Origin of the sequence: Ensifer sp., from assembly GCF_035999135.1 — a bacterium.
Lineage (GTDB): Bacteria > Pseudomonadota > Alphaproteobacteria > Rhizobiales > Rhizobiaceae > Ensifer.
Genome location: NZ_DASYGZ010000206.1, coordinates 56,664 through 111,714 on the forward strand (window position 1 = coordinate 56,664; position 55,051 = coordinate 111,714).

Annotated in this window: 45 protein-coding genes (1 of these 45 running past the window's edge); 22 read left to right on the forward strand and 23 right to left on the reverse strand. The window is 62.2% G+C overall.

Annotated features, from left to right (window positions below):
• The 3 genes in view from VGO12_RS27455 to VGO12_RS27465 are tightly spaced (each overlapping or abutting the next) and all read left to right on the forward strand, a layout consistent with a single transcriptional unit that may run on beyond the window.
• Positions 1–832 carry the 3' portion of a branched-chain amino acid ABC transporter permease gene (locus VGO12_RS27455; RefSeq protein WP_327515887.1) on the forward strand. The gene continues 140 nt to the left of window position 1, outside the view, so 832 of the gene's 972 nt are visible here — the last part of the coding sequence; its start codon lies off the left edge, out of view; it ends in the stop codon at positions 830–832.
• Entirely contained in the window at positions 825–1,574 is a 750-nt protein-coding gene (locus VGO12_RS27460; protein WP_327515888.1) for an ABC transporter ATP-binding protein, read from the forward strand. The genes VGO12_RS27455 and VGO12_RS27460 overlap by 8 nt, the downstream gene beginning before the upstream one ends.
• Positions 1,571–2,257: an ABC transporter ATP-binding protein gene (locus VGO12_RS27465; protein ID WP_327515889.1), complete on the forward strand. Its 687-nt coding sequence runs from the start codon at positions 1,571–1,573 to the stop codon at positions 2,255–2,257. The genes VGO12_RS27460 and VGO12_RS27465 overlap by 4 nt, the downstream gene beginning before the upstream one ends.
• An 8-nt stretch (positions 2,258–2,265) precedes the next feature.
• On the opposite strand, the gene VGO12_RS27470 is transcribed toward VGO12_RS27465, so the two are convergent.
• The 5 genes from VGO12_RS27470 to VGO12_RS27490 form a co-directional block, all read right to left on the reverse strand.
• Positions 2,266–3,228: a threonine ammonia-lyase gene (locus tag VGO12_RS27470; RefSeq protein WP_327515930.1), complete on the reverse strand. Its 963-nt coding sequence runs from the start codon at positions 3,226–3,228 to the stop codon at positions 2,266–2,268.
• A gap of 113 nt (positions 3,229–3,341) precedes the next feature.
• Complete coding sequence (gene kynU, locus VGO12_RS27475; protein ID WP_327515890.1) at positions 3,342–4,589, reverse strand: kynureninase; 1,248 nt, start codon at positions 4,587–4,589, stop codon at positions 3,342–3,344.
• A 27-nt stretch (positions 4,590–4,616) separates the two neighbouring features.
• The gene (locus tag VGO12_RS27480) at positions 4,617–5,540 is read right to left on the reverse strand and encodes an ABC transporter permease (protein ID WP_327515891.1); all 924 of its coding nucleotides are present in this window, start codon (positions 5,538–5,540) and stop codon (positions 4,617–4,619) included.
• A 5-nt stretch (positions 5,541–5,545) separates the two neighbouring features.
• A complete protein-coding gene (locus tag VGO12_RS27485; RefSeq protein ID WP_327515892.1) occupies positions 5,546–6,325 on the reverse strand; it encodes an ABC transporter ATP-binding protein in 780 nt (259 codons plus the stop codon).
• A gap of 66 nt (positions 6,326–6,391) precedes the next feature.
• Complete coding sequence (locus VGO12_RS27490) at positions 6,392–7,381, reverse strand: ABC transporter substrate-binding protein (RefSeq protein ID WP_327515893.1); 990 nt, start codon at positions 7,379–7,381, stop codon at positions 6,392–6,394.
• Positions 7,382–7,542: 161 nt separating this feature from the next.
• On the opposite strand from VGO12_RS27490, the gene VGO12_RS27495 reads away from it, so the two are divergent.
• From VGO12_RS27495 to repC, 11 genes are all read left to right on the forward strand, one after another.
• The gene (locus VGO12_RS27495; RefSeq protein WP_327515894.1) at positions 7,543–8,316 is read left to right on the forward strand and encodes a GntR family transcriptional regulator; all 774 of its coding nucleotides are present in this window, start codon (positions 7,543–7,545) and stop codon (positions 8,314–8,316) included.
• Between the two features lie 101 nt (positions 8,317–8,417).
• Entirely contained in the window at positions 8,418–8,942 is a 525-nt protein-coding gene (locus VGO12_RS27500; protein WP_327515895.1) for a MarR family winged helix-turn-helix transcriptional regulator, read from the forward strand.
• Between the two features lie 219 nt (positions 8,943–9,161).
• On the forward strand, positions 9,162–11,483 hold the full coding sequence (locus VGO12_RS27505; protein WP_327515896.1) for a bifunctional salicylyl-CoA 5-hydroxylase/oxidoreductase: 2,322 nt from the start codon (positions 9,162–9,164) through the stop codon (positions 11,481–11,483).
• Complete coding sequence (locus tag VGO12_RS27510) at positions 11,480–12,253, forward strand: SDR family NAD(P)-dependent oxidoreductase (protein ID WP_327515897.1); 774 nt, start codon at positions 11,480–11,482, stop codon at positions 12,251–12,253. Before VGO12_RS27505 ends, VGO12_RS27510 begins: the two co-directional genes overlap by 4 nt.
• Before the next feature lies 1 nt (position 12,254).
• Entirely contained in the window at positions 12,255–13,097 is an 843-nt protein-coding gene (locus VGO12_RS27515; RefSeq protein ID WP_327515898.1) for an enoyl-CoA hydratase family protein, read from the forward strand.
• A gap of 2 nt (positions 13,098–13,099) precedes the next feature.
• Positions 13,100–14,296 (forward strand): acyl-CoA dehydrogenase family protein, encoded by a 1,197-nt coding sequence (locus VGO12_RS27520; RefSeq protein WP_327515899.1) that lies wholly within the window; start codon positions 13,100–13,102, stop codon positions 14,294–14,296.
• A gap of 67 nt (positions 14,297–14,363) precedes the next feature.
• On the forward strand, positions 14,364–14,759 hold the full coding sequence (locus VGO12_RS27525) for a RidA family protein (RefSeq protein WP_327515900.1): 396 nt from the start codon (positions 14,364–14,366) through the stop codon (positions 14,757–14,759).
• Between the two features lie 8 nt (positions 14,760–14,767).
• A complete protein-coding gene (locus VGO12_RS27530) occupies positions 14,768–16,732 on the forward strand; it encodes a 3-hydroxyacyl-CoA dehydrogenase NAD-binding domain-containing protein (protein WP_327515901.1) in 1,965 nt (654 codons plus the stop codon).
• Positions 16,733–17,149: 417 nt separating this feature from the next.
• Positions 17,150–18,373, forward strand: a complete 1,224-nt coding sequence (gene repA, locus VGO12_RS27535; protein ID WP_327515902.1) for a plasmid partitioning protein RepA — start codon at positions 17,150–17,152, stop codon at positions 18,371–18,373.
• Positions 18,370–19,386 carry a plasmid partitioning protein RepB gene (repB, locus tag VGO12_RS27540; protein ID WP_327515903.1) on the forward strand — a complete coding sequence of 339 codons (1,017 nt, stop codon included), beginning with the start codon at positions 18,370–18,372 and terminating at the stop codon, positions 19,384–19,386. The genes repA and repB overlap by 4 nt, the downstream gene beginning before the upstream one ends.
• Positions 19,387–19,596: 210 nt before the next feature.
• Complete coding sequence (gene repC / locus VGO12_RS27545) at positions 19,597–20,811, forward strand: plasmid replication protein RepC (protein WP_327515904.1); 1,215 nt, start codon at positions 19,597–19,599, stop codon at positions 20,809–20,811.
• Between the two features lie 1,391 nt (positions 20,812–22,202).
• Here repC and VGO12_RS27550 read toward each other — a convergent pair.
• Together VGO12_RS27550 and VGO12_RS27555 are read right to left on the reverse strand one after the other, a co-directional pair.
• Complete coding sequence (locus VGO12_RS27550) at positions 22,203–22,685, reverse strand: hypothetical protein (protein ID WP_327515905.1); 483 nt, start codon at positions 22,683–22,685, stop codon at positions 22,203–22,205.
• Positions 22,686–27,587: 4,902 nt separating this feature from the next.
• Positions 27,588–28,505, reverse strand: coding sequence for a recombinase family protein (locus VGO12_RS27555; RefSeq protein WP_327515906.1), 918 nt, complete (start codon positions 28,503–28,505; stop codon positions 27,588–27,590).
• Between the two features lie 373 nt (positions 28,506–28,878).
• Between VGO12_RS27555 and VGO12_RS27560 the strand changes: the two genes are divergently transcribed.
• The 7 genes from VGO12_RS27560 to VGO12_RS27590 all read left to right on the forward strand — a co-directional run bounded on the left by VGO12_RS27560 (position 28,879) and on the right by VGO12_RS27590 (position 35,487).
• Positions 28,879–29,259 carry a hypothetical protein gene (locus tag VGO12_RS27560; protein ID WP_327515907.1) on the forward strand — a complete coding sequence of 127 codons (381 nt, stop codon included), beginning with the start codon at positions 28,879–28,881 and terminating at the stop codon, positions 29,257–29,259.
• 374 nt (positions 29,260–29,633) lie between these two features.
• Positions 29,634–30,131: a spore coat U domain-containing protein gene (locus tag VGO12_RS27565; protein WP_327515931.1), complete on the forward strand. Its 498-nt coding sequence runs from the start codon at positions 29,634–29,636 to the stop codon at positions 30,129–30,131.
• A 24-nt stretch (positions 30,132–30,155) separates the two neighbouring features.
• Positions 30,156–30,887, forward strand: coding sequence for a molecular chaperone (locus VGO12_RS27570; RefSeq protein WP_327515908.1), 732 nt, complete (start codon positions 30,156–30,158; stop codon positions 30,885–30,887).
• Entirely contained in the window at positions 30,859–33,267 is a 2,409-nt protein-coding gene (locus tag VGO12_RS27575) for a fimbria/pilus outer membrane usher protein (protein ID WP_422653423.1), read from the forward strand. The genes VGO12_RS27570 and VGO12_RS27575 overlap by 29 nt, the downstream gene beginning before the upstream one ends.
• A complete protein-coding gene (locus VGO12_RS27580) occupies positions 33,258–34,214 on the forward strand; it encodes a spore coat protein U domain-containing protein (RefSeq protein ID WP_327515910.1) in 957 nt (318 codons plus the stop codon). The genes VGO12_RS27575 and VGO12_RS27580 overlap by 10 nt, the downstream gene beginning before the upstream one ends.
• A gap of 153 nt (positions 34,215–34,367) precedes the next feature.
• Positions 34,368–34,778 (forward strand): BA14K family protein, encoded by a 411-nt coding sequence (locus tag VGO12_RS27585; protein WP_327515911.1) that lies wholly within the window; start codon positions 34,368–34,370, stop codon positions 34,776–34,778.
• A 133-nt stretch (positions 34,779–34,911) separates the two neighbouring features.
• The gene (locus tag VGO12_RS27590) at positions 34,912–35,487 is read left to right on the forward strand and encodes a DUF1349 domain-containing protein (RefSeq protein ID WP_327515912.1); all 576 of its coding nucleotides are present in this window, start codon (positions 34,912–34,914) and stop codon (positions 35,485–35,487) included.
• A 20-nt stretch (positions 35,488–35,507) separates the two neighbouring features.
• Here the strand turns inward: VGO12_RS27590 and VGO12_RS27595 are convergent, their stop codons facing one another.
• The 15 genes from VGO12_RS27595 to VGO12_RS27665 all read right to left on the reverse strand — a co-directional run bounded on the left by VGO12_RS27595 (position 35,508) and on the right by VGO12_RS27665 (position 53,542).
• On the reverse strand, positions 35,508–36,350 hold the full coding sequence (locus tag VGO12_RS27595) for a CoA ester lyase (protein WP_327515913.1): 843 nt from the start codon (positions 36,348–36,350) through the stop codon (positions 35,508–35,510).
• Positions 36,347–37,564 (reverse strand): CoA transferase, encoded by a 1,218-nt coding sequence (locus tag VGO12_RS27600; RefSeq protein ID WP_327515914.1) that lies wholly within the window; start codon positions 37,562–37,564, stop codon positions 36,347–36,349. Before VGO12_RS27600 ends, VGO12_RS27595 begins: the two co-directional genes overlap by 4 nt.
• Positions 37,561–38,610 (reverse strand): sn-glycerol-3-phosphate ABC transporter ATP-binding protein UgpC, encoded by a 1,050-nt coding sequence (locus VGO12_RS27605; protein ID WP_327515915.1) that lies wholly within the window; start codon positions 38,608–38,610, stop codon positions 37,561–37,563. Before VGO12_RS27605 ends, VGO12_RS27600 begins: the two co-directional genes overlap by 4 nt.
• Positions 38,611–38,640: 30 nt before the next feature.
• The gene (locus tag VGO12_RS27610) at positions 38,641–40,740 is read right to left on the reverse strand and encodes an ADP-ribosylglycohydrolase family protein (protein ID WP_327515916.1); all 2,100 of its coding nucleotides are present in this window, start codon (positions 40,738–40,740) and stop codon (positions 38,641–38,643) included.
• A 16-nt stretch (positions 40,741–40,756) separates the two neighbouring features.
• A complete protein-coding gene (locus VGO12_RS27615; RefSeq protein ID WP_327515917.1) occupies positions 40,757–41,962 on the reverse strand; it encodes an ADP-ribosylglycohydrolase family protein in 1,206 nt (401 codons plus the stop codon).
• The gene (locus VGO12_RS27620) at positions 41,952–43,373 is read right to left on the reverse strand and encodes an extracellular solute-binding protein (RefSeq protein WP_327515918.1); all 1,422 of its coding nucleotides are present in this window, start codon (positions 43,371–43,373) and stop codon (positions 41,952–41,954) included. Before VGO12_RS27620 ends, VGO12_RS27615 begins: the two co-directional genes overlap by 11 nt.
• A 40-nt stretch (positions 43,374–43,413) precedes the next feature.
• Entirely contained in the window at positions 43,414–44,316 is a 903-nt protein-coding gene (locus VGO12_RS27625; RefSeq protein WP_327515919.1) for a carbohydrate ABC transporter permease, read from the reverse strand.
• Complete coding sequence (locus VGO12_RS27630) at positions 44,316–45,164, reverse strand: ABC transporter permease (RefSeq protein ID WP_327515920.1); 849 nt, start codon at positions 45,162–45,164, stop codon at positions 44,316–44,318. The genes VGO12_RS27625 and VGO12_RS27630 overlap by 1 nt, the downstream gene beginning before the upstream one ends.
• Before the next feature lie 119 nt (positions 45,165–45,283).
• Complete coding sequence (locus VGO12_RS27635) at positions 45,284–46,333, reverse strand: LacI family DNA-binding transcriptional regulator (protein ID WP_327515921.1); 1,050 nt, start codon at positions 46,331–46,333, stop codon at positions 45,284–45,286.
• 275 nt (positions 46,334–46,608) lie between these two features.
• On the reverse strand, positions 46,609–47,739 hold the full coding sequence (locus VGO12_RS27640; RefSeq protein ID WP_327515922.1) for a glycoside hydrolase family 88/105 protein: 1,131 nt from the start codon (positions 47,737–47,739) through the stop codon (positions 46,609–46,611).
• A gap of 8 nt (positions 47,740–47,747) precedes the next feature.
• Positions 47,748–49,301, reverse strand: coding sequence for a glycoside hydrolase family 28 protein (locus VGO12_RS27645; RefSeq protein ID WP_327515923.1), 1,554 nt, complete (start codon positions 49,299–49,301; stop codon positions 47,748–47,750).
• 71 nt (positions 49,302–49,372) lie between these two features.
• On the reverse strand, positions 49,373–50,635 hold the full coding sequence (locus VGO12_RS27650; protein WP_327515924.1) for an ABC transporter substrate-binding protein: 1,263 nt from the start codon (positions 50,633–50,635) through the stop codon (positions 49,373–49,375).
• Positions 50,636–50,675: 40 nt separating this feature from the next.
• A complete protein-coding gene (locus VGO12_RS27655) occupies positions 50,676–51,770 on the reverse strand; it encodes a sn-glycerol-3-phosphate ABC transporter ATP-binding protein UgpC (protein ID WP_327515925.1) in 1,095 nt (364 codons plus the stop codon).
• A gap of 2 nt (positions 51,771–51,772) precedes the next feature.
• The gene (locus VGO12_RS27660) at positions 51,773–52,657 is read right to left on the reverse strand and encodes a carbohydrate ABC transporter permease (protein ID WP_327515926.1); all 885 of its coding nucleotides are present in this window, start codon (positions 52,655–52,657) and stop codon (positions 51,773–51,775) included.
• A 3-nt stretch (positions 52,658–52,660) separates the two neighbouring features.
• The gene (locus VGO12_RS27665) at positions 52,661–53,542 is read right to left on the reverse strand and encodes a sugar ABC transporter permease (protein ID WP_327515927.1); all 882 of its coding nucleotides are present in this window, start codon (positions 53,540–53,542) and stop codon (positions 52,661–52,663) included.
• Positions 53,543–53,754: 212 nt separating this feature from the next.
• Between VGO12_RS27665 and VGO12_RS27670 the strand changes: the two genes are divergently transcribed.
• Positions 53,755–54,705 carry a helix-turn-helix transcriptional regulator gene (locus VGO12_RS27670; protein ID WP_327515928.1) on the forward strand — a complete coding sequence of 317 codons (951 nt, stop codon included), beginning with the start codon at positions 53,755–53,757 and terminating at the stop codon, positions 54,703–54,705.
• 86 nt (positions 54,706–54,791) lie between these two features.
• Here the strand turns inward: VGO12_RS27670 and VGO12_RS27675 are convergent.
• The coding region (locus VGO12_RS27675; RefSeq protein WP_327515929.1) for an enolase C-terminal domain-like protein at positions 54,792–55,051 on the reverse strand (260 nt) is incomplete at its 5' end.

Sequence of the window (55,051 nt, forward strand, 5' to 3'; positions counted from 1 at the left end):
GAACCTCGCGCTCGGGCTCGGGGGCCTGCTGTCCTTCGGCCACGCAGCCTTCTTCGGCCTCGGCGGCTATGTCGCCGGTATCCTCGCCACCCACGCCTTCAATGGCGAGCCCCTGTTTGCCGGCATTCCGGCAACGACCTCGATGCCGCTGATCTGGGCGACAGGCGTCATCGTCGCCGGGCTCGTCGCCCTGCCGATCGGCGCCATCAGCCTGCGCACGTCGGGCGTCTACTTCATCATGATCACGCTCGCCTTTGCGCAGATGATCTATTATTTCGCGATCTCCTGGCCGGCATATGGCGGCGAGGACGGCCTGTCGATGTCGGTGCGCAACGCCTTTCCCGGCGTCAGCACCGCAAAGCCCCTGCCCTATTTTCTGATCTGCTTTGCCGTGCTCATGGCGGCACTCCTCCTGTTTCGCTTCGTCGAAGGATCGCGCTTGGGAACAGCACTTCAGGCGGCCAGGCAGAACGGAACCCGTCTTGCGGCCGTCGGCATCGCGCCTTTCAACATCCGGCTTGTCGCCTTTGCCGTCTCGGCCATGATCACCGGATTTGCCGGCGCGCTCTATGCCGACCTCAATCGTTTCGTCGGCCCTTCGATGTTGTCCTGGCACATGTCGGGCGAGTTGATGGTGCTCATCATCCTTGGTGGCAAGGGACGCCTGTTCGGACCCGTGGCCGGTGCGATGATCTTCGTCCTGCTCGAGCATGTGCTTGGCGGCATCACCGAGCGCTGGCAATTCTTCCTCGGCCTCATCCTGCTCGGCATCGTGCTCTTTGCCCGCGGCGGACTGCTCGGGCTGCTCTCCGGAAAGCCGCGCCATGTCTGAGCCCGTTCTCGAAATTCGCGATCTCAGAAAATCCTTCGGCGCGCTCAAAGCGACCGACGGCGTCAGCCTTGAGCTGCGCCCCGGACAAATCCATGCGCTGATCGGGCCGAATGGCGCCGGAAAGAGCACGCTCATCCACCAGATCGCCGGCTCGCTCAAGGCAGACAGCGGCACGATCCGCTTCCTCGGCCAGGACATCGGCGGGCTCGACATGGCAGCCCGCGCCAGGCTGGGGCTGGCGCGCAGCTTCCAGATCTCCTCGCTGGCGCAGGAGTTTTCAGCGCTTCGCAACGTCATGCTGGCGGTGCAGGCGAAACAGGGAAGCAGCTTTCGCTTCTTCCGGCAGGTGACTTCGGACAAGGACCTGACCGAACCGGCGATGGCGATGCTGGAACGGGTCGATCTGGCCGCACGCGCCCATGTTCCGGCCGGCGAACTCTCCCATGGCGAGCGCCGGCAGCTCGAAATCGCCATCGCGCTGGCACTCTCGCCGAAGGCCTTTCTGTTCGACGAGCCGATGGCCGGCATGGGACCGGAAGGCTCCAAGCGATTGACGTCGTTCCTCGACGGCCTGCGCCATGAAGCGCCGATGCTGCTCGTCGAACACGATATGGATGCGGTCTTTGCGCTTGCCGACCGCATCTCCGTGCTGGTCTACGGTCGCGTCGTCGCGTCCGGCACGGTCGATGAGATCCGCAGCGACCCGGAGGTCCGCCGCGCCTATCTGGGAGATGCCGCGTGAGCCTGCTTGATCTCAAGGGCCTCGAAACTTTCTACGGCGCGTCGCAGGCGCTTTTCGGCGTCAATCTCGATGTGCGCGAGGGCGAGGTGGTCGCGCTCATGGGCCGCAACGGCATGGGCAAGACGACGACGATCAACTCGATCCTCGGCCTGGTGCGGCCGCGATCGGGCGCCATCTCGTTTGGCGGCAAGCCGATCTTCGGCATGCGGGCGCACCGGATCGCCAGGCTCGGCCTCGGGCTCGTGCCGGAGGGGCGGCGCTGTTTTCCCAATCTGACGGTGCTTGAGAACCTGGTTGCCACCGCACGCGGCAGCGGCTGGACGTTTGAGAAAGTGGTCACGCTTTTTCCCCGCCTCGGCGAGCGGCGCGACCAGTACGCCAACACGCTTTCGGGCGGCGAGCAGCAGATGCTGGCGATCGGCCGTGCGCTGATGACCAATCCCAGCCTGCTCATCCTCGACGAGGCGACCGAGGGGCTGGCACCCGTCATCCGGCAGGACATCTGGTCGGCGATCCGCACCCTGAAGGCGGCGGGACAATCGATCCTCGTCGTCGACAAGACGCTGTCGGAACTCCTGCCCGTCGCCGACCGCTGCTTCATTCTGGAAAAGGGTACGACCGTTTTCGAGGGTGCGCCGGCGGCGCTGACGCCGGAGCTTCAGGATCGCTATCTCGGCGTGTGAACCGTCGCTCAAGCCGGGGGAATGCCGCCGGCGAGCACCGTCGAATAGGCTGAAGCGTCGATGTTGCCGCCCGAGATGACGCAGACGATGTTTCCCTTGAGGTCCGGTCGCGCAATCGCGGCGGCGAGTGACGCGGCTCCGGCACCTTCCGCGACGACCTTTGCCTTCCTGAACAACAGGCGCATCGCCTCGGTCACGTCCGCGGGGCTGACGGCAATCGCACCGTCGATCAGCGCCCGCGCGACCGGCCAGAGTTGCGGCACCAGCGATGGCGCGCCGATGCTCTTGATGAAGGAGGGGCGGGTTTCGATCGTCACGATCCGCCCGGCCGCAAGGGCTGCCGAAACCGGAGCAGCGCTGTCGTCCTCAACCGCAAAAATACGGCAGCGGTCGGACAAGGATCGGATGGCACTGGCGACACCCGTCGTCATGCTGCCGCCGCCAAAGGGTGTGAGCACCACATCCACATCGGGCAGGTCCTCGACGATTTCCATGCCGAGCGATCCGTTGCCGGCGAGTACCGCCTGATCGGTCACCGGATTGATCAGCAGGTCGGGCGCATCCGGGTGGTCAGCGTCGGTAATATAGTCCCACCATGTCTCGGCGCTGACGAAGCGGACTTCGCCGCCGAGCGCGCGTACGCCGTCGATCTTGGTCTGCGGCGCGCCGCGATACATGTAGGCAACCATCGGCACGCCGATGAGACGGGCGGCCCAGGCGATGCCGTAGGCCATGTTGCCGGAGCTCGTGACCGCGACGCCGTTGGCGAGAGCCGCCAGATCGCGCGACAGGACAGCGTTTAATGCAGGACGCAGCTTGAACGCGCCGATCGGCGACAGCGTCTCCAGCTTCAGAAAGATCTGCCGGTCGGGAAAGCCGAGGTCGAGCCGCACCAGCGGTGTTCGCGCAAAATGGGGGGCAATGCGCTCGCGCGCTTCGGTGATATCTTGGGATGTCGGACGGCGCGGCATGGTCACTGCGAAAGGCTCCCTTTGCGCCGCCCACGTTCGGGCAAGCGGATTGCGGCCTATGAACCGGCCAGGTGGCGGGCGGTCATCCGCCCGCTGCCCGATATCGAACGAGATCAGGTCACGGCCGCGCGGACCGCAAAGCGCGCGTCCTGCCAGGCACCGGTGCTGAGGATGTCTTCGAGGATCTCGACCGCGCGCCAGACGTCGGCATAGCTGACATAGAGCGGGGTGAAGCCGAAGCGCATCGTCGTCGGCGCCCGGAAATCGCCGATAACACCGCGGGCAATCAGCGCCTGCATGATCTCGTAGGCCTGCGGATGGCGGAACGAGACCTGGCTGCCGCGCTTCGTCCCGTCGCGGGGGCTCTCGAGCTCAAGCCCGTAGGCATCGCATTTCTCCTCGACCAGCGCGATGAAGAGATCCGTGAGCCGGATGCTCTTTTCGCGCAGTTGCGCCATGTCGACCTCGTCCCAGACGTCGAGTGCGCCCTTCAATGCCCGCAGCGACAGGATCGGCTGTGTGCCACAGAGGAACCGGCGGATGCCCTCACCGGCGGCATAGTGCTTTTCGAAGGCGAAGGGGCGTGCGTGGCCCCACCAGCCGCTGAGCGGTTGGCGGATATCGCCGTGGTGACGCGTGGCGGCATAGATGAAGGCCGGCGCTCCCGGCCCGCCATTCAGGTATTTGTAGGTGCAGCCGACGGCGAAATCGGCGTTGGCGCCGTCGAGATCGACCGGCAGGGCGCCGGCCGTGTGGCAGAGGTCCCAGATGACAAGCGCGCCGTGTTCGTGCGCCTTGCGCGTCAGCGCCGCCATGTCGCGCAGTTCGCCGGACTTGTAGTTGACGTGGTTGACGAGGACCACCGCGACGTCACCATCGATCAGGTCCTCGATGTCAGGGGCATCGACCCCTTCGAGACGCAGCGAGGCGCCGGGGCGGGTCGAGACCACGCCTTCGGCCATGTAGAGGTCTGTCGGGAAACTGCCGCCTTCGCTGACGATCACCGAACGGTCGGGCCGCAAGGCCATCGCCGCATGAAGCGCCTTGTAGATGTTGATCGACGTGGTGTCGCAGACGACCGTCTGGCCGGCCTCGGCCCCGATCAGCCGACCGACCCGGTCTCCGAGCACAAGCGGCATTTCGAACCAGCCGGCCGTGTTCCAGCTGCGGATGAGATCCTCGCCCCATTCCTGCGTCGCTGCCTTGCTCAGTTCCTCAAAGGCGGCCTTCGAGGCAACCCCGAGAGAGTTGCCGTCGAGGTAGACGAGGCCCGCGGGCAGGATGAAGCGCTCGCGCATGGGACGCAGCACGTCGGCTGCATCCATGGCCTCAATCGCAGCAAAATCTGGAACAACACGCATGAGATGGTCCTTGTCTATATGCGAAGTCTATTCGCGAACGGTTTCGCGGGCGGGCGCCGGCCCGCGGCTGCGCTTGAGGCTCGGAAGAGCCAGCATGGCGAGCACGAAGAGGCCGGTCGCAAGTTTCAGGTCCGGTGGCGGCATGCCGGCCGCGAGGCAGAAGGAGACGAGCTGGTAGTAGACGATCGCGCCGACAAAGGGGGCGGCGAGCTGGCGCATCACGCTCTGCTTGCCGACGATCGCCTCGCCGATCATCAGCGCCGCAAGGCCGTTGATCAGGATGCCGAGGCCCATGTTCACGTCGGCAAAGCCCTGCGACTGCACCATCAGCGCGCCGCCGGCCGCCGAAAACGCACCGGCGAGCCCGACGCCACCGATCGTCGCCAGCCAGACATTGATGCCTTGTGCCTCGGCCATGTCGGGATTGGCACCGACGGCGCGAACGGCCGTCCCTTTTTCAGTCCTGAAGAAATGATAGAGCAGGACGAAGACGATGAGGGCGATCAAGCCCGCGACCACGATCTTGCTGGCCGGGAAGCCCGGCTGCAGCCCCGGCGCCCAGTCGAACACCGTCGGCGCGCCGAACACCGAGAGGTTCGAGCGGCCCATGATCCTGAGGTTGATCGAATAGAGCATCGTCATCATCAGGATGCCGGCCAGCAGCGTGTGGATGCGGAACCTTAAGTGAATGAAGGCCGTGCAGCAGCCTGCGAGGAAACCGGCGACAACAGCGATGGCGATGGCCGCAAGCGGCGACATGCCGGCCGCCATCAGCACGCCGCAGACGCAGCCGCCGAGCGGAAACGCGCCTTCGCTCGTCAGGTCCGGGAAACTCAGCATGCGGAACGGGATCATGATCCCGAGCACGACGAAAGCCAGGATCAGGCTCTGGGCGAGTGTGACCGGAACGAGAGAGATAAAACTCGAGATGGTATTTTGAATGATATCCATGATCGTCAGCTCGCCAGGAACATGCGGTCGGTTTTGACGGCGAAATGGCCGATCAGGTCAGGCACGGTCGTCTGAGCCTTGTCCTTGCCGTCGATCTCAAGGCGCACGCGCCCGGCGTCGAGCATGATGACCTTGTGGCCGAAGTCGACGGCGTGCTGCATGTTGTGCGTCACCATCAGCGTCGTCAGCTTCAGGGCTTCGACCGCACGGATCGTCGCCTGCATGACGATGTCGGCCGTGCGCGGATCAAGGGCGGCGGTGTGTTCGTCGAGCAGCAGCAGTTCGGGCTCGCCGCCGACGGCCATGATCAGCGACAGGGATTGCCGCTGGCCGCCGGAGAGCAGCTCCACCCGGGTGTCGAGCCGGTTTTCGAGGCCGAGAGCAAGCAAAGAAAGCCGCTCCTTGTAGGCGGCAAGTCGCTTGGCGTTCAGACCACGGCGCAGGGTGCGCCTGTTGCTGCGCAATTCCGCGAGCAGCATGTTTTCCGCCACCGTCATCGAGGCGGCGGTTCCGCGCATCGGGTCCTGAAACACGCGGGCAAGCCGCATGGCGCGCTTGTGCACGGGCGTTGCCGTCATGTCGTCGCCGTTGATGACGACCTGGCCGCTGTCGAGCACCAGCGCGCCGGAGATGGCGTTGAGCATGCTGCTTTTGCCGGCCCCGTTTGAGCCGATGACGACACCGAATTCACCGGTCTTGAGACGCAGGTCGAGGCCATCGAGCGCGACTTTCTCGTCCGGTTGCCCCCGGTAAAAGACCTTGCGGGCCGATCTGATTTCCAGCATTGGCTCCCCCTTTGCGCATGACGTGACGGCGCTTGTGGCGCCGTCACCGTTGAGACCAATCGGAAATCAGTCGACGACGCAGTTGCACTCGCTGGCGAGCGCTGCCGGCACTTCGATGCCGAAGGCTGCGGCCGCTTTCTTCGAGATCAGCGGTGCGTGATCTTCGTAGGCGGGGCGCGACGGCGCGATGGTCTTGGGGTCTGCGCCTTTCAGGATCTGGGCAGCGATCTTGCCGGCATTGACGCCGACCTGTTCGTAGTTGACGGCGAAGCTTGCCGGCACGACACCGTCACGAACGGCGCCATCGTCGGAATTGACGATCGGGATCTGGGCCTGGCGGGCGGCGGCGGAAACGGCGCCGATCGCCGGCTGCAAGAGGTTGGATGCAGGCGTATAGATCACGTCGGCCTTGCCGGCGAAGGAGGCGATGCGCTGTTGGATGTCGTTGACGTTGTCGACACCGACCTCGACGACCTCGAAGCCTGCGGCAGGTGCCGCTTCCTTGATCTTGTCGAGCAGCGCGGTGTCGTTGGCCTCACCCGGATTGTAAGGCACGCCGAAGCGCTTGGCGTTCGGCAGGAGCTTGTGGGTGAAGGCCATGACGGCGGCCACGTCCTGAAGGTCGGTAGCACCGGTCATGCCATCGTCACCCGCCTCCCACGACGGAACGAGCTTGGCGGCCACCGGGTCGGTAACGGCTGAGAACACGACCGGAATGCCCGAGCCTGCGAGCGCCTTCTTGGCGATCTGCGAGACGGGCGTCGTGATGGTGTAGACGAGCTTCGGCTGTTCGGCCTGCAGCTTGGCGATCATCTGCGGCACCAGCGAGGCATCGAAATTGGTGTGGCTCTCGGTGTAAACCACATCCTTGCCTTCGACGAAGCCGTTTTCGGAAAGCGCCTTCTTGAAGCCGGCGATCGACGCGTTCAACTGCGGATGCTCGCCGAAATTGGCGATGCCGATGCGGATCGGATCGGCCGCCGCCGCGTGAGCGCCGAGCGCAATTGCGCCGGCAACGACCAACCCCGAAAGCCACGTGCTCTTAAGCCTGCTCATACATCCCTCCCAGAAATTCACGAGCGTGACCGCCCTCCTCGGCGGTGTGCGGCGATGATGGCGAGGGCCAGAGTTCTTGTCAAACAAATATATATATTTTCTTCTTTGGCTCCGAACTATATATATTTGTACCGATCCGATGCGGGCGCTAAGGGAACGCAATGCAGGACCACGAACAGTCGACGAAAACGGAAACGGCATACCGGTTGCTCCGCCGAGACATCCTGGCGACGCGGCTGAAACCGGCCGCGCCGATGAAGCTCAGTGCGCTGCGCGAAAGCTATGGGATCGGCTGGACGCCGTTGCGCGAGGCGCTCTCCCGGCTGGAGGCGGAAGGTCTTGTGACGGCGATCAGCAATCGCGGCTTTGCGGTCGCCCCGGTTTCACGGGAGGAACTGGACGATCTCACCCGTGCGCGCCTTGCCGTCGAGATGCCGTTGTTGCTCGAGTCGATCGAGAACGGCGACAGCGCCTGGGAATCCGCCGTCGTCACGGCGCACTACCGGCTGTCGCGCTGCAAGGTTTCCGTCGAGCATTTTTCCGAAAGCGAGGTCGACGAGTGGGACGAGAAACATGCCGGCTTCCATGCGGCGCTGATCAGTGCCGCACGGTCGCGCTGGCTGTTCCGCTTCCAGGCGACAATTTCCGATCAGCTCCGGCGCCATCATCGCTTCTTGAGCCTTGCGCCGACGATGCGGGCGGCCTCGGGGATGAGTGCCGGTTACGAGGAGGCGGTGGCGGCGCTTGAGGACGCCATGGCGATCGAGCATCATACCGCCCTGATGGAAGCGGCCCTCGATCGCGACGTTGCGCGCGCCGGCGCACTGATGGCCGAGCACATCGGCTTTACCGTCAACGTCTATGCCCAGTCCGAGGACGGCGGTCGAGCCGTTGCGCCGATCGGCCCGCTGACCGCCGGTCTCGCGTCCGAATGACGGGCCGTGACAACCTGTGCAAGACCTGCGAACCTCTTTGAGAAACAGGAAGACGAAGTGCCCGGTGATTTGCCGACCGGGATTTTTAAGCGGACGTTCGAATGATGGGTGAAGAAAAGTTCGACATCGCGCCGGAATGGTTGGATGGCGAGACCAAGGCGCTCGAAGCGCCGGGCGATCATCGCGCCGAACTCAGGCTCTGGCTGCGCCTGCTCACTTGCTCGACACTGGTCGAAAGCGAAGTCCGCAGGCGTTTGCGGGAGGAGTTCGATTCGACCTTGCCGCGCTTCGACCTGATGGCCCAGCTCGAACGTGCGCCTGACGGCATGGTGCTTGGCGAGGTGTCCAAGCGCATGATGGTCTCTCCGGGCAACATAACGGTGCTGGTGGAGCGGCTGACCGAAAGCGGTCACATCAGCCGCACGACGCTCCCGACCGATCGACGGGTACAGGTCATCGCGCTCACGCCCTTTGGCCGCTCTGAGTTCGAGAAGATGGCGGCACGGCACGCCGACTGGATCTCCGATCTGTTCGCCGGGCTTCCGGCGCGGGAGGGCGGCGTGCTGATGGATGAGCTGGCCACCCTCAAGCGATCGATCATCGCCTCGCTCGCCCGCAATTCCTGACGGCTCCCGCCCCTCTTTCCCTCCCTGCTGCCGAACGGCCGAGTGGCGACGCTTTCGAGTCCGCCCCGCGGAGGCGCACGTGCGGAGCAGGCACACGTCCAAAACAATTTTAAGCTTGAAATTTCTCTTGAACGAGTCCACGCTGCTTGAAGCAGTTGGGATGGCGGCAATGCCAGCTCGACGGCGACGCGCGCAGCCGGAGCTCGGGAGGAGAACGACATGCGGATCGTCTGTATCGGTGGCGGGCCCGCCGGGCTCTATTTCGCGCTGCTGATGAAGCGCCAGCATCCGGAGCATCACGTCACCGTCGTTGAGCGGAACCGCGCCTTCGACACCTTCGGGTGGGGGGTCGTGTTTTCGGACCAGACCATGCAATCCATGCGGCAGTGGGATCCGCAAACGGCCCAGGCGATCGAGGTCTCCTTCAATCATTGGGACGACATCGAACTGGTGTTCAAGGGTCGCAAGATCAGGACGACCGGCCACGGCTTTGTCGGCATCGGCCGCAAGAAGATGCTCAACATCCTCCAGGACCGCTGCCTGGAGCTTGGCGTCGAGCTTGTTTTCGAGACGGATGTCGAAAGCGACGAGCAATTCGCCCATGCGGACCTCATCATTGCATCCGATGGCGTCAACTCGCGCATCCGCAACAGGTACGCTGATATCTTCCGGCCCGACATGGTCATCCGGCCGAACCGCTATGTCTGGCTTGGCACCGACAAGAAATTCGACGCTTTCACCTTCGACTTCCAGCGCACCGAGCACGGCTGGTTCCAGGCGCATATCTATCGCTTCGACGAGAATACCTCGACCTTCATCGTCGAAACCACCGACGACGTCTTCCGTGCCCACGGCCTTGACCAGATGGACCAGGACCAGTCGATCGCCTTTTGCGAAAAGCTCTTCGCAAGCACGCTCGATGGCCACAGGCTGATGACCAATGCCCGGCATCTGCGCGGCTCCGCCTGGCTGAATTTCGGCCGGCTGATCTGCGAGAAGTGGAGCCACTTCAACGGCCGCAGCCATGTCGTCCTGATGGGCGACAGTGCCCACACCGCCCATTTCGCCATTGGATCGGGCACCAAGCTCGCGATCGACGACGCCATTGAACTCACGCGGCAGTTCGATATTTTCGGCCACGACAAGGCCAACATCCCCACGGTGCTTTCCGCCTATGAAGAGGTGCGCCGCGTCGACGTCGCCCGCATCCAGAATGCCGCCCGCAACGCGATGGAGTGGTTCGAGGTCGTCGGCACGCGGTATGCTGACACGCTGGAGCCCGAGCAGTTCATGTACTCGATGCTGACCCGCTCGCAGCGTATCAGCCATGAAAACCTGCGGCTACGCGACAAGGACTGGCTGGAAGGTTTCGAACGCTGGTTCGCTGAACGCGCCGGCGTCGAACCGGCCGCAAACGGCACGGTGCCGCCGCCGATGTTCACGCCGTTCAAGTTGCGTGGCCTGACGCTCAGGAACCGCATCGTTGTGTCGCCGATGGCGATGTATTCGGCAACCGACGGCCTGCCGAACGATTTCCATATGGTGCATCTTGGTGCGCGCGCCATGGGCGGCGCAGCGCTGATCTTTCCGGAAATGACCTGTGTGTCCGCCGATGCCCGGATCACGCCCGGATGCCTGGGTCTCTGGAACGACGAGCAGGCGCAGGCCTTCAAGCGCATCGTCGATTTCGTGCACCAGCAGACGCCGGCCAAGATCGGCATCCAGCTCGGCCACGCCGGCCGCAAGGGCGCGACCAAGCTCGCCTGGGAGGGGATCGACCAGCCTTTGAGCGAAGGCGGCTGGCCGCTGATTTCAGCCTCCCCCCTGCCCTACCTCAAGCATTCCGACATTCCGCGCGAAATGACGCGGGCGGACATGGACCGGGTCCTTGCGGATTTCGTCGAGGCCACCGAACGCGCCCGAGACATCGGTTTCGACATTCTCGAATTGCACGTGGCGCACGGCTACCTCCTGTCGAGCTTCCTGTCTCCGCTCACGAACCTTCGCGCCGACGAATACGGCGGTGACCATGCGGCCCGCGCCCGCTTCCCCCTCGAGGTGTTCCACGCGGTCCGCAAGATCTGGCCCGAGGACCGGCCGATGTCGGTGCGCTTGTCGACCCATGACTGGCACGAGGGCGGTAACACGCCCGAGGATGCCGCGATCTTCGCCCGGATGTTCAAGGAGGCGGGCGCCGACATGATCGACTGCTCGTCCGGGCAGGTGGTGAAGGAGGAAAAGCCGGTCTACGGCCGCCTGTTCCAGACGCCGTTTTCCGACAAGATCCGCAACGAGATCCAGGTTGCGACCATCGCGGTCGGGTCAATTTCCGAGGCCGATCACGCCAATTCGATCATTGCCGCCGGCCGGGCCGACTTGTGCGCCATCGCCCGCCCGCATCTGGCGGACCCGTCCTTCGTCCTGCATGAGGCGGCGAGGATCGGCTATGACGATCAACCCTGGCCAAAACAGTATCACTCCGCCCGCGCGCAGTATGTGAACAACCTCGCCCGTGCCGCAACGACGGTGGTGAAGCCATGAGCCGGCACGCCCTCGTCACAGGTGCGGGAAGCGGCATCGGCCGGGCGATCGCCCTTGCGCTTGCGGCGGACGGCCACATCGTCAGTCTTGCCGGGCGACGCGCAGAGCCGCTTGAAGCGGTGCGAGAGGACATCCTCGCGTCCGGGGGGCAGGCGCAGGTTTGCGCCGGGTTTGACGTGGCCGATCCGGAAGCCGTCGAGCAAGGGATCGCGGCGGCGATTGCCGCGGCCGGAGACATCGCCGTTCTCGTCAACTGCGCCGGGGAAGCGCCCTCGGCGCCGTTCGAAAAGACCGATCTCGCCCTTTGGCAACGGGTGATGACCACCAACCTCACCGGCGTCTTTGTAGTGACGCAGGCGGCGCTCGGGTCGGTGCGTCGCGCCGGCAACGGCCGCATCGTCAATGTTGCAAGCACGGCGGGCCTGACGGGCTACGCCTACGTGTCTGCCTATTGCGCCTCCAAGCACGGGGTCGTCGGCCTGACGCGCGCGCTCGCGCTGGAGCTTGCCCGCACCGACGTGACCGTCAACGCCGTCTGCCCCGGTTTCACCGACACGCCCCTCATTGACGGCGCGCTCGATACGATCAGCGAAAAGACCGGGCGAACACGCGAAGAAGCCCGTGCGAGCCTTGCCCGGACCAACCCGCAAGGACGGTTGGTAACGGCTCAGGAGGTGGCCCACACCGTTTCCTGGCTGGTGTCGGAGAAGGCGAGCGCGATCACCGGCCAGGCGGTCGCGGTTGCCGGCGGCGAAGTTCTTGGAGGATAAGATGACCAACCCGATGCAGGCCAAGAAGCGTCCCTTCAAGGGCCATAAGCCAGAACATTTCCTGTTTGAGACCGATGCCGATGGCCGGGTCGCCACGATCACGCTCAACCGGCCGGAAAAGAAGAACCCGCTGACCTTCGAGAGCTACGAGGAGCTTGCCGATCTCTTCCGCTCGCTCGCCCGCGCCAGTGACGTGCGAGCCGTGGTTCTGACTGGGGCGAACGACAATTTCTCCTCCGGCGGCGACGTCTTCGAGATCATCGAGCCGCTGACACGCATGTCGATGCCCGATCTTCTCGATTTCACCCGCATGACCGGCGAACTGGTGCGCCAGATCCGCGCCTGCCCCCAGCCTGTGATCGCCGCCGTCGATGGCATCTGCGCCGGCGCCGGCGCCATTCTCGCCATGGCCTCGGACTTCCGTGTGGCAACGCCCGAGGCGAAGACGGCCTTTCTCTTCACACGCGTGGGGCTCGCCGGCGCCGACATGGGAGCCTGCGGCATTCTTCCCCGCATCATCGGCCAGGGCCGTGCCGCCGAACTGCTCTTCACCGGCCGCGTCATGACGGCTGCGGAAGGCCACGCCTGGGGCTTCTACAACGCTCTGCACGAGCGTGCGCCGCTGCTTGCCGAAGCCCAAAAATTCGCGCGCGGTATCGCCGACGGCCCATGGTTCGCCCATGCGATGACCAAGAAGATGCTCGACCAGGAATGGGCGATGGGCATCGACCAGGTGATCGAATCCGAAGCCCAGGCCCAGGCGATCTGCATGGCGACCGGTGACTTCCGTCGCGCCTTCGAGGCCTTTGCCGCCAAGGCAAAGCCTGAGTTCAAGGGCAATTGACGATGGGCGCGCCCGATAAGACGCCGCGCGGGCCGTCCCGCGATCATCTCGACTGGCCATTCTATGAGGACCGGCATCGTGCGGTTGCCGCCGGGCTCGATGATTTCATCCTCGGCGGTGGTCTCGGCGCGGTCAATCACGCAAACGTCGACGCTGCCTGTCGGGATCTGGTGACGGCATTGGGTGGTGCCGGCGTGCTTCGCCATTGCGTGCCCAAGGCCTTTGGCGGCGCGTGCGACGAGATCGACAGCCGCACGCTGTGCCTGATCCGCGAAACGCTCGCCTACACCGATGGCCTTGCCGATTTCGCCTTCGCCATGCAGGGCCTCGGGACAGGTGCTGTCAGCCTGTCCGGCTCCGAGGCGTTGAAACAGGCCGTCCTGCCCAAGGTCGCTCGCGGCGAATGGATCTCCGCCTTTGCACTTTCCGAGCCCGAGGCCGGCTCGGATGTCGCGGCGATGGCGTGCGCTGCGCGCCGCGATGGCGATCATTTTGTACTCGACGGCGAAAAGACCTGGATCTCCAATGGCGGCATCGCCGACGTCTATACGGTCTTTGCTCGCACCGGCGAGGCGCCGGGGACCCGCGGCATTTCCGCATTTGTGGTTTTCGCCGGAACGCCGGGTTTTCGGATCGCCGAGCGCATCGAGACGATCGCGCCGCATCCACTCGCCCGACTTGCCTTCGACAATTGCCGCATTCCGACGTCGCAGCTTCTTGGGAGCCCTGGCGAAGGCTTCAAGATCGCCATGCGCACGCTCGACATCTTCCGTCCCTCGGTGGCGTCAGCCGCGATCGGTTTTGCCCGGCGCGCGCTCGACGAGGCGGTGTCGCATGCAAAGAACCGCAAGATGTTCGGTGCGACGCTTGCCGATCTGCCGACGGCGCAGAGCACGCTCGGCGACATGGCGACAGCGATCGACGCCTCCGCCCTTCTGACGTCCCGCACCGCCTGGCAGCGCGACGTGCAGAAGCGGCCGACGACGCGGGAAGCGGCGATGGCCAAGATGACGGCGACGGAGAATGCGCAATGGGTCATCGACCAGGCGCAGCAGCTATTCGGCGGTCGCGGCGTGCGCGTCGGCGAGATCACCGAGCGGCTCTATCGCGAGATCCGGGCGCTCAGGATCTACGAGGGCGCGACGGAGGTTCAGAAGCTCATCATCGGCCGCGAGCTGATGAAGGATACGACACGATAGCGGGCTGCGCGCGTGCGGGGCCCGAATACGGCGTTCGAGACGCTGGCACAACATCTGGAGACGACAAATGCACACCATCCTGCAACCTGAAGGCTGGGCCAAGCCCATCGGCTACGCCAACGGCGTCGCCGCCAGGGGCCGCACCGTTTTCGTCGGCGGCCAGATCGGCTGGAACGCGCAGTCAGCGTTCGAGACGGACGATTTCGTCGAGCAGGTGCGCCAGACGCTGAAGAACGTCGTCGCCGTGCTCGCCGCCGGCGGCGCGGAGCCGCACCACATCACGACGATGACCTGGTACTTCACCGACAAGCAGGAATATGTCGGCAACCTGCGTGGCATCGGTCAGGCCTATCGCGACATTATCGGTCGGCACTTCCCGGCGATGGCGGCGATGCAGGTCGTGGCGCTCGTCGAGGACCGCGCCAAGATCGAAATCCAGGCCACCGCCGTCGTTCCGGACTGAGGATCGCCATGGCCGAGATCCGGTTTTCCGAGAGCGTTTCCGCCCGCCTTGAAGGTTCCGCCCTCGTCGTCACCATCGACAATCCACCCGTCAACGCCCTTTCAGCCCATGTTCGCTCTGGCCTGATGGCGGCGCTTGACCATGCCGCCGGCGACGCTTCGATCGTGGGTATGGTGATCACCGGCGCCGGCAGCACCTTTGTCGGCGGCGCCGACATCAGGGAGTTCGGCAAGGCGCCTGTCGAGCCGATGCTTCCCGCCGTCATCGAGCGGATCGAAGCCTTCGACAAGCCGGTGATTGCTGCTGTCAACGGCGCAGCCCTTGGCGGCGGTTGCGAAGTCGCCCTTGCCTGCCACGGTCGCATGGCCGGGAAAGAAGCGTCATTCGGCCTACCCGAAGTCAAGCTCGGCCTCGTTCCAGGTGCCGGCGGGACGCAGCGGCTGCCCCGCCTTGTCGGCCTTCAAGCGGCGATAGACCTGGCCGGCACCGGGCGCCCGGTCAAAGCCGCTGAAGCCGTAGCACTCGGGCTCGTCGATGGCATGGCGGATGACGCAACGACGGCCGCGCTTACCTTCCTGCAGGACCAGGCCGGCAGACCGCTTCGCCGGACCGGCATGATGGCCGTGCCCCCGGCCGATCGCGCGTCGGTCGACGCTCAGGAAGCGAAGATCCTGGCGCGGGCGCGCGGGCAATCGGCTCCTGCCGAAGCCATTCGCCTCGTCAGGGCCGCGGCGGAACTTGATCTCGATCGGGGACTTCAGGACGAACGCGCGACATTTCTGCGTTTGCGCGACTCAGCAGAGTCCAAGGCCCTGAGACAAGTGTTTTTTGCCGAGCGCGCCGCCGGCAAGGTTGAGGGGCTCGACAAGGTATCACCGAGGCCTATTGACACCGTCGCGGTGGTCGGTGCGGGGCTGATGGGCTCAGGCATCGCTGTTGCCGCCTTGACGGCCGGCTACCGGGTGATTGCCCTGGAACAGGCAGAGGACGCGGCCGAAAGCGGCAGGGCGCGGATCGCCGAAACGCTCGACAAGACCGTCCGCTCAGGGCGGCTTGCCGCCGATCAGCGCGATGTTCTTGTCTCCCGGCTGCAGATGACCACGGACGCCGCCGACCTTGCCGTCGCAGACCTCGTCATCGAAGCGGTGTTCGACGACCTTGAGGTCAAGGCGGAGCTTTTTCGCAGGCTCGACGGCATCGTCGCGCCCGGCACTATATTCGCGACCAATACCAGCTATCTCGATCCCGATGCGATTGCGGCGGCCACCGCCGACCCCTCGCGCGTGGTGGGCCTACATTTTTTCTCGCCCGCCAATGTCATGCGGCTGGTCGAAGTTGTCGACTGCGCGAAGACGGCGCCCGATGTGCTGGCAAGCGCGCTCGCCTTCGTCAAACGGCTGGGCAAATTGCCGGTCGTTTGCGGCGTGACAGAGGGGTTCATCGGCAACCGCATCTTTTCCGCTTATCGCCGTGAGGCGGAGTTCATGCTCGAAGATGGGGCAGCGCCCGAGGAGATTGACGCAGCACTCGAAGCCTATGGCTTTCCGATGGGCATCTTCGCGGTCAACGATATGGCGGGTCTTGAGATCGCCTGGGCGCGGCGCAAGCGCCAGGCAGCAACCCGCGATCCACTTCAGCGCTATGTCGAGATCGCCGACAGGCTCTGCGAAGCCGGCCGCCTCGGCCTCAGGAGCGGTCGCGGCTGGTACGCATACACCGATGGCAAGCGCGCGGTCGATCCCGAGGTTACCGTGATCATTGCGACGGCGCGGGCGGCGAAGAAGATCACCCCGCGCGATTTCACGTCCGAGGAAATCCTCGAGCGTCTGCTCAGAGCAATGGTTGAGGAGGGCGAAGCGCTGATATCCGAAGGGATTGCAGCCCGGTCCAGCGACATCGACCTGGTTATGATCAACGGCTACGGCTTTCCGGCCCATAGGGGTGGACCCATGTTTGCCGCGCAGAACCCGTAGGATTGGCATGTGTGAGGCGCGTATGCGTGTCGCAGAGGTCCCCTTTGTTGCCAAGAGTATTGGCGTCGGACCGGGTATCTCGCTCGTCCTGCGGCGACCCTGAGGCAACCACCGGGTCCGTGCGCTGTGTCGGACGGATGCAAGTGATTCTCTGGGGAACAAGCTTCGGAAGACGTCGGCTGATCGATTCGCTTCAACGGCGCACGCAAAGGTGTTGGTAAATACGATCTGCCGTTTGCTCCGGGCATTAACAAAACTGTAACATTTTCAGGGGTTAGCGGCAGAAATCGGGGGTTTGTGGCGTCCGCACGTTATGCCTTTGTTAACCCTATTGAACTGGACGGAATCGGAGAATCGTGTTCTAGCTCTTAGCGGACAATGGCCGGCAAACCGGCGATAGGCCGCCAAGAGGGTGAGATGGCGATAGCGCAACGCACAGAATCGGACGTTCAACTCAAGGAAGACGCGGCAGCAAAGATCTTGCGGCACGCCGGTCTTTTGTCGAGCCAGCTGCAGCAGCTGCGGACCCGCATGTACCCGCCGACATCCGAAAAGACCTTGCGGTCGTTTCTGACGAACGAAGTTTCGAAACTGACATCGATACCGGATTCGACCCTCAAGCTGATGTCATCCGAGGGCCGCGGGCCGACGCCTAGCCGTCTTGAGAACAATCACCGGGTCTACACGCTCGCCCAGATCAACGAGCTTCGGGAACTGTTTGCCAAGCAAAAGCCTTCCGAAGCGTTGCGCTTTCTACCGCGCCGGCGCCCGGGCGAGCACCTGCAGGTGCTTGCGATCGCAAACTTCAAGGGCGGAAGCGCCAAGACGACGACCTGTGTGCACCTCGCGCACTATCTCGCCCTGCATGGCTATCGTGTTCTCGCGCTCGACCTCGATCCCCAGGCATCGCTGTCGGCGATGTTCGGCGCCCAGCCGGAACTCGACGTCGGCGCCAACGAAACGATCTACGCCGCACTTCGCTACGACGACAATGAGCGGCGTCCGATCCGCGACATCATTCGCAAGACCTACTTCGACGGCGTCGATCTCGTTCCCGGAAACCTCGAGGTCATGGAGTACGAGCACGAGACCCCTCGGGTGCTGGCGAACCGGTCGAGCTCCGGCGCGATCTTTTTCGAGCGGCTGAAGCTTGCGCTCGCCGAGGTCGAAGATGACTACGACATCGTCATTCTGGATACGCCACCGTCGCTCGGCTTTTTGACACTGAGCGCGATCTATGCGGCGACAAGCATGGTCATCACGGTCCATCCCGCCATGCTGGATGTGGCCTCGATGAGCCAGTTTCTCCTGATGATGGGTGATCTCATCAGCGTCCTGAACGAAAGCGGCGCGCAGCTCGACCAGGATTTCATCCGCTATCTCGTGACGCGGCACGATCCCAACGATGCCCCGCAGTCGCAGGTCGTCGCGTTGCTCAGGCACATGTTCGGGTCAGATGTGCTGCTGCCCACCGCCATTGAAAGCACAGCCGTGGAAGCGGCCGGCCTGGCAAAGCGCTCGATCTATGAACTCGAAATGGGCCAGATCGGCCGTGATACGCACAAGCGCGCGCGGGAAGCCGTCGACGCGGTCAATGAAGCGATCATCCGCCTTGTCAACGACAGCTGGGGACGCACATGAGCAAGTCTTCCCGCAAGTCAATTGTCGCAAGCTTCGGTTTGCTGTCGGCGGAGCTGGAAAACAAGCTCGCAGATGAACCGAAACCGGCCGCCCCTCCCCCGTCGCCACGGGTCGGCGCGGGCGTCGTCGGCGCAGCGCATCGCGCGATCGACGACATCAGGGCCGAGCGAGACCGATTGAAGGCAATCGTCGAGGCCGGCGGGGGCGCGGTCCTCGATCTCGATACCGCACTTATCGATCCTTCCCCCTATCCGGACCGGCTGGCGGACGACGACGCCAGCGATTTCGAAACGTTCAAGCGTTCAATCGAGGCCGAAGGGCAGAAGGTGCCCATTCAGGTCCGGCGTCATCCGTCGTCGGCCGGTCGCTATCAGATCGTCTACGGCCACAGACGCTGGCGAGCCGCCAGGGAACTTGGCAAGCCGGTGCGTGCGCTGGAGGTCGAGATCTCGGATCTCGATCTGGTCGTTGCGCAGGGCATCGAGAATGCCAACCGGCAAGACCTGACATGGATCGAGCGGACGCTGTTTGCGTCGCGAATGGACGATGCCGGCATCAAGGCGCGCAACATCTATGCTGCGCTGTCGATTGCAGATGCCGAGCTCGCCAGGATGCGAGGCGTCTATCGGGCAATCCCTGCAGACGTGATCGAAGCGATCGGCCGGGCGCCCAAGATCGGTCGCCCACGCTGGATCGAGCTTGCGAAAGCCATAACGAGCGACCCCGAATCTCTCGTTGTCGTTCGTCGCGTTCTGACGGATGCCGTTGGCGGCACTTCGGTATCGGACCAGCGCTTCCAGCGGGCATTCGAGGCGGTGAAGCCGTCGCGGCAGCCGCAGGAGGACAGCAACGAATTGTCGGACCTGGCGGGCCGGAAACTGGGCGCATGGAAGATTTCGCCCAAGGAGCTTCGGATTTCCGCGGACGGCCCGCTCGGCGTTGAGTTCATGAAGTTCGTCGGGAAGGAACTGCCGGCTCTTATGGAGCGCTTTTCTCGCGAGCGTGAGAGCTGAGACGCTCAGCATAGCTGCCTGAAAGACCAGGTCGAAGGAAATACGGAAAGGAACACCGCAAAAGAAAAAGGCCCCCAAACGTTGCCGTCGTGGAAGCCTCTCTCATATCTGGACAATCTGAGAATCGCATTTCCACGAATCCCCGTCAAGACTTAATGGCACCGAATTTGGTGAGCGGACTTCTTTTGCCTATTTGAGGGGTGAAAGAAAATGCAGAGTGGAAGTGTGACGACGCCCTTTGGGCGGCGGCCGATGACGCTTGCGCTGGTGAAGCGACAAGTGGCATCCGGCGAAATCAGGTCGGACAAATCGGTCGATAAATGGAAAGTGTTTCGTGACGCCTGCGAAGCGAGGACGCTTCTTAAGCTGCAGGACCGTGCGCTGACCGTGCTGGATGCACTCTTGAGCTTCTATCCCGAGGCCGATCTGCGTCAGGGGGAACCGCTCATCGTCTTCCCGTCGAATGCCCAGTTGTCGCTGCGTGCGCACGGCATCGCAGGCGCCACCTTGCGGCGACACCTGGCGATGCTCGTTGACGCCGGCCTCATTGTTCGCAAGGACAGTGCCAACGGCAAGCGCTACGTCCGCAAGGACAGGACCGGTGAGATCGAGGATGCGTTCGGTTTCGACCTTTCTCCATTGCTCGCCCGATCGGAAGAGCTTGCGCAGCTGGCTCAGCAGGTAGCGGCAGAACGAGCACTTTTTCGCCGCACCAAGGAGGCCCTGACGATCCGCAGACGCGACGCCCGCAAGCTCATCTCGGCAGCGATCGAGGAGGGGGCGAGCGGTGATTGGGGCAGGATCGAAGACGTCTACCTGGCCCTTATCGCCAGAATTCCGAGATCCCCGACACTGCAAGACCTCGTGTCAATCCTGGAAGAGATGGACCTGCTTTGCGCAGAGATCGTCAATCAGTTGGATGTCTTGGATAATTCAGCAAAAATGAGCAGCAATGATGCTCTTTCTGAGCGTCACATACAGAATTCAAATCCCGAATCCATCAATGAACTTGAACCTAGCTCTAGAAACGAGCAGGGAGCGAAAGCCGAACGAGAGAGGCAGCCTCAGAAGGAGCCGCTGAAGGCATTCCCGTTGAGTATGGTGGTGCGGGCCTGCCCCGAGATGAAACTGTACGGCCCGACTGAGGGCATATCGAGCTGGCGCGATCTGATGGCGGCCGCTGTGGTGGTGCGGTCGACGTTGGGAGTGAGCGCGAGCGCCTATGAGGATGCTTGCGATGTGATGGGGCCTGAAAACGCGGCGGTTACGATTGCTTGCATTCTCGAACGGGCAGGACACATCAACTCGGCCGGGGCGTATTTGCGTGATCTGACGTCAAAGGCGCGGCGCGGCGAATTTTCGCTCGGTCCGATGTTGATGGCCTTGATGCGAGCGAATGGAAGCTCTGAGCGCAGGGCCGGGTGAGTGTTCCGCCGTTTCCAGTCTTTCTGGTTTCGGCCGGCGGTGAGCCATCGAGATCGGATCGATTACGTGAACGGAGCGGGAATTGTCTGCCAGGGGCTTTGAGGCGCAGCGGCTGACGCGGCCCGCTCTGATCTGGAAATCTGCCTCCTGGGCGTCGGCCGTTACAGGTGAAGCCGAAGAGGTCCCGAGCAGAGAACTGGAGGGGCGGACGTGACGGCACGCTTCGATGACTAATCGTGAAGGCGGTGCGGCCGCGTTGATCCCATCCCTTTGCCCTCAAAGAAGTTGAGGGTGTTCAGTGTCATTTGAGCGAATGTCGGAACTTGATGCCCATTCGCACTGGCCGCTTATCTGAGAACTATCAAAGGGTTGTCCCTTGATACCGCACCGAGGGAGATCGGTGCCACTGGGCTTCAACACGCGGTAGGAGGGACGAAATGAACGTCAATATGAGGACCTCGCGCCAGAGCAGAGGTTGCGCGGACCTCCGCCGTGATGGTCAAGGTGTTGAGGGCTCGGGCGACATGAGGCCTGTGCGATGGAAATGCCGGCATGCAGATCGCTCGACCAATGAAGAGACCGGGACAGATCCCGGCGTCGCCGAAGAGATCGCGATGCAGCCCCGTTTGTATTTCCGGGCCAGCCCATCGCCAAGCAGAGTATGGCGTCGGTGGCGGAAGTCAGGCGGAGGCTCGGGCTGAGTGAGTCTTTCGTGGCCGAAGGACATCCAACCGGACAGTCCAACAACCCAGGGCATCGGCTGGGAGTTCGTCGGTGTTTACGGCGACCGACGCCGCAGTCGTCGCCGTTCTCGCAGATCTTGCCGGACGAATGAGAGGCAAACGCCGTTGGTTTTTTTCAACGCAGCGTCCGCTTGCGATGAAAGCCTTGGCATCACGGTTGAACGCCTCATGACCGACAGTCGCTTCCATAGCGACGCGTTTCATCGGCCCGATGTCCGGCAGCGTTGAAGTTTCTGAATTCTGTGACGCAGAAGGGGCTTCAGATACCGCCAAACGCATGCGACGGCATCGAACCTGTCGTCGCGGCCCGCTTTCTCAGGAGCGTTGCGGAAAGACACTTCGATCGGATCGAGATCGGGCGACAGGAACAACAAGCATGCGCCGCGCCTTGGCCAGTTCCCCAGTCCGCTCGCTCCGATGGAAGCAGACGTTGCCGTGAATGACGACATCGTCCGGTGTCAGGGACTAGGCACGTTCGGTTTCGATCCAGATCTCGAGGATGCGGTTGCCCATTGGGTGCGTTGACGATCCAATGGCGTGACCACCCCATGCGATCTCAGCCGTGCTATGAAGATCTGTGTCGTCCATGAGACGAAGGGGCGGGGCTGCTGTCATGCCGGACCCTCCGTGACCAATATGAGCGGTTGGTCAGCTCCGTATCGCTTGACGATTCATAGAGAAAGATATGTCGGGCCAATGCTTTACTGAAGAAGAGCCGGCGCCGCCTGATCTACAACTGACGGGCTCGCATGATCGCCAGGCGTCGATGTTCGCGGCCGCAAGTTTCTTGATAGCTCGGCCCCAGCCGGTTGCGAAGGCGCCAGGCATATTAGCGATGTGCGATGACACCACGGTCGGCGACGCACATCTCGTCTGGTATATTAGCTTGCCTTTCTGCACGAGGCGCGCGCACCCATGCGCCATTTGCAGTAGGTTTGATTCCACCCCTTGCCCGCCGCCGCGAAGCGATCCGATCTTGCGCGTCTGGATCACCAGTTTGTCTGCAAAGCGCGACGACACGTCGAAATACCGAGCCGACTGCCGATGGCTGTGACGGTCCCCGACAAGAGCAACAACGTGGATACGCAACGCGATCGGGTTTGATTTGCCGATGACAAACTCTTTCATCATGAGGGAGGCACAGCTCTAAGAATTGAGAATCCTTAGAAGCCGGGACACGCCTTTGGAATCGGCCGAAAGCGTTCTCCCATTTCTGCCGCGAGGGCATCACGCGCATTTGCACCAAGCCCGACACGCCGACGACCAACGGCAATGCCGAGTGCTCCATAAGGTCACAGCCCCGGGAACACTACCGGTGCACGCGCAGAACGGACGTCTGTTCATCGCGTCTCCGAACCGCCACCCGGATCTCATCCCAACGATTGGCGAAGGCCAGACGGCAATCTGAACTCAACGACGCCAATCAGCAAACTGGGTCCGATCGGGAAAACTTGTGCGTGACGAGCCGATCAACCCTTTTGGGCCGCGCGTCCCCGCCCGCGGCGTGGACAATGGCGATCTGTACGCGACGTCCATCGCGTCGATGCGGCGCGCGAGTTTGGAGGCATCTGGCGTACGCGCGGAAGCCACGAACACGCCCGGAAGCGAACCTTGGTCTTTGCGCGACACGCATTTGACGATCCTGGCTGCGGAAGGCCGACGCGGCGGCGCCAAGCCTCAGATGGGGCAACACCGCGTTCGGTGAAGTGCGAAGTGTTCGTTGGCTGAGGGAAATTGACGCGGCCGGTGTCGGTGGCAATTGGATCTCGCTCGGTTTTCCCGGCCGATCGACGAGTTTCTGCACCATAGACTGGCCCCGATGGCATGGTTATGAGACAGCGAAGTTCGCACCGCCGGATCAGTTATGGCAAATCTCGTGATGTTCGGCTGCGGGCACAAGTGATGCAAGACGGCCTTTGGCCAGGCTCCGCCAGCGCATAATGCCGCGAAGATGCCCTCGCCGCCCCTTCCAGAGAGCGCCAGGGTTGTCGAGGCCAAACGCGGATGAAGGCCGCATCGTGGTCAGTGGCAGAGGCCGACACTTGTGCGCGGTGACCGCTGGACCCCAAAGCCAATAGCATCCTTGTTCCTTCAAAACTCGGACAGCGTGCCAATCCGTCCTCAATCATCATTCCGGGACGGTCTGCGTTGCGCTGGCGCTCACTGGGAAGCCGGCAGCGGCGCTGGCTTGAAAATGGGATGTAGCTTTGGGGAGTGACAAGATGTTTTGCCGGGAGTCTTGCGCTTCAGCGTCCGCATCCCGTCGATCTCCTTTGCTGGTACATGCTACTCATCGCGCACGAGGCGTTCCCCCGCATCTTTCGGTGCTCGGCAGAAGGACTGGGCGCAGTGACGGCGCGTCTTCTGCCGGTGGTGCTATTCGCGTGGCTCAACGTTCGGAAAACTCGCAACCGTTGGGTCGAGTCTAGAAGTCGCGACAGCAACTGTACGCTCACCGGCTGTGGGCTGGCATGAAGGACCATCGCATCGGGTCGCACGAGATGCTTCAGACCGGAACCGTCGGCTCGGTTCTCTGGTGTGAGATTTCGAGCCGAACGGTTCGGCGCCTCGGGCGCGAACGACTTTTACCGTGCCTGGATGTTTGCCTTCACCTATTCGATGCAAGGAAGCACGCGCGCTCCGGGGCACTTGCGCCCATGATTGTTGGCACGCTTTCGGTTGGCGATTTTCATGTCACCTCCCCTGCCGTCCTCACTTTGATTGGTGGACGCCGCTCTCGTGCGCCGACATTGGCGGACGACTCACGGAAGGTCGCGCTTTGTGGGCATCGACGAAGTCTGGAATCTTTGCGCCGTCGACTGGCCAACAGTCCCAAGGTGCTGCGGAATTGGGTCGGGCCTTCGGTATGCGCCGGCGGTGAACATGGCTCGGATGTTTCCGCAGCGAAGGGCAAAGGCTGAGGTGACTTCGCCAGTTTATCGGCCGTCGCAAAGGTTAACGAATACTTACGGAAGCTGAGATCGTCGACAGCGCTCCCCTCTCCGTCGCCTTTACATGCTTGCGGAGCCGACGATGGAGCGCGGATGCGCTTTCCGGTCCGTCGGTTCATTTTTAGTAGTTGGCGCCCGGACCGACTCTGGATCGACGGATGTGACGTCTGGGAATCTGCAGAACCCCTTCCCTTCTCATCAGTGATCATGTGGCTCCGTCCCGGTCAGCGCCCTTTTGGTGCGTGGCGGCAGGCTGCTTGCGGAGTTCGTCCGGTGGGTCAGTTCGTCACCATTCCTCGGTTCGGCCTTGTGATTTCCGACTGTCCGTCCGCATGGATCCTTGCAGCGCGATGGCGAATGTGGCGGCTCTCGGATCGATCACGATCCGACCGATCGCGTCTGGCTTGAGTTGGCGCCCCTTTGCGGCTTTGCGCTCCTTCTCGCTTGGCAGATCCCCTACCCTCGAGATTTCCGCAGTATTGAACGGCCTTTGCCCAGGTTGATCCTGGATGCCGAAACCCGCCTGTCCGGTAATCGGATGCGAGCATCGTGACAGATCAGCGGGTCGTGCAAGGTCTTCCGGCGGTAAACCGACCGGGTCACTCGAAAATTCCAAGTCGCGCGGTCTTATGTGGCGATGTCATGCCTTTGATCGGCCCGCATGCTCGGACAGCCACGCTCGGTCTGATTTTCATACGGAATCGTCCTTTTGAATCGCGGACAGAAGTCGCGGGCTCCCGAAGGACTTCGCGCCGGAAAGGGTTCGCTTGCGATCGAGTCTGTCGTTCCGCGACGGCGACCCGTTGCCAACAGGGAATCTGCGCGAAGCGGGCCTCTCTTTTTCCGGAGTCATGAATGATTGATTGGCGCGTTCTCGGTGCTCTATTTCGCGCAGCGGTCTCGTTGCAGCGTCTGTTGGGATTTCCAACTGCTGTCAGCGTGTTCGGACAAGCAATCGCGGATTGCGACCGGTGGTTGGGGCGCCGAAAGAGATGACGCTTTGGGTTTGGTCCGGGGCACTCCCGTACTGCTGGCTCAGAACCAGACAAGGTGTTGATGCCTATGGCGGTGGTTTCAGTCGATTATCGATGCGAGGCGCGATCAAGCTCTGGTCGTTACCGGGGCGGTTCAGGAGCGGATGCAGGCCGTCGACCCGATGCTGGTCGTATTCCGCGAGAAACCCTGACAGCTGTCAGAGTTTTCTGGGGAAGTGCCGATCGATTGCCATCATAATCAACCTTAACCAGGTCAATATCCCGGGTATCGAACCAGATTTGCCATATAAGTAGCCGGCTAATAATATGACAACCCTGTCCCGGCGTTCGCCAAAGGCACGATGTTGATCTTGCCTGCATTCCGGAACGCTTCGGTGCTGCGGACAGCGTCGATCAACCCTATCTCGACACAAGCGAAGGTGGGGCCGCGGTATGGGTGGGAATTCAAGGTGTTTGCCGTGCGGTTTCGGCAGACGGCTTGAACCAGGCGGGTGCCTTCGGCGCCATGCGTGTGCCTGAAGGATCGCGGGCCCAGCGTGTATGTCGCCTGAAACCCTGACAGCTGTCAGGCCCCCATGCAACCTGCTGTTCCGGTTACCGAATCTTATTGGACAGATCGTGTGATCGTATCGCGTTGGTCCTTCAGCGCAAGCGCCGTCGATGGATACGTACTTGGGGCATATGGATCGGACGGGCCGTTCACGGGTGCAGTAGCGCTCGGTCAAGTCCTCAAGCGGATCCCTGACAGCTGTCAGGGTTTTTGAATTTGATGTGTCTCAGCCCAACGATAGTCCCGCCGGCACCTGTTGTCTTATGCCCTCGAGCGAAGGGTATCGGTGCGATGGGCAGCGCAATATGGATGCGGATGCAAATCTGGTCAGTCGATTTTCAGGCGCCTACAGCTTCTCCTCGCCCGTGTCGGGCACGTCGCCACAGTGCTACCGACCCCGATCAGCGCGACGGGTCCAAAGCGGGACAACGCAGCCCGCCTGGAGGATGTGGGACTTGGTCGAGCCTTGCTCTGATGAAGCCCGGGCTAATCGCGCTAAACGAGATAGCTATGACCCACATCGTCAGCTTTGGCGAGAAGCGGTGAGCCGAACCACCCAGGAGCCCCAATTGAACCGGATTGGCGGGCGCAGTTGGCGCATCCTTCCCTGGCCATACTGGATCCGACCACGCCCATCCAAAGCGATCGCGTTTCGGCGCTAGGAAGCCGCCGATCTGAGCGCATGCCGCGGTGCGCCTGAAGCGCAGTGGACGGGATGTAGGTGATACTCGACGTATGGCTTGGGAGGCCCCATCTTCGTTGGCTGGATTTGAACTCGGGGCTACCACCAGGGCCGGATACCTGAAGCAAATCCGTCAAAGCCCGATCGCGCCGATCAGTCACGCAATCGCTCGCGCTGACGGCGGCGATACTGCGCGGATCTCACGCGCGAATTCGGCGATATCTGCAGGTCGGCCGCGGGTGGCGACACGGGGAAGAGAGTGGGCCGGAGCTGCCTGGTCGAGCGCCGAATACATGCGAGTGAGGACCTTCCTGCTATGGGCACCCGCAACGGCTTGCCGGACCGCCTGCGTTGGTGCCAGTGGGTCGGAGACGAGTTAATCCAAGCTCGCACTCGCATCTGTCGCGGAAGGGGGGCAGTGGTCAGATGGGGTGAGGACGGTCGATCTGGGGTACCCTCCGTAGGAGGTGCGAAGACGACTGCAACAGAACAGCGTGCTAGAGTGGATGCCGGCGATGGCTCGATCGGGGGAAATATTGCCCGACTTGAAGTGTTGGTGGCTGTTCAACGTCTGATCCGCGCGACCTCTAGGGATCGGCCCTCAACAGCGCTTTTTTAAGTTTGCAGCTTCGGCGGGTTCGGCAGTTGGGCATCTAGCCATCAGCAAGTTGAGCAAAGACGGGGGGAGGCGGCGCAAAGGCCGCGAATGGCCGGACGGCGTCGCTACAGGGTCTCAAAATGACCGCCGCGGGCTCACACTGGAGGCCGGTGACGATTACCGTCGGATCTCGTGGGCCGCTGCTTGGCTTTGACCACAACGTCGGCGAGGAGCGGCAGCGCAGTCCATTGCCGCCATCAGCGGCGGATAAGGCCGAACCGGTGGGCTTCGTCCAGCAAGTTGCGGACGGAGGATGGCTGCCACTTCTTGCCACCGCGGGCCGGCTGCTCACCGATCTGATCCAGTTGGGCGGCAATCTGGCGTAGCGATAGACCGGGATCGGCAATGGCGATTGCCGCGACGAGCTTCATCAGATGGTCTTCGGGCGGGCGACGAGGCGACCGCGTCAGCAGGTCCTGATCCGCCAGCTTCTCACGCACCAGACGATGAACGGCGCGACGAATTCGCTCGACGGTCCAGTCCTGGCCCCGGCGATTGAGCACTTCTACGACATTATCCCAACTGTGCTGTGGCCGGAGTTGCCGCACCATTGGCAGCCACTTTTGCGCGGATGCCATGAGCTCGTCGAGATAGAGTTTGTCGCGTGCCTTTGAGACCGCTTTGATCGCCTCCGGACGCCGTTCTCGCAAGCCAGGGTTTCCGGGACGTTTGCCGCGTGCCTTTGCTGCCTCGATCCCGGCCTTCGTACGTTCGGCAACCAGGGCCTTGTCGAGCTGCGCTGCCGCGCCAAGAACCTGGAGGGAAAACATGCCCTGGGGGGTCGTAGTGTCGATTGGATCACCGATCGAACGGAAATGGACACCACGCGCTACAAGATCCTCGATGACCTGAAGGAGATGGCTTAAGGATCTGGCCAACCGATCGAGACGGACGACGACGAGAACGTCTCCGGCGGTTAATTCGCCAAGCAATCGAGCCAGGACTGGTCGGGTACGTGATGTGCCGGAGCCATGCTCCTCATAGATCCGATGGCATCCGGCAGACCGCAGCTCGTCCAATTGCGCATCATGGGCTTGCTCGCCCGTCGATACCCGCGCGTAGCCGATCAGCCGCTTGGGGTGATGTTGCATGTCATCCGATTGTAGCTTCACCATGGCGCTTCCGACCGTCCGTTTTGCAACGCGCTGTACAAACAAGAAATGCGCTAGAAAACGAACGCTTGCAAGCGTGTTTTATGAACCGAATTGCGGCCCGCCAGACTCAAAACTTTAACTGAGATATGCGATGATGCGTCCATATAGGAAAACACGCGTCAGCGGCCTTCTGTGGCGGAAATGCGAGAAAAACGTCCGGTGCGGGAGATGGCTGTAAGCTCGGTTGTCTACTGAGATGGCGCGGTAAACCAATTTTGGGGAGACGAACAAGCGCGCCCCCTCGGCTTGTGTCCGTGAAGAGCGTCTTGGTGACGGAAATTCGAGGCAAATTAGCTTCTATTTCGGAAATTATACACGCTAAATCAGATGGTTAATGGAGGCGCAGTTTACTCTGCGGCATGCCGATTGTGCCTCAGCCTTTGCGGCCTGCGCCAAGCCAGGAGAAGAAAGCCGGCGCGCATCCTTTCCCATCTCCCCCGACGGTTCCATCGTCGCCTCCCTTGCCGCTGAGAACATCAATTTCAACGCCAACAGCACCCTGACCCATGCGCTCATCGTTCATGTGATGCTCGATGTGCTCTTTGCCCGCTTGCGCGCAAGGGCGAAACTGGCGTCGCGTAAACGGGTGAAGGGCAATCGAAGCTGGACGGCGAGACAGCTCTTCTTCACTTTGGCCGCCAGTCGCTTGGGCATACGCGAGACGTCCGGAAGCGGATCGGCGCCGATGCTGGGGGCGAGGTCGTCTCCGAGATAGCGAAGGGTAGAGCACGGTTCGCGACGGGCAATCGCGCGCGCGTCAAGGACCGAGCCCACATCCTCGAGGATCCCCATCAGGTGAAGCCGTTTACGAGGAAGTGTGGCACGCGGCGACGGCGGGGGCGCCTCATACTTGTCCGCCCTGTGATCGCGGCAAATAACGATTCGCGCGATATTTCGCATCCTTCTTAAATATTACCGGAGCATTGCGCAGAAGAACTGATTCCCGAAATTCATAGTATTTATCCGATAAGCATAGAGAAGAAACCAGTTAAAATCTTGGGTTGTTTTCTTTCGTTGTTGATCGACACTGTTATGCATCGCCAAGTCGATTTGCTTGGTGATTCTGAAAACATCGAGCGGGAACAGATTATGAAAATACTCGTCCGCGCTCTTGCCATATTGGCATTTGGCGCTTCCAGTTTTCAGCATGCCTCATTCGCCGCAACCGCCACTGGCAACCTCACGGTTCGCATAACGATACAGGCGGAATGCAAGATCCAGACGGCGACCGACCTCGACTTTGGCTCCCGGGGTGTCATCGATGCAAATGTCGATCAGTCCACGACGGTCGGCGTCCAATGTACGACAGGGACACCCTACACGGTCGGTCTCAGCGCCGGCGGCGGGTCGGGTGCTACAGTTGCGTTACGGAAGATGACGGGGCCGGCGGCAGCGACGATCAACTATACCCTCTACCGAGACGCTGCACATACGCAGCTATGGGGCGTCACTGCCGGCACGGATACGGTCGCGGGAACGGGCAATGGCAACGTCCAGAACCTGACCGTCTACGGCCGTGTTCCTGCGCAGGCGACCCCGGCCACTGGCGTTTATACCGACACGGTGGCGATAACCGTCACCTACTGAGCCCGAAGACGACGAGGTAGCAAGATGCGATCCACCACCTGGTCGGTTGGTGCCCTGATGCTTTGCGCCCTGGTGCTGGCGTTAAGCCCCTCACAGACGTCTGCTGCTTCTCTCAGGGTCGCGCCGACGACACTGGAGCTTGTCGCGCCAAGCAGCAGCGAAACGATCAATCTCAGCAATGACGCCAAACATGCTATCAACGTGCAGATCCGCGTTTTTCGCTGGATCCAGAAGGATGGCGTCGAGAGCCTGGTACCGTCGTACGATGTTGTGGCAAGCCCGCCGGCAACCCGGCTCGCGCCGGGGGCCGACTATGTGGTGCGGATCGTTCGCATCAGCCAGCGTCCGATTGACGGCGAGGAAAGCTACAGAATTGTTGTCGACGAACTGCCCGATCCATCGCGCCAGCGGAGGGGCACGGTCGCACTGATCGTTCGGCACTTGATCCCGGCATTCTTCCGGAGCCCGGATGCGTCGAGCCCGGATGTTTCATGGTCATTGAAAAAGTCAAAGGGCGGACTTGTGCTCACGGCGCGTAACGCCGGCCAGGCCCGTCTGAGGATCGCTGACCTGACGCTCGCAAACGGCAGCCGCACGCTCGTCAAGAGGAACGGCTTGCTCGGCTATGTGCTCGGTGGCGCCGTCATGAGTTGGCCCGTTGCAGCCGCCACCAGCTCATCCGCGGCGCAAGTGACGCTGAAGGCAGACAGCGACCTTGGACCAGTCCATGCCCGCGTCCCGGTCAACGGCAGATAGCGCCAGGCTCATTTTACTGTTGGGCATCGTTTTTGCCGATGCCGCAAGTGCTCAGGACGTGCCAGTGGACGGCTCGCTCATCGTGGCGAACGGGTCCGTTTCTCAGTTCGGGCGCTCTCTATATCTCGAAGTTGTCATCAACGGCGAAAGCACCGGGATGATCGGACACTTCGAGGAGCAGGACGGCGTCTTGTATGCCGAGGCGAAGGAGTTGGAGGAGGTGGGCTTGAAAGCGCCGGGCGGTCAGAGTGGCTTGGTCAACCTGACTGAGATCAGCGCCGTTTCCTATGAGATCGACGAAACGCAACAGGTGTTGCGGGTGACGGCCGACACGGCCGCACGGGCCGCCAAAGTCATCAACCTCGCCCCGGAACAAGGCGACGGCAAAACGGCGGAATCAGGTTTCGGCGCGATCCTGAACTATTCGTTGTTTGCCAGCACCAACAGTCTGACCGAGGACGATGCGGAGCTCGTGCGCGGCGTGTCGGGCAATTTCGATGCACGGTTTTTCAGTCCTTATGGTGCGCTCAGCCAGTCGTTCATAGCCGGCTACACGGATGGCCAAGTCGATGACTTCGTGCGGTTGAACACCACATGGAGTTACTCCGATCCTAGACGCCTGATGACCTACAGGGCGGGAGACTTCGTTTCCGGCGGGCTTACGTGGACGCGGCCTGTTTATCTCGGCGGCTTTCAGGCCCAACGAAATTTCTCCTTGCGGCCGGATCTGGTGACCTTGCCTCTGCCCTCATTCGGAGGGACGGCCGCCGTGCCCTCAACGCTCGAAGTCTACACTCAAAACGTCAGGACCTACGCCGGGGACGTCGGAACAGGCCCGTTCCAGGTCGTCAATGTTCCCGCATTCGAAGGCGCCGGGCAGGCGCGGGTCGTGCTCAAGGACAGTCTCGGTCGCGAGACGGTCACGACGCTGCCGTTCTATTCGTCGAGCATGCTATTGCGGCAGGGGCTGTTCGACTTCTCGGTCGACATAGGCACGCCGCGCCGCAACTTCGGTATCGACTCCAGTGACTATGACGGACGGCTCTTCGGCATCCTGAGCGCACGCTACGGGCTCGCCAACTGGCTCACGCTCGAGGGGCATTTCGAAGCGGGGGAGGAGCTTATCAACGGTGGCGGCGGCATCGCTTTTCCGGTCGGTTCGTTCGGCGCTGCCTCCATCGCGATCGCAGGCAGCCGGCATGACGGCCGTGTTGGCGGGATCGTCAACGCTGCCCTGGAATTGTCGATCGACGAGTGGTCGCTCTATGGCCGCGTTCAGCGCCGGTTGGGCGACTACCACGACATCGCATCCGTGACTGCGCTCGTGACCGCCACGGGCCCTGCCGGCTTGCCGATCCTGAGTGCGGACGTTCCCAAGGCTGTCGATCAGGTAACGCTCAGCGTGCCCGCCCCGCTCGATTTTTCCAGCCTGAGCTTTTCCTATACCCGTCGCGAAGATGCCGATGGTGCGCGAAACCAGATCATCGGCGCTTCCTACAGTCAGCAAGTCTTCGGTGCGTCCACCTTCTACGCAACGGCATTCAAAAGTTTCGGCGATGACGACAGCTTTGGCCTGTTTGCCGGGATTTCAGTGCCGCTTGATAATGACATGACAGTGTCTTCCGGCGTGGAGCACGCGTCTGATGGTCTCAACGTCGTGGCGGATCTGAGCAAGGCGGAGCGGCCGGAGGACGGCAGCATCGGCTGGCGGATAAGGACGTCCGAAGGCCGCAACCCCAATCGCCAAGCCAATGTCAGCTACCGCTCCCCGATCGGACGGTTCGAGACAAGTGTCCAGCAGGTAGGCGGCGACACACGAGCGACCGCCCAGTTGGACGGCGCAGTTGCCGTCGCCGGCGGCGGTGTCTTCGCGACAAATCGCATCAACGATGCGTTTGCAGTGGTCGATGTCGGAGTGCCTGATGTCGAGGTCAAGCACCAGAACCGCAAGGTGGGCAAGACCAATGCCGCAGGGCGTATCATCGTGCCGGACCTCAATTCCTATGAGCCGAATGCGGTTTCGATCGATCCGAAAAACCTCCCGGTCGATGCCGAAATCCCGACAACCCGAGAGATCGTCGTCCCGGCCGCGCGAAGCGGAGTCGTCGTCGAATTCGGCATCGAGGCGCAGCCGCACGCGGCTTTGGTCGGTTTCGTCGACGGGGAGGGGCAGCCGGTCGAGGTTGGACTGACGGGAACGATCGAAGGATCGCAGGCGGAGTTCTTCGTCGGCTACGATGGCGAAAGCTACATCCATGGGCTGTCGGAAAAGAATATCGCGACGATCAGGCGATCGGACGGCACTACGTGCCGCGCCGAGTTCGCCTATCGGCCAGCCAAGGGCAGCCAGACGGCGATCCGGAACGTACCATGTCGCTGACGCGCAATGGGCTTGTGGTTGCGTTCTTGTGTGCCGGCGGGCTTGCCCCTCGCATGGCGGCCGCCCAGAGCTGCAATTTCTCGCTGTCGAATCTGGATTTTGCTCAGGTTGATACGCTGTCCGGTCTGGAATCGACGTCCACGGCCACGCTGACGGCCTCCTGCACGGGGCTTCTGTTGTCTCGGATCCTGGTGTGTCCGGGCATCGGGGCTGGCAGCGGAGGTGCTACCGCTTCCGTACGACGCATGATGTCGGGTGCCGCCACCTTGAACTACCAGCTCTATTCCGACCCCGCCCGCTCGATCATCTGGGGATCGCCGCAGTGGTCGTACCCATCCCGTCCGCCTGCGCTTGCGGTCAACCTCGGTTTGCTCGGTTCCGGTCAGGCGCAAACCACCGTCTACGGAAAGGTGTTCGCCAGCCAGATCGGATCGGCGCCTGGCGTATATATGTCGACCTTTACCGGCTCCGATATGGCGTTCAGCTATCAGTACTCGAGTTCGAGCGACTGTAGCCAGGTGGCGGGCACGGTGGTGCACCCGGGCTTTAACGTCAACGCGTTCGTCGCGGCCAATTGCGCGGTCACGACCCAACCCGTGGACTTCGGAGCCGTCGGCGTTCTCAGTCACAATGTGGACAGCGAGGGGGCCGTGATCGTCACCTGCACCCCGGGCACCACCTATTCAATCGGCCTTAGCACGGCGTCAGGCGGCGGCAACCCGACGGCACGCAAGATGACGAACGCGGGCCAATCGGTCACCTACGGGCTTTACAAGGATGCGGCTCGGACACAGCCCTGGGGTGACAGTGCTCTTCCGGGGAGCACGGTCAGCGGTGTGGGCGCCGGCGCGACACAGACCTTTACCGTGTACGGACGCGTTCCGCCCCAGACAAGCCCGTCTGCCGGCGTTTACACCGACACCGTCATCGTTTCGGTAACATACTAGGCAAGCCAAGTGCAGGACGCTGCGTCTGCCGCCAGACAGTTCCTGATTTCCCGCCGTTGCGACAGCTGTCGCTGGACCCGGCCGCAATGTTGTCGCAACGCGTCGCCGCAACACTCCGATCCGTCGAACAGAGGATTGAAAGGAGAATGTCCCATGCGTGCGACCGCATTCGGTAGAGTTCTTGCGCTGGCTGCGGCTGTGGCGGCAACCGTGCCCGCGGCGCCTCCGGTCCTTGCGGACGATTATGATGGCGGCCGGCGCTATTGCCGGGATTTGGATGGAAGAGAGCGCTGGCGTTGCGAGGAAGCCAGACGCGACCGCTGGCGCGACCGCCAGGACGAGCGGGACAAGAAGGATCTGAAAGTTGGCCTGGCGGCAGGGGCGATCGGTCTGGCCCTCGGCGCCATCATCATCGGCGCAGCGCAGGAAGCGGAGCGCAAGCGCGACGCCGATGCCTATCGGCGCAACGACCGTGACGCGCGGTGCCTTGCGCGCTACCGCACCTATGACCCGCGCAGCGGAACATTCGTCGGGCGCGACGGCCGACGCTACGAGTGCCGGTGAAAGTTGTTCGGCAATCGCCGTCTATTGTTCACCGCCAAGCGGCCGCGCGGGAGCTGCCGGCCATTTCGGCGGCCATGAATATCCGGTAAGCAGATGGCGCCCGTGTCCGTAGGCGCCACGATCGCTGGAGGGAATGTTGACAGATTTTACCTGGTTGAACGAACCTCGAGACTGGACCGTCGAAGATGACGTGCTGACCCTCGTAACGGAAGCGAACACGGATCTATGGCAGCAGACTTTCTATGGCTTCCGGCGCCATTCCGGTCACGCCAGGCTCCAGCCGGCAAGCGGAGACTTTTCCGCATCGGTCGTCGTGCGCGGCGACTATCATGAACTCTACGATCAGGCCGGTCTCCTCCTCATCGTTGACGAAACCCATTGGCTGAAGACCGGGATCGAATTCACCGATGGCCTGATGCATTTTTCGGTCGTCGTCACGAACGGAACGTCGGACTGGTCGGTCATTCCGCTGCCGCAAGCGCGGACGGACGCAGACGTGCATATCCGTTTGACGCGTCACGACACAGCGGTCCGGGTGCAGTTTCATCTTGGCGACGGCTTATGGCAGATGGCGCGGCTCTGCCCGTTTTCCGACGGCGACGCTCGGATCGGCGTCATGGCCTGTTCGCCGGAACGCGCCGGGTTCACCGCGAGCTTCAAGGAGTTTTCGCTCGGCGCACCGATTTCTCGCGATCTGCATGCCGCATAGTCGGGCGAAGGCGCCTGTCGTCAGTCCGCTTTCTGTAGGATCTTGCGCGCCCTTTCGATGATCGGCGTGTCTACCATTCGATCCTCTAGCCTGAAGGCGGCCTTCCCCTCTTTCGCCGCAACCTCCGCGGCCTCGACCACCGAACGGGCCCAGGCAAGTTTCTCCTGCGACGGAGAGAAGGCAGCGTTCAGGAGGGAAACGGAGGACGGGTGAACGCAGGTCGCCCCGTCGAAGCCGTGACGGCTTGCCTCGCGGGCCGCCAATTCGAGCGCTTCACCATCCTGATAGTCGGCAATGGTCGTCAGGGTGCCGAAAGACAGCTTCCCTTCCGCCTTTGCAGCCAGATGGACCAGCAGCTTGGGCATACGCAGCACCTCCGGAAGCGGATCAGCGCCCATGCTGGTGGCGAGGTCCTCGCCACCCGTCAAAAGCCCGAGCACGCGTTCGTGACGCGCAATCGTGCGCGCCTCGAGCACGGCGCCCGCATCCTCGAGCATCGCCATCAGGTGAAGTCGCTCACGATGAAATTTGCCCTCCTCGCCTGCGATCCACGCGGCAAGGTCGTTCAAGGGTTCGGGTGCACTCGTCTTTGGAACAAAGAGACCGAAAGCGCCGGCGCGGCACGCGGCGACGGCGTCGTCCCTGCGCAATTCCGGGTCGGCGTTGATGCGGACAAAAACCTTGGCGCCGTTGCGGCCGACAGCCGGGATCGCCTCGACCAGCTTCGCCCGTGCCGCCAATTTTTCGCCCGGCGCAACCGAGTCTTCCAGATCGAGGATGATCGCGTCCGCATCCCGCTCGTGCGCCTTTGCGATAAACCGGTCCGAATTGCCCGGAACGTAGAGAAGCGATCGCAGTCTCATGCGGCTTCCCCTTGCATGATCTCTGCGATGATCTGCGCACTCAATCCGGCCTCGGCGAGCACTTCTTGCGTATGCTCTCCAAGCGAAGGGGCCGGCCGGCGCCAGACGCCTGGTGTTGCGGAAAGCCGGGGTACGATGTTGTGCATCGGTAAATTGCCGAAATCAGGATCTTCGACGTCGACGATCACCTCCCGTTCCGCGAAATGCGGGTCGGCGGCTGCGTCCGCGATGTTATAGATCGGCCCGACGGTCGCGCCGGCGTCGCGCATGATCTGCAGAGCTTCGTCGTGGTCGTGCCGCGCAAACCAGCCGCCGACGGCCTCGTCGACCAGGTCACGGTTCTTGACGCGCGCCGAATTGGTCGCAAAACGCGGATCGTCGTTCATGTCGGCACGGCCGATGATCTCGAAAATCCGCCGTGCGACCTGTGGCGTCGAACCGGAAAGTGCCACATGTTTGCCATCGCGGCAGCGATAGACGTTGCGCGGTGCGGCCGTGTTGGAGCCGCTGCCGACCCGTTCCTTGATCTTGCCGGTCGTCTGGTAAATTGCGGCCTCCGGGCCGAGTACGGAGAACATCGGCTCAAGCAGGGAAAGGTCGATCACCTGTCCTTTCGCGTACCCACGATCGCGTGCAAGCAGTGCCGTAACCGTGGCCGAGCTGCCGTAGAGGCCGGCAATCATGTCGGCAAGCGCCAAAGGCGGCAGCACCGGTTCGCGATCGGGAAAGCCCGTCCGGTAGGCAAATCCGCTCATGCCCTCGACGATCGTCCCGAAACCGGGAAACTGCGCGTATGGACCGGTTTGGCCGAAGCCGGAGATGCGCACGATAATCAGGTTGGGATTGCGGGCGTGCAGGGCTTCGGGCGAAAGGCCCATGCGCTCGAGCGTTCCTGGCCGAAAGTTCTCGACGAAGACGTCGGCAGTTTCGATCAGGGACCAAAGCGCCTGCATCGCCGCTTCGTGCCGAAGGTTGAGGACCACGGATCGCTTGTTGCGACTGTAGGTCTTCCAGTAAAGGGAGTGGCCGTCGTCCTTCCAGTCGCGCAGCGGATCGCCGGCCGGCGGTTCGATCTTGATGACGTCTGCCCCCGCATCGGCGAGCTGCAGCGACAGCATGTTGCCGGCAACAAGCCGCGAGAGGTCGAGCACTTTCGTACCGGAAAGCGGCCCCGTGGCAGCCGGATCGAAAGCCCTTTTGGCGAAAGGCGTCATCGAATGCGCTCCCCGGTATCCTTGCTGAAGAGCAGCACCTTCGCGGCATCGACCTCGAGTTTCACATGCTCTCCCGCCGACAGCAGCCTGCCGCCGTGAACGACGACCGAGAGGTCCTCGCCGCCGATATCAACGACGATTTCCTGGTCCTCTCCGGTTGGCTCGACCAGGCTGATGCGGCCAGGCACGCCTGTTTCTCCAAGGCGGATATGTTGCGGACGGATGCCGCAAACGAGCCGTGCGCCCGGCTCCACACGCCTTGCGAGCGGCAGCGATACGCCGCCGCGCGTCAATGCCGTTTCGCCGTCCGAAATGGCATCGATGAGGTTGATCTCGGGCGAGCCGATGAACCCTGCCACAAAGAGATTGGCAGGGTCGTTGTAAAGTTCGAGCGGCGCGCCGGCTTGCTCGATCTTTCCGCCGTGCATCACCACGATCTTGTCAGCCATCGTCATGGCCTCGGTCTGGTCATGGGTGACGTAGACCATGGTCCGGCGCAGGCGCTGGTGAAGCTTCTTGATCTCTCCGCGCATTTTCACCCGCAGCTTGGCGTCGAGGTTCGACAGCGGCTCGTCAAAGAGGAAGGCGCGCGGGTCGCGCACGATCGCACGGCCCATGGCGACGCGCTGGCGCTGGCCGCCGGAGAGTTCTCGTGGCAGGCGATCGAGCAGCTTTTCAAGACCGAGGATTTCGGCGGCCTCGGTCACGCGTTTCTTGATCTCCGCTTTCGGCGCACCGGCGAGCTTCAGTGCGAAACTCATATTCTCGGCGACCTTCATGTGCGGATAGAGCGCGTAGGACTGAAAGACCATGGCGATGTCACGCTCCTTGGCAGGCATGTCGTTGACGATCTTGCCGCCGATGGTGATCTCACCGGATGAGATATCCTCCAGCCCGGCGATCATGCGCAGCAGCGTGGACTTGCCGCAGCCTGACGGGCCGACGAGCACGACAAACTCGCCATCGCCCATTTCCAGCGAGATGTCGTTGAGTACGGCGACACTGCCATAGCTCTTGCCGACGCTTCTAAGCTCTATCTCGGACATGTTTCCTCCCTTCCGATCCCGGTCGCGCTGTTAGCGCTCCGTTACCTCGAGCCGGCCGATCGACATGCGTCCCGCCGACGCCATGCGCAGGCCGGCCATGCCGTAACGCAGCGTAGCATCGTCGGCCTGAAGCACCGGCTTGCCATCGATCTCGAGCGTCAGCTTGCCGCCTTCGACCGTGAGATCGACCAAATAGCTTCGATCGTGTTCGATGCGGAACGGACTGCGGGCGAGGATCTTCGTGCCGTGGTTTTCCAGAAGGATCACCGCTTCACCGTTCTCGAATCCCGCCGCATAGAAACGGCTTGTCCCTTGAGCGCGCGCGACCACCAGATGCGACGCACCGGAGAGGGGCTGCAGCTCGGCCTTGACGCTCGCGTCACGCAGGTAGGCATTGCCGGTCCAGGCGTCCGCGTCTGTTGCCGTATGCGCGTGGATGCGTCCCTGCTGCAGGCTCCAGTGACCGCGGTTCCAGGTGAAGCGGGTGATACCGCCCCATTCGTGGCCTTCCTTCGCCGGGTCGATCACGACGCGCCCCTTGCCCGAGACGGAAAAGTCCGCCAGGAACAACCGGCCGAGAAACTTCAGACGACCGAAGTATTCCACCAGGATGCCGATCTCATCGGCCGCCTCGCCGTTGCCGTCGGGGATGGTAAATTCGTAGTCCTGCCAGCCGCTCGCTGACGGCACGTGCCAGGCGCCCGTTTCCTGGATGGTGCCGCTCATGGCGCGGCGAACATAGGGCGCGACGCGCAGATTGCCGTCGCCGTTCCATGGATCGAGCCATAGCTTGAACTTCACCGTCTGACCGTCGTCGGCAAGCGGTGTGAACATCGGACGGTAGCGCTCGTCGTCAAAGTCGGAACGACGATAGAAGGGCTTCCAGAAAATCCGCCCGCCGTGCCCGCGTTCGAGCCGGTCGAGCAGGATTTCGAGCGATCCCTTGGCATTGTCCGTATGACGTTCCGCCGACGCCTTGACGGCGATCTGGTTGAACGGCTCGGTGCGGAACCCGTGGGTCGCGCCGGGGGCATCGAAATCGAAGCGCACACCACGGCGCTCGAAGTCATCGGACCAGAGCGCCGGAGCCTCCCGTCCCTGCAGGCGGAGTGCAAGCACGGTCAGTTCGCGGGCGAAGGACGGAATATCGACGACGTTGATCGTGCCGGTCACGCCGGAAGCGACGACGAAATCGTTGATCGGCTTGCGGTACTTGTCCCAACCCGGTTGTACCTGCTGCAACGTGCCGACGATCGCGCCCGCGTTGCCGGCGTTGCAGTCCGTGTCCCAGCCGGCCATGGTGGCGATTTCGACCGTGCGCGGCAGGTCACCCTGACCGTAGATCAGGCTCATGATTAAAACGCCGGCGTTCGGAATGATGTGGCAGACGCCGGGATAGCGGTCATAGCCCCAATCCGCCGTCAGCATGTCGCGGCACGCGCGCCAGTCGTTCCGGTTGCCGTCGTGGAAACGGAGCACTGCGCGGGAGACCTTGGCGTAGAGGGAGTCGGACGGGATCGTCGCGAGGCCCGACTCGATGACCTCTTCGATGGTCTTGGCGACAAAGGCCTCAGCGATCGCCGCAGCGCAGAAACGGGCGCCATGCAGGCCCTCGCCGTCGTGGGCGACACTGGCGGCAAGGGCGGAGGCTTCGGCTGCCTTCTTCGGATCCGCAGGGTGTACCCAGCCCCAGCTGTCGATGAAAATCTGGCCTCCGATCTGCTCGGCAACCGTGGTGCCGTTCTGGGCGATCGAGCCGGATTGCGGCGCCGGAATGCCGGCGCGCAGGTTCTGGTAGGCGGTGTGCTCGGTCGAGTTGCCGAAGCCGCCCCACCAGTACATGCCGTGCTCCTCGGCTGCGTAGTTCAGCCAGGTCTTGCCGACCTCCTCGGCGGTCGCGCCAAGACCGTAGTCGCGCAGCGCTCGGATGAAGTAGACCGGGCCGTTGGTGTCGTCATCGGCAGCGAAATTCTTGAAATCGCGCAGATATTCCGTCACCTCGCCATAGGTGTCCCGGATGCGTTCATAGCTCCAGATCGTCGGCTCGACGGGGGCGCCCAGGCGCACGCCGATCGCCTTGCCGATGAAGCCGGAATAGATACGCTCGAAGATTTCTTTGGTGCTGAGCATCGGATACTTTCGAATTCTAGAGACTGGAAACCTGGGTGAGTTCGGGAGCGGCAAAGAGACCTGCGCGCGCCGTGGCCCGCGCGATTTCGCGTTTGTGGTCGGCGGCCTGGATTGCGGTCACCGTTTCGGTAAAAGCATCGGCGGATCGGAAGAGATCAAGCTTGTTGACGCGGTCGAGCTGGGAGGCCATCGACCTGTCGATGATGCTTTCGCCGTACATCGCGCCAAGGATCGCACCGGCCATGACGCCGATCGAATCCGTGTCGCGGCCGGAATTGATGCCGTCGGCGATCGTCTTGTAGAAATCGCCCTCGTTGACGACGGCAAAGCCGAGCGCGAGCGGCAGTTCCTCGATCGAGTGGAGCCGCGACGCCTGGTAGGCGTCCGTGGCAATGCCTGCCTTTTGCGGTGTGTGCTGGACGTTGTCGCCCATCGGCGAATAGCGGGCGATGATCTGGTGGAATTCCTCGACGACGGCCTGGTGCTCGGCGCCCTTCAGCTTGCGGGCAGCGTCAACGATATCGGCGATGGCAGCGCGCGTGCCGTCCTTGGCGACGGCCAGCGTTTCTTCGATGACGGTGTCGAGGGTGGTACCCGGAACGAAAGCGGCAGCGACCGCGGCGGCGAGCACGCCGGCCGCCTCGAGACCAAAACTCTGCTGGTGGCCCGACGCAAATGCGATCGCCTCGTCATAGGCGGCCTTCGGATCGCAGGCATTGGCGACACCGATCGGCGCGATGTACATCGCCGCGCCACAGTTCACCATGTTGCCGACGCCGCCCTGACGCGGGTCGCAGCCGGAAAGCTGATGGCGCTGGAAGATCCACTTCTCCGGATAGAACAGCCGCTCGATCAGCATCGTCTCGCGCTGCAGTTCGGGCACCCAGCGTGGCGTCCAGGCGATCTCCCGCACCATGCCGGACGCCATGTCCCAGGCATCGAGATGACGCTTGACGTCGTCGTAGATCGACATCACGCAGAGGGTCATGAGCGTGTCGTCGGTGACGATGCCGCCGCCGCGAACACGCCCGTTTCTGGCCGCTTCGCTCTGCTTCATGCGGTGCCACTCGGTGTCAAGCGACGTGACCCGGCCGTAGCGCTCGCGGATCTCCGCGGCAGAGAGTTTTTCGACCGGCGCCCCGATGGCGTCGCCGTAAGCGACGCCAAAGAGAAGCGCACGAACCCGTCCCTTGAGGGAGAGCCCCGTTGCATCATTTGTCATTGAGAACTGTCCTTGCATATTCGGTCATTTTCTCGCCGCCGGCAGCGTTCCATTCGGAAACGAACTGGTCCCATTGGTCCATCTTGGCTTCGCCGGAGACGAACTTGTACACCCAGGCCCGGTAGACGTTTTCCGTGGCGTCGATGTCGGTGGCGTATTCGGCAGGCCAGACGAAGGCATTGTCCGGCTTGAAATTGGTCGAGATCGTCTTCAGCGATTGCTGCGCAGCCTCACTCAGCCACTCAACCGGCGGCTGCCAGTTGGCCGAGACCAGGAAGCGGGCGTACCAGGTGGCAAGCTTGTCCGTCGGTTTGATCGTCTCGCCGTCCTTGGTGTACTGCTCGCCTTCAAAGCCGAGACGTTCGATCGACTGGCCCTCGGGGCTGGCGATGAAGTCGAGCAGCTTGACCACTTCCTCCTTGTGTTCGGAGGTCGTCGAGATTGCGAGACCGCGCGACTCCTTCGAGACGTCGAGCGCCATCAGGCCCTGTCCGGCCGGTCCCTTCGGCGGCGACAGCAGGCTGAGCGTCGCGTCAGGATGCGCCTGGCGCATCTTGCCGCCGTAGATGTCAATGACCTCTGCCGACGAGCCGAAGATCACGCCGGCGCGGCCGGAATAGAACTTGTCTTCCTTCACGTCCCACTTGGTGGTGATGAATTCGGGATCGTAGAGCCCCTGTTCACGCAGCGAAGCGTAAAAGGCGATCTTGGCCTTTTCTGCACCCGACACCCGGGCGTGGATCCATTCGCCGGCCTCGTTTTTCATCCAGCTGCCGGTGACGCCAAAGGCCTGGTTGAAGATCGCGTCGAGCTCCTGGGTGTTGTCGGCGGTGGTGACGCCGTAGCTGTCGGCCTTGCCGTTGCCATCGAGGTCACCATCCTTGATCGCCTTGAACAGCGCGACATAGTCGTCCGTCGTCTTCGGCGCTGCGACGCCCGACTTATCGAGCCAGTCCGTGCGGATGACCGGCTGCGGTATGCGCGGCGGATAGACATAGAGCAGATAGGGATAGTTTTTCAGCCGCTCGATATTGTGCGGGAACAGCGCTTCCTTGAGATAGGTCGTCTTCGGCAGCCAGGTGTTCCAGTCCTCCAGAACCCCCTGTTCGGCCATCTTTGCGTCGCCGCCCTGGAAGTAGATGAGATCGGGGATGTCGCCCGAGAGCAGCATGGCGCTCAGCTTGTCGGCGTATCCGGATGACGGCAGATCGACGATCTGGATCTGGATGTCGGTGCCCTTGGCCTTCAGCGCCTCTTCATAGGCCTTCATCAGCTTGACGTCGTCCGGATTGCTCGTCGTCAGGTCCTTCGAGACGACCCGGATCGTCACAGGATCGGCGAACGCCGGCATCGCGACACCAGCCATCAGCGCGATGGCCGTCGTTGTCCCCAGGATCAGTTTTCCAAGCATGTTTGTTCCTCCCAATATGCTTTGGCCTATGTTCTGCTCGTCAGCCCTTCAGCGCACCGCTCATGGTGCCCTTGGTGAAGAACTTCAGGATGAGGGGGTAGATCGCGAGGATCGGTGCAATGGTCAGCAGGATCATCCCGGCCTTCAGCGCGCGTATGTTGATCTGGCTCGCACCGGTGTAGTTGTTGCTGTCGGCAACGCCGACCATGGCGAGCTTGTCGCCCTCGACGACGAACTGGCGCAAGACAACCTGCAGCGGCCACTTCGACTGGTCGTTCAGATAGATCATCGCCCGGAAGAACTCGTTCCAGTGGAAGACGAAGTAAAAGAGCGCGATGGTCGCGAGCGCCGATTTGGCGAGCGGCAGCGCCACGTACCAGAAGATCTGGAAGGGGTTGGCGCCATCGAGTTCCGACGCCTCGATCAGCTCCTTCGGCACCTCCTCGAAGAAGCGGACGAGAATGATGAGGTACCAGGCGTTGACGACCTTGAAGAGGATCAGCGACCAGTAGCTGTCGAGCAGCCCCAGGCGCTTGTTGATGAAATAGTCCGGAATGATCCCGGGTTCGAAGACGATCGTGACGAGCACGAAGACGAAAATCGCACGCCGGCCCGGCAGGCCGGGCCGAGAGAGCGCCCAGGCCATCAGCGCGGTCAGCAACACGCCGAGTGCCGTGCTGACCAGAGTGATGAAGATCGAATTGACGATGCCGCGCTGGACGGCCGGATTGTTGATCAGCAGGCTCCAGACATCGGCCGAAAACCCGTTCGGCACGATGGTCAGGCCGCTCATCCCGGCCACTTTGCCCGGATCCGAAAGCGATATTGCAAGCAGGTTCAAGAGCGGCTGGACGGTCATGACGACCAGAAACAGGAGCGTCGAGACGATGACGGCATATTCGAGCCGCTCAAGTGGAGTCCTGCGGATGTTATGGGCGGCCATCACCACACCCCCTTGCCGGTCAGGCGTTTGGAAAGCAGGTGCGCTGCGACGATCATCAGCATGCCGAGCACTGCCTTGAAGAGGCCGGCGGCCGTCGCCAGAGAATACTCCCCGGTCTGCAGGCCTATGCGATAGACATAGGTGTCGATGATATCGATCTTGCTGCGCACCACGTCGTTGGAGAAGTTGATCACCTGATTGAGGTCGGCGTTGAGGAACATTCCGGCGTTCAGGATGAACAGCGTCGCGATCGTCGGCACGATGCCGGGAATCGTGACGTAGCGGATCTTCTGCCACCGGCTTGCGCCATCGATTTCCGCCGCATCATAGAGCTCCGGGTCGATCGCAAGGATCGCGGCGAGATAGAGCAGACTGTCCCACCCGGCCGAGCGCCAGATCTCCGAGAAGACCAGGACCCAGCGGATCGAGCCGGTATCGGTCATGAAGGAGACCGGCTGCATGCCGAAGAAGCCGATGATGTCGTTGACCGCGCCATCGCTGGGCGACAGCACGGCGATAAAGACGCCGGCGATGACCACCCAGGACAGGAAGTGCGGAAGATAGATCGCCGACTGGATGAATTTGCGGAAGGCGCCGCCGCGGATCTCGTTGAGCAGCAGCGCAACCACGATCGGAACCGGGAAGACGAAAACGATCTTCATCGTCGAGATGATCAGGGTGTTGGCCAGCACCTGCCAGAAAATCGGCGACGAAAACAGCGTCTGAAAGTGCTTGATGCCGACCCAGATATTGGGCGGGATGATGCGCAACTGCTCGAAGGCGATTTTCGCCTCCAGGATCGGCAGGTAGTGAAAGATCACGAAGAAGACCAGGCCGGGCGCCATCATGACGTAATAGGGCCACCACTGCCTGATGGCCGCACGTCGTGATCGGTCTTGAATTGTGGTAACGTTCCCACGAAGAGTCGCGGATGGGCGCCCCATGGATGCCTCGCTCGTTGTCATGTCTAACCTCCGACCGCCACGCGGGCTGGCGCTTGCGCCGACAGGTCGGCGATCGACCCGCGCTCAACGAGCCTGCAGGGCAGAAAGATGCGTCCATGCTCGGCACGCCCGGCGATTTCATCGAGCAGGGATTCGACGGCGCGAATGCCGATCTGGCGGCCCGGCTTTTCGATCGTGGTCAGGCCCGGCCAGGAAAACGCCCCGGCAGGAATGCCGTCGAACCCGAGGATCGATACATCCTCGGGGCAGCTGAGGCCCGCCTCGCGGACAGCCATCATGGCGCCGAGCGCGATCAGATCGTTGGCCGCGAACACGGCGAGGTGTTTCCTGCCTTTGCGCCCCAGCAAGCGGCTCATCGCCTCGTGGCCGCCGGAGACCGTGTAGTCGGATTCCTCCATGGCCAGGACGGCCGGATCGATGTCGCGCTCCACGCAATGTTCGTGCACCGCGCGCAAGAAGCGAGCCCTGGCCAAACGGGAACGCGGTCCAAGCAGCAAGGCGGGCGTGCGGTGTCCGTTGGTCGCCAGCACATCCATGCCAAGTCGGACTGCCTGGGCAATGTCGGAACCGACGCTGGCCGTATCGGGGAAACGCTCGGCGCTCGAGCCGATCAGCACAAATGGGAGCCCGAACCGGCTGAGATCACCGAAATTGTCGGCCACCGGATTGATGATGGCGCCATCGACGCGAGCCCGGCGGAGCGACCGCAAATGCGTCGCTTCCTTGTCCGCATCCCAATCGGACGAAAAGATGAGGAGCGAGATGTCCTCCCGCACCGCGCGATCCTGCGCGCCGCGCGCCACCTCGGCCCAGAACGGGTTGGTAACATCAGGGATGACGATGGCAAGCAGCCCGCTGCGTCCTGAACGCGTTCCCGCAGCCATCTGATTGGGCTCGTAGCCGGTGTCCTTGACGGCCTTGAGGACGCGGTCGCGCGCATCCTCCGAAATCCTGGTGGAGCCGCCGAGAACGCGCGCGACGGTGCTCTTCGAAACACCGGCTTGCTTGGCGACGTCAATAATGGTCGCTCTACGTCCAGAGACATTGTTCACTTGCATTCCTCCCTAGAGTGCGTTCGGCGCCATATCAGCAGCGAACGCGCTCCATTGTGGGAACGTTACCACAGTAGACTCGATTTTGACAAGAGCGTTGCACGGTCATGAGAGGACTTGGCTCGGGCCACGTGGTCGAAGTCGCCTGCCGCAGCCATTTTTAGCGCTATGCGCAACGCAATTTTCCGCTGAAGCGCTAGCTGAAAGCTCTGAATTACTTGATCGTCTAGGGACCGATCAAATCCGATCGGTTGCGGACGTCGCGGAGGTGGTCGTCAGCTGCGGTCCCCTGCAGAACCTCCGTCCGCGTCTGCTCTCTCAAGTGCATGCCCCAGACTCTCGGCGAAGGCCATCATCAGCGGGCCAACACCCTTGGCGTCATCGTCTACCACCTGTTCCCTGAGGTAGTAGCCAGGCGAGCCATCCCGATAGTTTCCTTCAAAGCCCCCAAGGCCCGCGACACCGACGATTTTCGTTAGTCGGGTGATGCTCCCCGCGTCCGTCACGAGGCGGTCTGAAATCAGGGAAGAAAGCGCGCGACGACCTGCCCCGGCGGCTTTTTCTCGGTCAGTGAACCCCAAACGCGCAGCGCGCAAGAGCGCATAGGCAAACATGGCGGAGGCCGAACTTTCCTCGTAATTGCCCGCGAGATCGGGTTCGTCGAGCACCTGCATCCAGAGACCGGACGGCATTTGGCGCGCCATCAATTCATCCAGCAGAAGGCATGTTCGCTGACGCAGCGCCGCAGTCGCCCTTTCTTCGGGCAGAAGCGCCAGCGCATCGACCAGGGCCATGGCCAGCCAGCCGACGGCGCGTGCCCAGACCGCCGGTGATTTTCCCGTTGTCGGATCGGCCCACCGTTGCATCCGGCTGTCGTCATAGCCGTGAACGTATAGGCCACCGGTAGTCGAAGTGAACGCGAGCGCCGTCGAAAACTGCTGGAGTGCGTCGGCGATCAGCGCCGGCTTGTCATTAGCGATGGCGTACTCAATTTGAAACGGCAGACCCATGTAAAGCCCATCGAGCCAGACCTGATGCGGATACCGATTCTTATGCCAATAGTTGCCTGCAACTATGCGGGGATGGCTTTCAAGTTGACTTGCGAGATTGTCTGCAGCCTGTCTGTACCGAGTGTCTCCCGTTTCTGCGGAAAGCGGGAACAGGACGCGTCCTGCAAGGATGTTGTCGATGTTGTACTCGGCAGGATCGTAGCCGAGCAGCGCGCCGTCGGGTGAAACCTGGCGATCGATAAGCCGGCGCAAGTGATCGCTCCAGCGCTCCTCGCCAGTTGCTTCGAAAAGAAGACGAAGACCGCGATAGATGCAGCCGTCTTCATAGCACCAACTGCCGCCCTTATAAGGCTTGTAGCGTCGCGCAAACTGATCGAAATATGTGGTCGGGTCCATCGGATATCTCATTCAAGGGAAACGGAAATCGGGGCTCTGCTCAAGAGCGCCGGTTCATCGCAGTCGACGTCGGCGCACTCGGCGACGATCGTCTCGTGCCGCATCGGTCGTACCCCGTCGGCCATGATCGGAGGCGTAGGGGTCGCGCCGGCGCGATAGGACGCGATCTTCAACCGGCGAATTCTGATGTTGCGGATCGGTGCTTCCGGCAGCCCGAGAAACGCGCCTGCCGTATGGCCGAGCTTGCGGATTTCGACATCCTCGATGGTGACGCCGTCGATGCAGGGTGTTCCCGGGTCCGTTAGTGCGGGCTGGCGTGATTGCACCCACTCTTCGTGACCATCCGCATCGCAATGGTAATGCGCGTTGGCCGATAGTGCCGTGTCGACGCCATCCAAGAGAACCCGCCGCATCGTAATGTTCGTGATAGAACCGCCGCGACCGCGCCTTGTCTTCAGACGCAGACCCCGATCGGTGCCGACCATCTCGCAGTCCTCGATACAAACGTCGTCCACGCCGCCCGACATTTCCGAGCCGATGACGAGGCCGCCATGCCCGCGCTCCATAAGGCAATGGGTGACGCGGATGCCGCGGGTTTCGCCCAGATGATCGTTTTCGCCGTTCGGACCGCGCTTTCCGGCTTTGACCGCGATGCAGTCGTCGCCGACCGAGAACCGCACGCCGGTGATCGTGACGTCATGGCAGCTTTCGGGGTTGAAACCATCGGTGTTGGGGCTGTCGGGTGGAGCGCTAATGCTGAGACCCGCGGCAACCAGCCCGCTACAGCCCTGCGGATGGATCGTCCAGGACGGCGCGTTGCGGATGCTAAAACCAAGCAGCCTCGTATCGGTGCAGGAAATGAGGTGCAGCCCACGCGGGCGGCGCGCCTCGTCGCGGGTTTCCTTTGGCCAGGTCCACCAGTCCCCGCCGTCGCCCGAGCCATCGAGGGTGCCCTCGCCCTCAATCGCCAGGTCTTTAGCGCCGATAGCATGGACCGGCGCGGCAAAACAGGCGGCAGGCAGCCCTTCCCAGCTCCCAAGCATCCTGCCCGTTTCGTCACGCGCCGCAAGAATGGGCCAGCCAGCGCGAGCCGATGGTGCCCGCAGAACCGCGCCCTTGGAGAGATGCAGGGTCATGCTGCTCTTGAGCCGGACGGGAAAGGCGGTCCAGTCCCCCTCCGCCAGACGAAGCGTGCCGCCTTTGGGCACGGCGTCGAGCGCAGCCGCCAAGATGGTTGCGTTGGCGCGGGCACCCTCGACATCGTCGCGGGCGATATTCGCCATGAGGCCGAAATCGGTCGCGTCGATCAGACCGGTACAGGCTGGCGTCTCGAACTCGAGCGGCTGGAACCCGTCGACTTCGAGCCGATAGCGACAAAGGGGTCGAAGGTCGTGAAAGATGCTCACAACCGTCATCGCGGCACCTTCCCGCGCCTCGCCATCGCCAGCCAGCGCCCAAAGCCGCCAGGCCGCCGGCTCAGGCAGGCGATAGAGCGCTCCGGCTTCATGCAGGCAAAGCGCTGCCGTTCGCGCCGATAGCGCGATGATGGACGGTTGGATCATGGTCTCTTTCTCTTGGCTATTGATCCACGAGGGGAGCCCGACGCGAAAACCGCGGCGGGACGTTCTGAGGATCAATCGAACTCGGCGAGTACGTCGTTCACCGTGTCGATGATCTGCGCGGCCGCCTCATCCGCCGTCAGCTGGCCGTAGGCATATTCTTCCAGCGTATCGATGAAGGCCGCACGTACTTCCGGATGCTCGTTGAACGGCGAGACGGCTGGGCCGCTCGCAGCAACGACGATGGCGTTTGCGGCACGCACTTCCGGTTCGCCCTTGTCACCGAGGCGGGTAGCGGCGGCCTTCGACGCCGGCAGGCCGCGCGAGGTGCCGAGTGCATCGATGCCCTCCGGTTCATTCAGAAGGCAATTGACGATCTGAGCTGCCGCCGCCGGATCCTTGGAATTCTTGGAGATGGAGAAGACCATCGAGGGCTTGCGATAGACGCCCTCTGTCACGGCGTCCGGAAGCTTCAGCATAGCCACGGGCTTCAGAACCTGACCGTCTTTCAACGGGTCTGCATACTTCGAATAGGTCGAATCCCACTCGTAGGAACCGGCAACCTTGCCATCGGCCCAGGCCGGCTTTTCAAACAGATTGACATTGCCGTCGGCCGCCTCCTCTTTCTGCGATCGGATAGCTCCAGTTTCCACCAGCTTACCCAGGAACGATATGCCTTCGGAAAGCTCCTCCGGCGTCCAGGCAACGCGATTGGTCGCGGGATCGACCAGATCCTTGCCGGTCTTTTGAACGACAGCCAGGGTCGTCAAAAGCTGGGCAGTCTCCTTCACGGCGTTGAACGTGTAGTAGTCCTTGCCGAGCTTTTCCTTGATGGTCGCGGTGGCGGCAAAGAACTCGTCCCAGCTCGTTGGAATGGCAACACCCGCCTTCTCGAATGTCGTGGCATTGAAGAAGAAGACGCGGCCCGTCGTCGAAACCGAAAGTCCTTGCAGCACCCCGTTCATTGAGCCGGCCGACAGATCCGCCTCACTCCAGTTGGATAGGTCGATCGCCCCAAGCTTGCGCAGATCGGCGAAACCGTCGCCATTCTTCGAGAACAGCGGCAGCCACGGCCAGTTGACCTGCATGATGTCGGCCTCGGTCTTGCCGGCCATCTGGGTCGTCAGCTTTTCGAGGTAGCCGTCGAACCCAGTGAATTCGCCCTTGACAGTATGCCCATGTTTTTCGCCGCAGGCGGCGATCGCCTTTTGGGTGGCGACGTGGCGGCTCTCACCGCCCCACCAGGCCATACGCAATTCGGCGGCCTGCGCTGCCGTGCCAAGGGCCAGTGCCCCATAGGCGACAGTGGCCAGTGCTGCGATCATTCTTATTTTCATCGAACTTCTCCTCCTTGGAATGGGGCCGAACGCTGCCTCCTCACAGCGAGACGTTGCGGCCGTCGGTCTTGTCGAAAACATGCAGGTGGTCAGGATCCGGGCGCAGGCGGATCACGTCCGACTGGCCGAGCGCCTCGAACTCGGCAGCGCCGACGACGCTCACCAGCTTGCGCCCTTCAAGATCCGCATGGAGATAGACCTCGTGACCCATGAACTCGGCATTGGTGAGCCTTGCAGCGAGCCCTTGCCCGTCGGCGACGAGCGAAAGATGCTGCGGACGCATGCCAAGGACGGCGTCAGCAGGGCGGGCCGAAAGCCTGCCTTCGAGATTCGTGCCAAGTGCCAGCCGCTGGCTGCCGATCTGGAGTTCGCCACCCTCAAGCGTCGCATCGACAAGGTTCATCTCGGGGCTTCCGATGAAACCGGCAACGAACAGGTTTGCCGGACGGTTGTAGAGTTCCTTGGGTGTTGCCACCTGCATGATATGGCCGGCCTGCATGACACAGATCCGGTCCCCCATGGTCATGGCTTCGGTCTGGTCGTGCGTCACGTAGATGACCGTCGAAGACAGGCCCTCGGCCTTCAACTGGCGGTGTAGATCGGTGATACGCACCCGCATCGAGGCGCGCAGCTTGGCGTCGAGATTGGAAAGCGGCTCATCGAACAGGAAGACTCCAGGCTTCTTGATGAGGGCGCGCCCGAGCGCGACGCGCTGCGCCTGGCCGCCGGAGAGCTGCTTCGGCAGCCGATCGAGCAGCGGCTCGATCTCGAGGATCTTGGCCACATGCTTGATGGCTGCATCGATCTCCGCCTTCGGCTTGCCGGCGATCTTCAGCCCGAAGGCGAGGTTGCCGCGCACCTTCATGTGCGGATAGAGCGCGTAGTTCTGGAACACCATCGCGATCGAGCGTTTGCCGGGCGGCAGATCGTTGACGCGCTGGTCGCCAATGACGATTTCGCCGCCTGTAATTTCCTCGAGCCCCGCGACCATGCGCAGCGTCGTGGACTTGGCGCAGCCGGACGGGCCGACGAAGACCATGAACTCGCCATCCTCGATATCGAGGTTGATTCCATGGACGGCCTTAAATGCGCCGCCATAGACTTTCTCGAGGCCTTTCAGTTGAACCTTTGCCATGGTCAGCCTTTGACTCCCCCGGAGGAGATCCCTTCAATGAAGTATCGTTGCGCAGCGAAGAACACGACGAGGGCGGGCGTAATGGTCAGCACCGACATCGCGAGGATGCGGTTCCATTCAAAAACTTCCGTCGTGTCGATGGAGAGTTTGAGCGCCAGGCTCACAGGGTATTTGTCCACCGACGACAGGTAGATCAGCGGCCCGAGGAAATCGTTCATCGTCCACATGAACTGAAACAGGCAGACAGAGATCAGCGCCGGTGCCAGCATTGGGACGACGATGTAAACGAGTGTCTGCAAACTGTTGGCACCGTCGACGCGTGCCGCCTCTTCCATGTCTGACGGCAGCGAGCGCAGGAACTGCACCAACATGAAGACGAAGAATGCGTCGCCAGCAAAGGCAGATGGCACCCAGAGCGGCAGGAAACTGTCGAGCCAGCCGAGATCACGGAACAGGATGTATTGCGGGATGCGCGTCACCACGTTCGGCAGAAGCAGGATCGCAATTACCGATGCGAAGAGCATCTTCTTGAACGGGAAATCGAACCGCGCGAAGGCGTAGGCCGCCATAGTGCAGGAGATCGCCGTGCCGATCACCTTCGGCAGGATGATCAGGAACGAGTTCCAGAAGAAGCGGCCGAACGTGTAGGGCGTCGACGTCTGCCAGCCCTTGATGTAGCCGTCAACGGTCGGACTGTCGGGCAGGAAGCCGGCTCCGGCGAAGATCTCCGAGTTGGTCTTGAAACTCGCGCCAACCAGCCAGATCAGCGGATAGAGCATGACGAAACCGACCGCAAAGAGCAGGACGTAGCGAACCGATGTCGATAGCAGACGAAGCCTTGCCCTGCGTGCGGCCTGCCGGTCGTTGAAAGTCTGGAGATCCGCCACGGCTCAGTTCCTCTTGTCGCCGGCGTAATAGACCCACTTCTTCGAGGACCAGAAGGCCACGAGGGTCAGCACGGTGATGATGATGAAGAGCACCCAGGCAATGGACGAGGCATAGCCCATGTTGAACTTCTTGAAGGCCTTGTCATAGATGTAGAGCGGCAGCAGGTAGGTTGCCTTCAGCGGACCGCCCTGGGTGATGATGTAGGGGCCGTTGAACTCCTGGAACGCCTGAACCATCTGCATGATCAGGTTGAAAAATATGACCGGTGTCAGCAGCGGCAGGGTGATCCAGAAGAAGGTCCGCACCTTTCCCGCACCGTCGATGGCCGCTGCCTCATAGAGCGACTTGTCGATCGATTGCAGCGCGGCCAGGAAGATCACCATGGCCGAACCGAACTGCCAGCAGCGCAGGAGCGTGATGGTGAAGAGCGCGTTGGTCGGATCGCCGAACCAGTCGACAGGAGCAAGCCCTAGCGTGGCGAGCGCCATGTTTGCCAGTCCCTCCGAGGCAAAGACATAGCGCCACAAGACGGCGATAGCGATCGAACCCCCGAGGATGGACGGCACATAGAAGGCTGTACGGAAGAGGCCGATGAACTTCAGCCGGTAGTTCAGGATCGCGGCGATGAATAGTGCGAAGGCAAGCTTCAGCGGCACGGTCAGGAACACGTAGACGAGCGTGACGTTCAACGATTTGATGAAGGTGCGGTCACGGGTAAAGAGCCGCTCGTAATTGGCAAGCCCCGTCCAGCGTGGCTCGCTCATCAGGTCGTAGCTGGTGAAGCTCAGGTAGAACGAGCCGATGAACGGAATGGCCGTGAAAATCAGAAGGCCAATGATGTAGGGCGCGAGATAGCCGAGCCCGAGAACACGCTGCCCTTTCATGCCCTTCCTCCCAGATGGCACCGAAATGCTGCTTTCATAGATACAGTTTCGTACAAGTTACGCTCCCGGATCGGAACGGGCGAAAACGGGATTATCCCTTTTTCACCACGAACCGATCCCTCCTCCCAGACGATGCGGTGCGCATAAGCGGTTTCCACGATGACAATCACCCATCTCTCCTGCAGAATGAATTCACAAAGGCGAGGAAAAAGATGGACGAAATTGAAGGTGGCATTCTCTCGGCGATTCCGCCGACGGCGCTCACCCTTAATCTGACGCGAGCGGCTATTCGCATGGAGCACTCGCACACCTGGCGGATCGACAAGTCCAACGAGGTCGATGACCTCGTGATCTGCCTCGAAGGGCGCGGCCACTACCTGATAGACGGCGAAGCGGTGATCATGGAACCGGGCGATGCGATGCTGATTTTGCGCGGGCAGCGTTTCGTCGGGTGGAATGAAGGGCGGGAAACCTATCTCGGTGTGGCGCAGCACTTCACGCTCGATATCTACGGGCGCCATAACCTCATCGCGCAGATGGATCTGAAACCGAAACTGCGCCTGACGCGCTGGCCGCTTCTCGAACCGCTGGTCCGCCACTATCGGCAGAGCGCTCCACCCTCCTCCGTCACCCTCGGCCAGCATCATCTCTTCATGGTGCTGCTGATTGCCTTTATCGAGGATGCGTTCATCGGCTGGCGCGACCACGCCACCTACCAGCCCGAGGGCGCCGATGCGATCGACCTTGCTGTCATGAAAGCGGCCACAATGATTTCCGCCAACCCGCTCGATCCGGAAATTGCGACGCGGGCGGTCGACGCGTCGCCTTACAATCGCGACTACTTCCTGCGCGAATTCCAGAAGCGAGTGACCCGCACGCCGCGTAAATACCAGGAGCTGAAACGCATGGAGCGCGCTATGCATTTCCTGGAGGCTGGTCTTTCGGTGGCGGCTGCCGCCATGGAAGTCGGCTATTCCGACCCCTACTACTTCTCCCGCATGTTCAAGCGAACTCTGGGTCTCAGCCCGCGCGATCATTTGAACAAAGTTCGCCAGAGCCGAGACGGTGGCCTGATGCAGCTTGACGAACCCGAACAGGCACTCGCGCTCGCGGATGGACTTGCGGCCAACCAGTTGGCCACGGAGTCGGCAATATTGCGCTGACCGGCGCGGCGCCGTTGGGATCAACACGCCTACCACACCCCCGGGGGAGAGCGTGATCCGCTGGCGACCGGCCCGCCGCGCGGTCATCACCCTTGAGGTGCCTTGAATTCTGAGAGCGCATCGCGATTGATCTCGATGCCGAGGCCAGGCGCATCGGGAATGGCGACCACGCCACCCACCGCCTCGATCGGCGTCGAGAGCACCTCCTGGCGGAACGGGTTCTCCGTGCGATCGAACTCCATGATCGGCTCGATCGGCTTCACGCGGACGGGATCCGGCGTCATCGTCGCCATGAACTGCAGCGCCGCGGCAAGGTGAACGCCCGTGCCCCAGACATGCGGCACGA

What these genes read in the sequence shown, in the direction of transcription:
- VGO12_RS27530 (WP_327515901.1), top strand. Translation starts at nt 14,768, where the DNA reads ATGGCCGAGATCCGGTTTTCCGAGAGCGTTTCCGCCCGCCTTGAAGGT.
- VGO12_RS27510 (WP_327515897.1), top strand. Translation starts at nt 11,480, where the DNA reads ATGAGCCGGCACGCCCTCGTCACAGGTGCGGGAAGCGGCATCGGCCGG.
- VGO12_RS27650 (WP_327515924.1), bottom strand. Translation starts at nt 50,635, where the DNA reads ATGAAAATAAGAATGATCGCAGCACTGGCCACTGTCGCCTATGGGGCA.
- VGO12_RS27625 (WP_327515919.1), bottom strand. Translation starts at nt 44,316, where the DNA reads ATGGCCGCCCATAACATCCGCAGGACTCCACTTGAGCGGCTCGAATAT.
- VGO12_RS27490 (WP_327515893.1), bottom strand. Translation starts at nt 7,381, where the DNA reads ATGAGCAGGCTTAAGAGCACGTGGCTTTCGGGGTTGGTCGTTGCCGGC.
- VGO12_RS27525 (WP_327515900.1), top strand. Translation starts at nt 14,364, where the DNA reads ATGCACACCATCCTGCAACCTGAAGGCTGGGCCAAGCCCATCGGCTAC.
- kynU (WP_327515890.1), bottom strand. Translation starts at nt 4,589, where the DNA reads ATGCGTGTTGTTCCAGATTTTGCTGCGATTGAGGCCATGGATGCAGCC.
- VGO12_RS27670 (WP_327515928.1), top strand. Translation starts at nt 53,755, where the DNA reads ATGGACGAAATTGAAGGTGGCATTCTCTCGGCGATTCCGCCGACGGCG.
- VGO12_RS27605 (WP_327515915.1), bottom strand. Translation starts at nt 38,610, where the DNA reads ATGTCCGAGATAGAGCTTAGAAGCGTCGGCAAGAGCTATGGCAGTGTC.
- VGO12_RS27620 (WP_327515918.1), bottom strand. Translation starts at nt 43,373, where the DNA reads ATGCTTGGAAAACTGATCCTGGGGACAACGACGGCCATCGCGCTGATG.
- VGO12_RS27470 (WP_327515930.1), bottom strand. Translation starts at nt 3,228, where the DNA reads ATGCCGCGCCGTCCGACATCCCAAGATATCACCGAAGCGCGCGAGCGC.
- repB (WP_327515903.1), top strand. Translation starts at nt 18,370, where the DNA reads ATGAGCAAGTCTTCCCGCAAGTCAATTGTCGCAAGCTTCGGTTTGCTG.
- VGO12_RS27570 (WP_327515908.1), top strand. Translation starts at nt 30,156, where the DNA reads ATGCGATCCACCACCTGGTCGGTTGGTGCCCTGATGCTTTGCGCCCTG.
- VGO12_RS27560 (WP_327515907.1), top strand. Translation starts at nt 28,879, where the DNA reads ATGGAGGCGCAGTTTACTCTGCGGCATGCCGATTGTGCCTCAGCCTTT.
- VGO12_RS27565 (WP_327515931.1), top strand. Translation starts at nt 29,634, where the DNA reads ATGAAAATACTCGTCCGCGCTCTTGCCATATTGGCATTTGGCGCTTCC.
- VGO12_RS27640 (WP_327515922.1), bottom strand. Translation starts at nt 47,739, where the DNA reads ATGGACCCGACCACATATTTCGATCAGTTTGCGCGACGCTACAAGCCT.
- VGO12_RS27575 (WP_422653423.1), top strand. Translation starts at nt 30,859, where the DNA reads ATGCCCGCGTCCCGGTCAACGGCAGATAGCGCCAGGCTCATTTTACTG.
- VGO12_RS27615 (WP_327515917.1), bottom strand. Translation starts at nt 41,962, where the DNA reads ATGACAAATGATGCAACGGGGCTCTCCCTCAAGGGACGGGTTCGTGCG.
- VGO12_RS27505 (WP_327515896.1), top strand. Translation starts at nt 9,162, where the DNA reads ATGCGGATCGTCTGTATCGGTGGCGGGCCCGCCGGGCTCTATTTCGCG.
- VGO12_RS27645 (WP_327515923.1), bottom strand. Translation starts at nt 49,301, where the DNA reads ATGATCCAACCGTCCATCATCGCGCTATCGGCGCGAACGGCAGCGCTT.
- VGO12_RS27655 (WP_327515925.1), bottom strand. Translation starts at nt 51,770, where the DNA reads ATGGCAAAGGTTCAACTGAAAGGCCTCGAGAAAGTCTATGGCGGCGCA.
- VGO12_RS27495 (WP_327515894.1), top strand. Translation starts at nt 7,543, where the DNA reads ATGCAGGACCACGAACAGTCGACGAAAACGGAAACGGCATACCGGTTG.
- VGO12_RS27630 (WP_327515920.1), bottom strand. Translation starts at nt 45,164, where the DNA reads ATGATGGCGCCCGGCCTGGTCTTCTTCGTGATCTTTCACTACCTGCCG.
- VGO12_RS27585 (WP_327515911.1), top strand. Translation starts at nt 34,368, where the DNA reads ATGCGTGCGACCGCATTCGGTAGAGTTCTTGCGCTGGCTGCGGCTGTG.
- VGO12_RS27520 (WP_327515899.1), top strand. Translation starts at nt 13,100, where the DNA reads ATGGGCGCGCCCGATAAGACGCCGCGCGGGCCGTCCCGCGATCATCTC.
- VGO12_RS27485 (WP_327515892.1), bottom strand. Translation starts at nt 6,325, where the DNA reads ATGCTGGAAATCAGATCGGCCCGCAAGGTCTTTTACCGGGGGCAACCG.
- VGO12_RS27555 (WP_327515906.1), bottom strand. Translation starts at nt 28,505, where the DNA reads ATGGTGAAGCTACAATCGGATGACATGCAACATCACCCCAAGCGGCTG.
- VGO12_RS27480 (WP_327515891.1), bottom strand. Translation starts at nt 5,540, where the DNA reads ATGGATATCATTCAAAATACCATCTCGAGTTTTATCTCTCTCGTTCCG.
- VGO12_RS27550 (WP_327515905.1), bottom strand. Translation starts at nt 22,685, where the DNA reads ATGATGAAAGAGTTTGTCATCGGCAAATCAAACCCGATCGCGTTGCGT.
- VGO12_RS27460 (WP_327515888.1), top strand. Translation starts at nt 825, where the DNA reads ATGTCTGAGCCCGTTCTCGAAATTCGCGATCTCAGAAAATCCTTCGGC.
- VGO12_RS27600 (WP_327515914.1), bottom strand. Translation starts at nt 37,564, where the DNA reads ATGACGCCTTTCGCCAAAAGGGCTTTCGATCCGGCTGCCACGGGGCCG.
- VGO12_RS27665 (WP_327515927.1), bottom strand. Translation starts at nt 53,542, where the DNA reads ATGAAAGGGCAGCGTGTTCTCGGGCTCGGCTATCTCGCGCCCTACATC.
- VGO12_RS27500 (WP_327515895.1), top strand. Translation starts at nt 8,418, where the DNA reads ATGATGGGTGAAGAAAAGTTCGACATCGCGCCGGAATGGTTGGATGGC.
- repA (WP_327515902.1), top strand. Translation starts at nt 17,150, where the DNA reads ATGGCGATAGCGCAACGCACAGAATCGGACGTTCAACTCAAGGAAGAC.
- VGO12_RS27595 (WP_327515913.1), bottom strand. Translation starts at nt 36,350, where the DNA reads ATGAGACTGCGATCGCTTCTCTACGTTCCGGGCAATTCGGACCGGTTT.
- repC (WP_327515904.1), top strand. Translation starts at nt 19,597, where the DNA reads ATGCAGAGTGGAAGTGTGACGACGCCCTTTGGGCGGCGGCCGATGACG.
- VGO12_RS27610 (WP_327515916.1), bottom strand. Translation starts at nt 40,740, where the DNA reads ATGCTCAGCACCAAAGAAATCTTCGAGCGTATCTATTCCGGCTTCATC.
- VGO12_RS27590 (WP_327515912.1), top strand. Translation starts at nt 34,912, where the DNA reads ATGTTGACAGATTTTACCTGGTTGAACGAACCTCGAGACTGGACCGTC.
- VGO12_RS27580 (WP_327515910.1), top strand. Translation starts at nt 33,258, where the DNA reads ATGTCGCTGACGCGCAATGGGCTTGTGGTTGCGTTCTTGTGTGCCGGC.
- VGO12_RS27515 (WP_327515898.1), top strand. Translation starts at nt 12,255, where the DNA reads ATGACCAACCCGATGCAGGCCAAGAAGCGTCCCTTCAAGGGCCATAAG.